The 57671-nt window shown below is 52.7% G+C and carries 53 protein-coding genes and 1 riboswitch; of the genes, 15 read left to right on the top strand and 38 right to left on the bottom strand.

Annotated elements, in window-relative coordinates; genetic code table 11:
• Positions 1-297 precede the first annotated feature (297 nt).
• From WKI47_RS19700 to WKI47_RS19660, 9 genes are all read right to left on the bottom strand, one after another.
• Positions 298-1191: a L,D-transpeptidase family protein gene (locus WKI47_RS19700; RefSeq protein WP_425355491.1), complete on the bottom strand. Its 894-nt coding sequence runs from the start codon at positions 1189-1191 to the stop codon at positions 298-300.
• Positions 1192-1498: 307 nt separating this feature from the next.
• Positions 1499-2050: a hypothetical protein gene (locus tag WKI47_RS19695; protein WP_340228887.1), complete on the bottom strand. Its 552-nt coding sequence runs from the start codon at positions 2048-2050 to the stop codon at positions 1499-1501.
• Between the two features lie 80 nt (positions 2051-2130).
• Positions 2131-2976, bottom strand: coding sequence for an undecaprenyl-diphosphate phosphatase (locus WKI47_RS19690; RefSeq protein ID WP_340228886.1), 846 nt, complete (start codon positions 2974-2976; stop codon positions 2131-2133).
• Between the two features lie 152 nt (positions 2977-3128).
• On the bottom strand, positions 3129-3845 hold the full coding sequence (locus WKI47_RS19685; protein ID WP_340228885.1) for a hypothetical protein: 717 nt from the start codon (positions 3843-3845) through the stop codon (positions 3129-3131).
• Between the two features lie 22 nt (positions 3846-3867).
• Positions 3868-4536 carry a deoxynucleoside kinase gene (locus WKI47_RS19680; protein WP_340228884.1) on the bottom strand — a complete coding sequence of 223 codons (669 nt, stop codon included), beginning with the start codon at positions 4534-4536 and terminating at the stop codon, positions 3868-3870.
• A 72-nt stretch (positions 4537-4608) separates the two neighbouring features.
• A complete protein-coding gene (locus WKI47_RS19675; RefSeq protein WP_340228883.1) occupies positions 4609-5247 on the bottom strand; it encodes a deoxynucleoside kinase in 639 nt (212 codons plus the stop codon).
• 523 nt (positions 5248-5770) lie between these two features.
• Entirely contained in the window at positions 5771-6457 is a 687-nt protein-coding gene (locus WKI47_RS19670) for a Na-translocating system protein MpsC family protein (RefSeq protein WP_340228882.1), read from the bottom strand.
• A 229-nt stretch (positions 6458-6686) separates the two neighbouring features.
• Positions 6687-7088 carry a response regulator gene (locus tag WKI47_RS19665; protein ID WP_340228881.1) on the bottom strand — a complete coding sequence of 134 codons (402 nt, stop codon included), beginning with the start codon at positions 7086-7088 and terminating at the stop codon, positions 6687-6689.
• Positions 7089-7209: 121 nt separating this feature from the next.
• Positions 7210-7887, bottom strand: coding sequence for a Na-translocating system protein MpsC family protein (locus WKI47_RS19660; protein WP_340228880.1), 678 nt, complete (start codon positions 7885-7887; stop codon positions 7210-7212).
• Positions 7888-8115: 228 nt separating this feature from the next.
• On the opposite strand from WKI47_RS19660, the gene WKI47_RS19655 reads away from it, so the two are divergent.
• Together WKI47_RS19655 and WKI47_RS19650 are read left to right on the top strand one after the other, a co-directional pair.
• Positions 8116-8316 (top strand): hypothetical protein, encoded by a 201-nt coding sequence (locus WKI47_RS19655; protein WP_340228879.1) that lies wholly within the window; start codon positions 8116-8118, stop codon positions 8314-8316.
• A 170-nt stretch (positions 8317-8486) separates the two neighbouring features.
• Positions 8487-10436 (top strand): AraC family transcriptional regulator, encoded by a 1950-nt coding sequence (locus WKI47_RS19650; protein ID WP_340228878.1) that lies wholly within the window; start codon positions 8487-8489, stop codon positions 10434-10436.
• A 124-nt stretch (positions 10437-10560) separates the two neighbouring features.
• Here the strand turns inward: WKI47_RS19650 and WKI47_RS19645 are convergent, their stop codons facing one another.
• From WKI47_RS19645 to WKI47_RS19615, 7 genes are all read right to left on the bottom strand, one after another.
• On the bottom strand, positions 10561-12555 hold the full coding sequence (locus WKI47_RS19645; RefSeq protein WP_340228877.1) for a helix-hairpin-helix domain-containing protein: 1995 nt from the start codon (positions 12553-12555) through the stop codon (positions 10561-10563).
• A complete protein-coding gene (locus WKI47_RS19640) occupies positions 12552-13340 on the bottom strand; it encodes a PP2C family serine/threonine-protein phosphatase (RefSeq protein ID WP_340228876.1) in 789 nt (262 codons plus the stop codon). Before WKI47_RS19640 ends, WKI47_RS19645 begins: the two co-directional genes overlap by 4 nt.
• Positions 13340-14011, bottom strand: a complete 672-nt coding sequence (locus WKI47_RS19635) for a vWA domain-containing protein (RefSeq protein ID WP_340228875.1) — start codon at positions 14009-14011, stop codon at positions 13340-13342. Before WKI47_RS19635 ends, WKI47_RS19640 begins: the two co-directional genes overlap by 1 nt.
• 98 nt (positions 14012-14109) lie before the next feature.
• Positions 14110-14817 carry a pseudouridine synthase gene (locus tag WKI47_RS19630; RefSeq protein ID WP_340228874.1) on the bottom strand — a complete coding sequence of 236 codons (708 nt, stop codon included), beginning with the start codon at positions 14815-14817 and terminating at the stop codon, positions 14110-14112.
• 302 nt (positions 14818-15119) lie between these two features.
• Positions 15120-15407, bottom strand: a complete 288-nt coding sequence (locus tag WKI47_RS19625) for a NifU N-terminal domain-containing protein (protein WP_340228873.1) — start codon at positions 15405-15407, stop codon at positions 15120-15122.
• A gap of 64 nt (positions 15408-15471) precedes the next feature.
• Positions 15472-15969: a CYTH domain-containing protein gene (locus tag WKI47_RS19620; RefSeq protein ID WP_340228872.1), complete on the bottom strand. Its 498-nt coding sequence runs from the start codon at positions 15967-15969 to the stop codon at positions 15472-15474.
• 202 nt (positions 15970-16171) lie between these two features.
• Complete coding sequence (locus tag WKI47_RS19615) at positions 16172-16327, bottom strand: aspartyl-phosphate phosphatase Spo0E family protein (protein ID WP_340228871.1); 156 nt, start codon at positions 16325-16327, stop codon at positions 16172-16174.
• 364 nt (positions 16328-16691) lie between these two features.
• A riboswitch (cyclic di-AMP (ydaO/yuaA leader) is annotated at positions 16692-16831 on the top strand.
• Position 16832: 1 nt separating this feature from the next.
• On the opposite strand from WKI47_RS19615, the gene WKI47_RS19610 reads away from it, so the two are divergent.
• Both WKI47_RS19610 and WKI47_RS19605 read left to right on the top strand, forming a co-directional pair.
• The gene (locus tag WKI47_RS19610) at positions 16833-17303 is read left to right on the top strand and encodes a C40 family peptidase (protein WP_340228870.1); all 471 of its coding nucleotides are present in this window, start codon (positions 16833-16835) and stop codon (positions 17301-17303) included.
• 540 nt (positions 17304-17843) lie between these two features.
• Positions 17844-19571: an ABC transporter ATP-binding protein gene (locus tag WKI47_RS19605; RefSeq protein WP_340228869.1), complete on the top strand. Its 1728-nt coding sequence runs from the start codon at positions 17844-17846 to the stop codon at positions 19569-19571.
• Positions 19572-20313: 742 nt separating this feature from the next.
• On the opposite strand, the gene WKI47_RS19600 is transcribed toward WKI47_RS19605, so the two are convergent.
• Positions 20314-20610 (bottom strand): hypothetical protein, encoded by a 297-nt coding sequence (locus WKI47_RS19600; protein WP_340228868.1) that lies wholly within the window; start codon positions 20608-20610, stop codon positions 20314-20316.
• 159 nt (positions 20611-20769) lie between these two features.
• Complete coding sequence (locus WKI47_RS19595; protein ID WP_340228867.1) at positions 20770-22482, bottom strand: methyl-accepting chemotaxis protein; 1713 nt, start codon at positions 22480-22482, stop codon at positions 20770-20772.
• 237 nt (positions 22483-22719) lie between these two features.
• Between WKI47_RS19595 and WKI47_RS19590 the strand changes: the two genes are divergently transcribed.
• From WKI47_RS19590 to WKI47_RS19575, 4 genes are all read left to right on the top strand, one after another.
• The gene (locus WKI47_RS19590) at positions 22720-24435 is read left to right on the top strand and encodes a cellulase family glycosylhydrolase (protein ID WP_340228866.1); all 1716 of its coding nucleotides are present in this window, start codon (positions 22720-22722) and stop codon (positions 24433-24435) included.
• A gap of 222 nt (positions 24436-24657) precedes the next feature.
• Complete coding sequence (locus tag WKI47_RS19585) at positions 24658-25767, top strand: aminopeptidase (RefSeq protein ID WP_340228865.1); 1110 nt, start codon at positions 24658-24660, stop codon at positions 25765-25767.
• Between the two features lie 566 nt (positions 25768-26333).
• Positions 26334-28028, top strand: coding sequence for a cellulase family glycosylhydrolase (locus tag WKI47_RS19580; RefSeq protein ID WP_340228864.1), 1695 nt, complete (start codon positions 26334-26336; stop codon positions 28026-28028).
• A 233-nt stretch (positions 28029-28261) separates the two neighbouring features.
• Positions 28262-28672, top strand: coding sequence for a hypothetical protein (locus WKI47_RS19575; protein WP_340228863.1), 411 nt, complete (start codon positions 28262-28264; stop codon positions 28670-28672).
• 273 nt (positions 28673-28945) lie between these two features.
• Here the strand turns inward: WKI47_RS19575 and WKI47_RS19570 are convergent, their stop codons facing one another.
• The 8 genes from WKI47_RS19570 to WKI47_RS19535 form a co-directional block, all read right to left on the bottom strand.
• Positions 28946-29560 carry a metalloregulator ArsR/SmtB family transcription factor gene (locus WKI47_RS19570; protein ID WP_340228862.1) on the bottom strand — a complete coding sequence of 205 codons (615 nt, stop codon included), beginning with the start codon at positions 29558-29560 and terminating at the stop codon, positions 28946-28948.
• Between the two features lie 58 nt (positions 29561-29618).
• Positions 29619-30236, bottom strand: coding sequence for a histidine phosphatase family protein (locus WKI47_RS19565; RefSeq protein WP_340228861.1), 618 nt, complete (start codon positions 30234-30236; stop codon positions 29619-29621).
• 167 nt (positions 30237-30403) lie between these two features.
• Positions 30404-30757 (bottom strand): DUF2087 domain-containing protein, encoded by a 354-nt coding sequence (locus tag WKI47_RS19560; protein WP_340228860.1) that lies wholly within the window; start codon positions 30755-30757, stop codon positions 30404-30406.
• 189 nt (positions 30758-30946) lie between these two features.
• A complete protein-coding gene (locus WKI47_RS19555) occupies positions 30947-31819 on the bottom strand; it encodes a hypothetical protein (protein ID WP_340228859.1) in 873 nt (290 codons plus the stop codon).
• Positions 31816-32064, bottom strand: a complete 249-nt coding sequence (locus tag WKI47_RS19550; RefSeq protein WP_340228858.1) for a hypothetical protein — start codon at positions 32062-32064, stop codon at positions 31816-31818. The genes WKI47_RS19555 and WKI47_RS19550 overlap by 4 nt, the downstream gene beginning before the upstream one ends.
• Positions 32065-32205: 141 nt before the next feature.
• Positions 32206-32769 (bottom strand): hypothetical protein, encoded by a 564-nt coding sequence (locus WKI47_RS19545; RefSeq protein ID WP_340228857.1) that lies wholly within the window; start codon positions 32767-32769, stop codon positions 32206-32208.
• A complete protein-coding gene (locus WKI47_RS19540) occupies positions 32766-33665 on the bottom strand; it encodes an ornithine carbamoyltransferase (RefSeq protein ID WP_340228856.1) in 900 nt (299 codons plus the stop codon). Before WKI47_RS19540 ends, WKI47_RS19545 begins: the two co-directional genes overlap by 4 nt.
• Before the next feature lie 39 nt (positions 33666-33704).
• Entirely contained in the window at positions 33705-34286 is a 582-nt protein-coding gene (locus WKI47_RS19535; RefSeq protein WP_340228855.1) for a hypothetical protein, read from the bottom strand.
• A 279-nt stretch (positions 34287-34565) separates the two neighbouring features.
• On the opposite strand from WKI47_RS19535, the gene WKI47_RS19530 reads away from it, so the two are divergent.
• Positions 34566-35375, top strand: a complete 810-nt coding sequence (locus WKI47_RS19530) for a polysaccharide deacetylase family protein (protein WP_340228854.1) — start codon at positions 34566-34568, stop codon at positions 35373-35375.
• A gap of 161 nt (positions 35376-35536) precedes the next feature.
• Here WKI47_RS19530 and WKI47_RS19525 read toward each other — a convergent pair whose 3' ends face one another.
• The 5 genes from WKI47_RS19525 to WKI47_RS19505 form a co-directional block, all read right to left on the bottom strand.
• A complete protein-coding gene (locus WKI47_RS19525) occupies positions 35537-36160 on the bottom strand; it encodes a LysE family translocator (protein ID WP_340228853.1) in 624 nt (207 codons plus the stop codon).
• A gap of 233 nt (positions 36161-36393) precedes the next feature.
• Positions 36394-37203 carry a hypothetical protein gene (locus WKI47_RS19520; RefSeq protein WP_340228852.1) on the bottom strand — a complete coding sequence of 270 codons (810 nt, stop codon included), beginning with the start codon at positions 37201-37203 and terminating at the stop codon, positions 36394-36396.
• 134 nt (positions 37204-37337) lie between these two features.
• Positions 37338-38660, bottom strand: coding sequence for a serine hydrolase (locus WKI47_RS19515; protein ID WP_340228851.1), 1323 nt, complete (start codon positions 38658-38660; stop codon positions 37338-37340).
• A 33-nt stretch (positions 38661-38693) separates the two neighbouring features.
• Positions 38694-39353 (bottom strand): SprT family zinc-dependent metalloprotease, encoded by a 660-nt coding sequence (locus WKI47_RS19510; protein WP_340228850.1) that lies wholly within the window; start codon positions 39351-39353, stop codon positions 38694-38696.
• A gap of 417 nt (positions 39354-39770) precedes the next feature.
• Positions 39771-43268 (bottom strand): S-layer homology domain-containing protein, encoded by a 3498-nt coding sequence (locus WKI47_RS19505; protein WP_340228849.1) that lies wholly within the window; start codon positions 43266-43268, stop codon positions 39771-39773.
• 194 nt (positions 43269-43462) lie between these two features.
• Here WKI47_RS19505 and WKI47_RS19500 point away from each other — a divergent pair, with 194 nt between their 5' ends.
• Positions 43463-43816, top strand: coding sequence for a YtxH domain-containing protein (locus WKI47_RS19500; RefSeq protein ID WP_340228848.1), 354 nt, complete (start codon positions 43463-43465; stop codon positions 43814-43816).
• A 224-nt stretch (positions 43817-44040) separates the two neighbouring features.
• A complete protein-coding gene (locus tag WKI47_RS19495) occupies positions 44041-44589 on the top strand; it encodes a hypothetical protein (protein ID WP_340228847.1) in 549 nt (182 codons plus the stop codon).
• A 762-nt stretch (positions 44590-45351) separates the two neighbouring features.
• Here the strand turns inward: WKI47_RS19495 and map are convergent.
• From map to WKI47_RS19480, 3 genes are all read right to left on the bottom strand, one after another.
• A complete protein-coding gene (gene map, locus WKI47_RS19490) occupies positions 45352-46101 on the bottom strand; it encodes a type I methionyl aminopeptidase (protein WP_340228846.1) in 750 nt (249 codons plus the stop codon).
• A 128-nt stretch (positions 46102-46229) separates the two neighbouring features.
• Positions 46230-47180: a glycoside hydrolase family 43 protein gene (locus WKI47_RS19485; RefSeq protein ID WP_340228845.1), complete on the bottom strand. Its 951-nt coding sequence runs from the start codon at positions 47178-47180 to the stop codon at positions 46230-46232.
• Between the two features lie 263 nt (positions 47181-47443).
• Entirely contained in the window at positions 47444-49447 is a 2004-nt protein-coding gene (locus WKI47_RS19480) for a translation factor GTPase family protein (RefSeq protein WP_340228844.1), read from the bottom strand.
• A 125-nt stretch (positions 49448-49572) separates the two neighbouring features.
• Between WKI47_RS19480 and WKI47_RS19475 the strand changes: the two genes are divergently transcribed.
• Together WKI47_RS19475 and WKI47_RS19470 are read left to right on the top strand one after the other, a co-directional pair.
• On the top strand, positions 49573-49890 hold the full coding sequence (locus WKI47_RS19475) for a hypothetical protein (protein ID WP_340228843.1): 318 nt from the start codon (positions 49573-49575) through the stop codon (positions 49888-49890).
• Positions 49860-50318 carry a hypothetical protein gene (locus WKI47_RS19470; RefSeq protein ID WP_340228842.1) on the top strand — a complete coding sequence of 153 codons (459 nt, stop codon included), beginning with the start codon at positions 49860-49862 and terminating at the stop codon, positions 50316-50318. Before WKI47_RS19475 ends, WKI47_RS19470 begins: the two co-directional genes overlap by 31 nt.
• Before the next feature lie 450 nt (positions 50319-50768).
• On the opposite strand, the gene WKI47_RS19465 is transcribed toward WKI47_RS19470, so the two are convergent.
• Positions 50769-52280, bottom strand: coding sequence for an alpha-glucosidase/alpha-galactosidase (locus WKI47_RS19465; protein WP_340228841.1), 1512 nt, complete (start codon positions 52278-52280; stop codon positions 50769-50771).
• A 150-nt stretch (positions 52281-52430) separates the two neighbouring features.
• Entirely contained in the window at positions 52431-53378 is a 948-nt protein-coding gene (locus tag WKI47_RS19460) for an AraC family transcriptional regulator (protein WP_340228840.1), read from the bottom strand.
• Positions 53379-53713: 335 nt separating this feature from the next.
• Here WKI47_RS19460 and WKI47_RS19455 point away from each other — a divergent pair, with 335 nt between their 5' ends.
• The gene (locus WKI47_RS19455; RefSeq protein ID WP_340228839.1) at positions 53714-54493 is read left to right on the top strand and encodes a MurR/RpiR family transcriptional regulator; all 780 of its coding nucleotides are present in this window, start codon (positions 53714-53716) and stop codon (positions 54491-54493) included.
• 27 nt (positions 54494-54520) lie between these two features.
• On the opposite strand, the gene WKI47_RS19450 is transcribed toward WKI47_RS19455, so the two are convergent.
• On the bottom strand, positions 54521-55510 hold the full coding sequence (locus WKI47_RS19450; protein WP_340228838.1) for a Gfo/Idh/MocA family oxidoreductase: 990 nt from the start codon (positions 55508-55510) through the stop codon (positions 54521-54523).
• Positions 55507-56514 carry a Gfo/Idh/MocA family oxidoreductase gene (locus tag WKI47_RS19445; RefSeq protein ID WP_340228837.1) on the bottom strand — a complete coding sequence of 336 codons (1008 nt, stop codon included), beginning with the start codon at positions 56512-56514 and terminating at the stop codon, positions 55507-55509. The genes WKI47_RS19450 and WKI47_RS19445 overlap by 4 nt, the downstream gene beginning before the upstream one ends.
• A gap of 333 nt (positions 56515-56847) precedes the next feature.
• Between WKI47_RS19445 and WKI47_RS19440 the strand changes: the two genes are divergently transcribed.
• Entirely contained in the window at positions 56848-57303 is a 456-nt protein-coding gene (locus tag WKI47_RS19440) for a GNAT family N-acetyltransferase (RefSeq protein WP_340228836.1), read from the top strand.
• The last annotated feature ends 368 nt before the right edge of the window (positions 57304-57671 follow it).

Raw genomic sequence — 57671 nt, 5'->3', positions numbered from 1 at the left:
CGCCATTCTTTCCAATCTCCCTGAAATAACTGTACATATCCATCTAATCAAAAAAGCCCCGCCCCACCGAAGTGGGAAGCGGGACTTTTGATGTTCGTTCACACATCGGAATCCAATTTAGGGCGACTGCCCTAAATCGAACTTCCGCTCTTACCAACCAGAGAATGTCATTCTCTAGCCGAAGTCCTAGCGTAGCGGAGGGAAAAACTCAGGTTAAGTCGCCTTTGAGCCCGGAAAGCCGGAGGCTTTCCGGACGAGACAGCGACTTGACCGAGTTTCTCCCGCAGCGCAGCGCCCTTACTTCGGCGCAATCAGAGAAACAACGTTCTCTTTCCCATACCATTTTACCGTATAGCCCGACAGCTTCGACACGTCGCGCAGCGGGATGTACAGTTTGTTGCCGACGAAGCGGGAAGCGGTCATGTCCACCGACTTGCCGTTGACTTTCGCCGTTTTGGACTTGGCTTTGTGCACGATCGTTTTATTGCCGACCGTTGCCGTAACCGTCATGTTCGAAGCGTTCCAGTTTACCGTTCCGCCCAGCATCTGGAAGCCTTCGCGCAGCGGCACGTAAAGCGTGGAATTGATGTTCATGATCTTGTCGTCCATCGTTTGCAGCTTGCCGTTCACGAACACGCTGCCCGTGAATTCGCCGTTGCCGCTAACCGTGTAGCCGTTGTTGGCCGCGATTTGTTCGAAACTCAGGCTGGACGTCGTGATGACCGCGTAAGTGCCTTTGTCGACCTGATCGAACAACCAGCGAATCTCGTCGTTGTGCATCCGAATACAGCCCGCGCTCACGTAGTTGCCGATCGAATTTTCGTTGTTGTTGCCGTGGATCGCGTAAGTCGTGCCGTAGGTGCTGCCGACTTCAAGGCCGAGCCAACGGTCGCCCAGCGGGTTTTTTGGGTCGCCGCCCGCGATATTGTCTTTGTAGTAAGGGCGGTTTTTGATTTTATTGACGATCTTGAATTTGCCTTCCGGTGTCAAATCGTTCGTTCTGCCCGTTCCTACGGAGAACGTGGAGTTCAACTTGCCGTTATCGAAAAAGGCCAATTGGTTTGTTTTTTTGTTGATGATAATCAGTTGTCCCGTGCTTTCGGCAGCCTGCGCGGCTCCCGCAAAAGAAAAGCTTCCTACGAACAGAGCCAGTAAAGTCAGCGCCGCCATCCATCTTTTTAAATTTTTCATGATGATCCCCTTCCTGGTGCGTCATGCGCGATAAGCGATTTTTTGCTCGGACGCTATTCTTTACTTTAGACGTTAGCTATACGGAACAAGTTGCATAATTTCGTTATTTTTTGATTCATATGCTCATATGTTCACGGTTCGACGAACGTCCTCGTTCTATTTTACCCGAAACTAAACCGCTTGCTATTGTTTTGTGCAAAAGCGTCAAAACTGTATCTTTTCTCGCATGTCCCGCCCGCTGTAATCCTAATTTTAGAGATTCCTTATTTCGAAAAGGCCGCTGAATTGTATCCGAATCGTAAACATTTTATCGAAACCATTCGCGGAATTGCTCGGCGATTGGCTTCCACACTTCCTTTTTCAGCCAAGATAACGGAGGCAAAATGACGGTTCGCCACAGCCAACGCAGCGGACGAACCACGAGAAAACGCCATACGGCTGCCAAAGCTTTTCCGATCCATACCACCACGATCTCGCAAGCACGCAGCACCGGCTTCAAAATCTGCACGTAAAATCCTCTTAGGACATACACCCAGAGAAAACGTAGCGGGATATAGACGATATAGTAGAAAAACGGATGCACGATCCCTTTCCATAAGAAAAGCAGCAGCGGTCTTAGCACGTTTTTCCATAGCCAGCGACCCGGAATCTCAAACACGTAACGCCATAGCGGTTCCAAGGCGATACGCCAGACCCATGCCGAGATCGGCATCACGATTCGCAGCATCAGCCAGGACGTTATCGGCTCAACCACCTGATTCCATAACCAGCCGAGTACCGTTTGGATCAGATAGATCGGAAAGTACAGCACGAACACGAAGCCTTTGAGCAGATTTTTTAGCAGATGGGTGACCGTCATGCACTCCCTCTCCTTTCCGATATGAAAAAGCCCGTACGGCAGCAAGCCGTACGGACTTCAATTATACCTCTACCCGTCGATCAGAACCAAACCAGATAGATGATTGCCGCCAGCACGATCCGGTAGATCGCGAAGGGAATCAGTTTGACGCGGTTGATCAGTTTCAGGAAGAAACGGATCGAGATGATGGCAAACACGAAAGCGCTAATGAACCCGACGATGAAGTACGGCAGCGCGTCCATCGTAAAGTACTCCCAGTTTTTCACGATAAACAGCAAGCTTGCGCCCGCCATGATCGGTACGGCCATGATAAACGTGAAATCGGCGGAAGCGCGGTGGCTCATCCCGACCAGTACGCCGCCGGAGATCGTCGCGCCGGAGCGCGAAAAGCCCGGCCATAGCGACAGGCATTGGAACAGTCCCATCGATAACGCTTTGCCGTATGTAATCTCGTCTACATTCTCGATCACCCGGCGGTTCGAGCGGCGCATCACGAGGTCGGCCGCGATCATCAGGACCGCTCCCGCCACAAGCGCACATAGCACCGTGCGGATCGAGAACAGATGTTCGTCGATATAATCGTCGAACAGCAGACCCAGTACGGCCGCAGGCAGCAGACCGATAAAGATATGCAGCAGGTTCAGCTTGGGGGTTCCTTTGGGAGCGCCGGAATGACGTCCTTTTAACCCGAGCAGTTCATAGAACTTTTCCCGGAACAAAATAACGACCGCCAAAATCGAACCCAACTGGATCACGACCTTAAACGTGTTGGCCACGTAAGGGGAACCCAAAAACTCTTCTGACTTCAACCATAGATCGTCGACGATAATCATATGCCCGGTCGAAGACACCGGCGCAAATTCCGTCATCCCTTCGACGAAGCCCAGAATCAGCGATTTAAATAACGAAAATAAATCCCAATCCACTCTCTCACGCCTCTCCACTTTCTTTTGTCTGATTCAACTCATCTTAGCACGGCGGCAGCGTAAGAAACCAGCGTACGTCCAAGAGACCGAAAGCTGCGATTTCTCCGGTTTCCGGTTCCGTTTTGCCAAGGCCGACGAGATCGTTCGCCTCTTTACTTCGCGTACTCCAGCAGCGCGGTTGCCGCACGTAGACGAAGCTCGGAATCATCGCTGCGAAGCATGTCGCGCAAGACACCAATCGCTTCTTGAACCGTCTCCTCGTCCACCTGTACACTCAATCGTTCCGCTGCATACGCATTCGAATGATCCGCAGACCGTACAGTGTCCGCACCGTTCGAGGCGTTTTCCGTTGCATGCGCAAGACCGGGCACGATCCCTCCGGGCGATTGCGCCGCGAACAGCTCCAAACCGGCCAGATCGACAGGTAAAGGGAAACAAGCGATAGGCTCGCCTTCTGCTCCGATTGTTCGGGAAACGAAATCCCGCAGCAACGGGTTCAACGCGGATTCCGGCAGCACGCCCAGCCAGGTCACACCTCTTCTATGGCAGGTCGCTTCCTCCGGGCTGTCGTAGTCGTCTCGATAATAGTAGTCACCGAGATCGCCCAACCACACATTCCCATGAGTCAAAATGACGATATAATCGCCGTCGTCCATGCCATGTAAAAAAGCGTCCACATCTGCGGCGGCATGCCGTAATCCGGTCCCTTCATATCCATACACCTCATTAAGCCGCTTAGAAACCTCCGCTTGATCCGCATGTTCAAGATTCCCTATGCCCGGATATCCCATGCTGACAAAACAGTCGCGCAAAAAGTCTTCCATACGGCTTCGTTCCTGCACAAACGGCGAGATTCGAAACAGCTTCATGACCGCCACCTCCGCTAATGAATTAGACGTTCAAGCTTGCTTTGGCCCTGCGCGATTCTTGAACGGCGACTCCGATTCTGGAAACGATATCGTCCAGCGAAGAAGGATCGTTGACGTCGTACTCGTCAATGTTCAGACGCAGCACCGGACAAGCGTCGAAGCTGCCGATCCAATCCGCGTAACGTCCGTGCATTTTTTCCCAATACGTCACTTCGGTCTGAATCTCCATCTCGCGGCCACGTTCCGTGATGCGTCCGAGAATAGACGGCAGGCTGCCTTCCAAATAAATAAGAACGTCCGGATGAGGGAAGTAAGGCGTCATGACCATGGCTTCGAACAAGCTGGAATACGTCTCGTAATCGACCGCGGACATTGTGCCTTGATCGGCGTGCATTTTGGCGAAAATCCCGGTATCTTCGTAAATCGAGCGATCCTGCACAAAGCCGCCGCCCGCTTCGAAAATCGCTTTTTGTTCTTTGAAGCGCTCGGCGAGGAAATAAATTTGCAAATGGAAGCTCCAACGCTCGAAATCGTGGTAGAACTTTTCCAGGTAAGGATTATGGTCAACCTTTTCCAGCGAGGTCTGGAATCCGAGGCGCTGTGCAAGAGCAGCGGTAAGCGTCGATTTGCCAACGCCGACTGTGCCGGCTACCGTGATCAGGGCATCGGCGGGAATAGGGATTTGTGTCATTGTTAAAGTCAGACTCCTTCTGTTTGAATAACTTAAAATAGGTTTTGCTTTCGGTAAAAGGCAAACCGGCGATCAGCGGGGATGGCCGCTGGCGATGCGGGATTTTACCTGTGCGACGATATCGGCGAAGTGCTCCGGATCGGCCACGAAGTCCATGGAATCCCCGTCAACCGTAATAATAGTCGTTTCCGGCTCGGTTATCGCAAGCGAAGACATCGCCGATTCGTAATCTTCGATCAACTGCTCCAGGTAAGCATGATCCATATCCTGTTCGAACGACCGTCCGCGCTTGGCGATCCGGGCGAGCAGCGTCTCCAGGCTGGCTTTGATATAAACGATAATATCCGGCTTCGCCAGATCATCCGTCAACACATGATAGATCTGCCGATATTTCTCGCGTTCGCGCCCTTTGAGCGTGCGTTCGGAGAAGATCAGGTTTTTGTAAATATGATAATCCGACACGACAGGCTGACCTTGCCGGATCAACTTGGATTCGGTATCGCCGAGCTGCTTGTACCGATTGCACAGAAAGAACATTTCAAGCTGAAAACTCCACTCGTCCAGATTCTGATAGAACCTTTCCATAAACGGATTTTCCTCGACGATTTCTTTGAGCAAAGGCATATTCAACTCCGCGGCCAACATCGAAGCCAGCGTCGTCTTGCCCGCCCCGATCGCCCCTTCGACCGCGATAAAAGGAACTTGATTCATAAAAAACCCTCCTGCCTCCGCTACCGCCTTGTCATGTATCTCGACCGCGGCTTTCATTTCGAACAAATAAGGCGTCTAGCCAATGCTTCGGCTTCAAACACCGTACAACATTGTATCACAGCGCCTCCAAAATCGGATAACCAAATCACAAAACCAAAAAAGACCCTTACGGGTCTGAATCGAGTCGGAAAGATCCTTTTCGCTTGGGAAGATCGGCCGGCTGCGGGAGAAAATTCGTTCATACCGAATTTTTTTCTCCGCCTCCCTCTTCGCAAACAATCAAATCTTTCCACCTCTTTGCTTCAACTATCAAAGCCCTTTTTTTCCTACATAAAAAAGAATTTCCCGTTCGCTTTTCGGGCGCATCAGCGGAGGGGGAGATTCAGTGAAGGAGTGTTAACGTTCGCCTTTGCATTTGGGAAGCTTCCTTTATAAAATCCTATCCAGCTTCCCAAATGCAACACGCGACCGAAACGAATCTCCCCCGCAGCGCCTCGGCGCACAACACCCCCGAACAGGATTTTCATCTCCCGAACCGACATACGATCGCACTATCGTCGCGCCCGAAGTCCCAATCGATAAACAACTCGCTCATCGTCCGTCCAAGCGAAGCTCCGATCTTGGCGTCTTGCCAGAGCAGCTCTTTTTCCAGCTTGCGCTTGGCCGTTTTCAAAATATCGGAGTGTCCCAGATCGTGGAATTCCTTTTCAAGCAAAATCACGATGCCTTTACGGAACACGAGCAGCGTATCCGGATCGATCCACCAAGACAGAATCAGGCTCGGCGTGGTTTGAACTTTTGCCAGCAACCCGGAGATCTGCGCATGCACGGAATCCCGCCCCGGATAATCTTGCGCGGCTTGCAGGATTTCGGACTCGTTCCGGGTTAATCCGACGATCACTCCCGAAGCCTTTTGAACATTCCAATCGTAAAAAAAATTCATCGGCGCAAGTCCAAGCTCTTGTTCGAAAAAAGTCTGGATATCCGGGATCAGCGACTTCATCAACAATTCCCGGGTATACCGAAAAGTCTTCTCGTCTTCCCGGGCAAGCAATTCGTCTTCGACCGGATTGGTGAAGCGATTCAGCGTAATCACGATACTATGGTTATCCAGCGAAATGTTCAGCGCTTCGGGCCCCTTACCGAAACGGGCTCTGAGCATTTTGCCGACAAACCCTGTAATCGATTGTACGATTTCTTGTTTTTCCATGGTTCAAACACCCGCATTCGTTTTACGAAGATATACCCAACGTTCAAAATCGGTTCCCTTCCCAACCCTATACGAGTTGGCAAGGTACTTGCGACACAGACGAATTCAATCCACGCTGCGAATCGTGATGTCGGGCACACTCGGTTACGGCAGTCTGGCAGAACGTGAGCATTCAACGCCATTATACGCCGATAGGCTCGTATAATCGACTGCTTGTACGTTGCCGGATCTAAAGGTGCTGATTTTCTGTGTTCAGCAGGCTTTCCCTGATTTGGCGAACAAAATTTTCCATAGTCAACGGTTTTTTTAAATACTTTTGAAATCCCGCTTCAAGTCCTCGCTGTACATCGTCATTCAGTGCGCTGGCACTGATTGCCCATATTGGAATCATCGCTGTATTCGGATCGGAATGTAAACGTTCAATTCCTTCGTACCCGTCCATGCCGGGCAACTGAATATCCATGAGGATCAGGCTCGGCCGATGCAGATCCATAAGCGTAATGCCTTCTTCCATCGTGACGGCTTCCAGCAATTGGAGTTCAGGCAGTTTTTTTCTGAAAATATGACGCATGAGCAGCATACTGGAGCGATCGTCTTCGATGTAGAGCACATATTCCGCATTTTCCCGCATTTCGACCATCCTTTCCGCATAAAAATAGGCCGAAGAAGAGGTGCGCACACCTCTTCTTCGGCCCGGTTAATCAGCGCATCCCGAAGGAGTCTGAACCGTTACCGATCCTATTCATTAGGCACTATTCCTCAAATATGTAAATGACGATGCTGCGATCGAGATTGAAGTCCCAATCCGCATATAGATCCGTCAGCTTCTTGCTCAAAATAATTCCCGCATCCGCATCCTGTTCCAGCATGCGCTTTTCCAGTCTTCGCTTAGCCGCTTTCAACACTTCCGTATAACCAAGCTCGACCATTTCCTTTTCCAGCAGTACGGTTATACCCTGTCGAAAGACGGCGAGCATCCGGGGATTGACCCACCAGGAATCGATATGTTCCGGAACCTTTTGAATCGCAGCCGTCACTTCGATCACTTTCTCGTGAAGATCTGCTTTACCCGGGTAATCAGGCGAGTGTGCAGGCTTGGGGTCGAACATTCCGATAATCGCGCCCGACGCGTTATGCACGCCCCAGTCGTAATAAAATTCGGATACGTTCATACCGGTATGATCCCGCAAAAAATCAGTTAATTCCGGCAGCAGCGACTCCATCAGAAGTTCGCGCGTATAGCGGAATGCTTTCTCTTCTTCCTGCGTGAGCAAAAACTTTTCGACCGGTCCCATGAAATTGCGTAAATGGAACACGATACATCGCTCGCTCAGGAAAACGCTCACGGATTCGGGGCCTTTACCGAAGCGCGTTCTCAGCAACTTTCCGACGTAACTCGTCACCAGGCTGATTGTTTCTTTTTCAGTCATGAATAACACCGGCCCAGCTTATCAGGATATGCCCAGAATTCGGACACATCGGCTCTACGACCCAATAATGAGGCAGCCGAATATGAGCATTCCAATCAAGTATACTGTAACTTGCTTTAATATGCGATAGCAAAATGTGGGAAATTTAAAATCACAAACACGGACTAAAGACGCATAGGCACTCTTGCCGCCGAAGACCGAACAGATTTAAAACAGAAGCAAAGAAAATTGAACGCAGAAAATCATTTCAAACGGGTCAGTACAAACAATCCTGAAGCGGAACGCAATATTTTGCAACGGTTGGGCAGCGTAACAAAAATCCATTGGTGGCAAGAACGTTACAACTCTACGATTCTCAAAGTATCGGCCGCAACCGGAACGCCTTTGATCGATGTACGCGGTGCTTTTTTGGAACATCCCGATTTGTGACAAAATATTGGATTTTTTACGGACCGATTACAACCATCTGCTGCATACTCGATACACGCTCTCCACAATTCCCCTAAATACCTATGCAAAAAAATGAACGGCACGGCTGTCAAAATCATATATAATAATGATTATCAATTTCATTTAAAGGATAGGCAAGGAGGGCAAAAGTGATCAGCTCCCATAAATCTCAAACGACTTTTACGCAGGAAATCCTGACCGAGTCGATTCAACATTGGACACGCGCGTCTGTATCTTTGCTCGACATCAGACACGAGACGCTGCCTGCCGGACATTCGGCTATCGAATATTGTTCTCCTGCCGGCCTATTCGCCTTCTCGTACGGAGGCTCGGCAGATGTCAGCTTGGGCGGACAACGGTACGGCATCGAGCGCTTCGGTCTTTTTCATACAAGCAAAGGCAACTCCTTATCGATCAGCCCCGGCGAGTCCGATATCGGCTTATACAAAATTTTGTATCGTGCGGAGGCGCCAACCTTCCGCAACAAAAGCTTCAAGAACGGTTCCGTCGGCGCTCCGTTTCGGGAATCGTATGGCTTTGAACCGAGCGATCCTCTTTTTTTTGCCGAACATCTCCAACATATGCGCGCTCGCTGGATCTCGGGTGAGCCGCTTGACCTTTTATATGGAAAAACAGCTTTGCACCAGCTTGTATATCGGGTCTACGAAGAGTTGGAACGGGGCGATATTCGGCGACTTGAACCTGATCCCGTGTCCATGGCCAAGCATTATCTCGATACGCACTACCGCGAGCCCGTTTCCCTGCGAACCGTCGCGGATTCCGTTCATGTCAGCGCCAGCAGCTTAAGCCGCTTGTTCCGCAAGCAGGAAGGCGTATCGCCGCAGGAATATCTGATTCGCAAAAGGATTTCGGCGGCGAAGGAGCTGCTGCAAAGCACCAACGCAACGCTCAGGGAAATTGCTAGCCACTGCGGTTTTTCCGACGAGTTCCATCTGATCAAAACGTTCAAGGGAGCGCTCCGGATGACGCCAGGCGATTACCGGAAACTCCGTTCAACCGAGATGCGCGATTTGTCCATGTCCGTTCCCGGCTCCGTCCCCTATGCTAGATGGAATGATTTACATTCACATACAGAAGGGGATTATGCCATGTTTGCTGCACCAAAAGGAAAAATGATGCTCGCGGTGCTTGGATTGACGCTGCTGTTATCCGCCTGCTCGCCGTCCACCACGTCTACTACGGGAGCAGCGGGATCGAGCGGAACAGCTAGCAGCGAAAATTCGCTTTCTTCCGCAACGGCTGCATCGACAGCGCCTGCCGAAACCACACGCGAATTCCAACATACCGGAGGTACAACCGAAGTTCCGACCGCACCGAAGCGGATCGTGACCGATTGGTTTTACGGGGAGCTGTTGACGCTTGGGATCCGGCCTATTGCCTATCCTGAATATCTGCTGAGCGAATATCCGTATGTCGAGAGCGAAGGTACCGAAGGTCTTGGCGAGTCTATGGAACAGGTCATCGGACTTGAGCCGGACCTGATCATCTCCGTTTGGGACGAGAGCTACCAGCAGTTCGCCAAAATCGCGCCGTCTGTCCTGTTCAAATCCGATATGCCGCTGGCCGAACGAATGAAAACGCTGGGCGACCTGGTCGGACGTCAAAAAGAAGCGCAAGACTGGCAGGTTGCGTTCGAAGCGAAGGTGGAGGAAGCCAAAACCAACTTGCAGCAGAAGATGGCGCCGGACACGAGCGTGACCATTTTGAGCATTTTCCAAAAAGAAGTGAAGGTGCACGGGAAACGCAATACGGGAGCGGAAGTCGTGTACAAAACGCTTGGCGTTCCTGCTCCGAAAGCCGTCGAAGAACTGTTTGCCGATACGGAAGACTGGAACAAAACCGTCTCGCTCGAAGCGCTGCCGGATTTGGCGGGAACCGATATCATTTTGACCACCTACGATCCCGAAGGCACCGGACAGCAACGGCTCAAGGAATTGAAAGAAAGCGAAGTCTGGAAAGACCTCGACGCCGTCAAAAACGGTCGGGTACACGAAGTGGATTATTATGACCTGTTCTATGAAGATCCGATCGCCGTGGAGAACCAGATCGAGATGATTACGAACATGCTGACCGAATAAACATACAGATCGAAAATCTTCCTTGTAAACGAAAAACCGCGAACTCACGACAAGCCCGTATCGGACTTTGATGAGTTCGCGGTTTTTGAGTGGGTCGTTCACTTGAGTCGATTCCTTTTTATATTCATAAAGCCTTAACGTCAAATTCGGCCTGCGCCAACGCGCGTGCCGTCCCTCCGGCTTCTCTCAGAGCGGCCTCCTGCCGGGATCGGATTCCCGCCGAGAGGCGCGTCAGCTCGGAAGCCCCGATGCTCAATCTGCGTTCCAAATCGCGTGTACGGGTTTCAACCGCACGCTCCACAGCGAGGATCTCGGCTTGAGGAACTTGCCCCGCTTTCGGATCGAAAACAAATCGGCGCTCGATCCGATCCCGCCAGGCAAGCAGCATCCGGGTGTTGGCCGGGCCGAAGCCCGGAACGCGAGCCAGACGGTGCGTCTCCACTTCCAGCGCCGTCTCGATCCCGAACAGCGCCAGAGAAGCTTTCCGTCCCGGTCCGATTCCGTCCAGTTGAGCCTGTTCAATCCGATGGCGGCGCAAATGGATCTGCATCTGGCCGCTGCGCTGCTTGGTTTCCAGACGACGCAGCTCCGTCGCTTTGAAGCCTTCCAGGTCCATATATTCACGTTTGGCTTGTTCCAACTCCTGAAGCTTGCCCGTGAATGGAGCAAGGCGGCTGGCTTCCGCATAACGGCGGGATAATTCTTTCCAGTGCTCACGCAACCGGTCACGCTCTTCGCTCCGGGCCGAGCGCAGCGACCGTCGCCCGGTTCCCGCGATCCATAACAGCAAGTTGATTCCCGCCAGACTCCCCGCCGTGATCATCCAAAATCCAGGCAAGAAAATCCATGCCCCTGCCGCTGCCAACAAGGATACCACCGAGAGTGCGCCCCGCCATTTGCGCCGTCTGAGGTACGTCGCCACGGGAGCGGAGGGTTCCGCCGCAAGCGTCGAAGGCTCGGGCAATGTCCGAGCCGGAGCCGGAGTCGGCACGCGTTGAATTTGCGCCCAGATCTGATGCAGTTGGAATCCGGCTGCCGGATCGGCAGCGCCGCCAGAACCTGCGCCGCCGCTTGTTCCGGTCTGGAAAGCCGTGCGCTGCGCAGGATCGGCTGGACGGAACAACAGTCCGCCCGTAGCGGCCTCCATCGCACACCACGGACAACCTCCCGCCTGCGCCGGATACTGATGACCCGGATTGCGGGGGCAAGAGATCAGTCCTCCGCCCATCTCTTGCAGTGCGGCAATCCATTCCTGCGCGCCGGGTCTGGCCGTCATATGTTCTTGCGCAAAAGCGCGCTCGAACAAGCTTTGCACCGCGGGCGGCAAAACCTTCAACGGCAGCGCGCCCGGCGGCGGCTGCATTTGCTTGACAGCCGAAGTCGCGCCGTAAGCAAACCGGAATTCGCGAATGGCCCGTTCGATCGGCATATCGCCTGCGCCTGAATATTTTCCGGCAAACGGATGACGTCCCATAAACAGAAGCATGAAGATAAATACGGCCAGCCCGAAATTATCGTGATTGCGGCTGCGCACAACCCCCCGGAAAGACGTTACTCCCTGAAGTTCCGGCGGCATATACATAGGAATGCCCACGTCGCAGCCGAATCTCGTCCCTCCCGACTTCACCTGAAAGCTATCGCAATCCAGCATCAGAATCGTCGCCCGATCCGTGACGTAAAAGTTGCTGTGGTTGATATCTCCTACCACATGCCCCGCCTCGTGCACAGCGGCAAAAGCACGGGCCAGATTGGCCGCCGTATGTACCAGAAACGAATAGCCGGCCTGCGGAAACTCCGTCAAGCGGGTCTTGGGTCCATACAGCTTGTGGATCTCCTGCCCGCTCAAGCACGGCATCAAAAACCCGACCACGCGGCGGCTCGCATCGCGCATCACATCGACCGGCCAGACCGTAAAGCGCAGCAGCCGTTCCGTTTTCAGCCGCACCATCGCTTCGATCTTATCCTGCTTCTCTTTGGACAGCGGCTTGTGATACAGCTTGGCAACCAGATCGGAACGGCCTTCGATCTCGTATACCGAACCTTCGCCGCCCCGACCCAGCTCTCGGCCGAAACGCACCTCCACGCCACTTCCGTTTACGATCCGGGCCGCCCGCTTCATGATCGTTCTTCCCGAGACGTGATCGTAGTTGCCAACACCAAAGTCTTGTCGTCGTCCGTACGCTCGTTTACCCGCCCGGAATCAAGAAACGCACGCAGCGAGTCGTCATAACGGTCGTCTTGCGCCGTTTCCAGTTTTCTGAGCACCGAGAAGAAAGGACGGAAAAAAGGCTCATAAGCCGTTTTGGTCTGGTAATGCAGCGCCAAACGCTGAAGCCCGTCCGTAAATACGGCGACCTCCTTGTAGGAGCGGCCGACATGCGCGCTATATTGTAAAAATTTCTTTGCGCTGCTTTGCGTCGCGAAATACGTTGTATTTTCATATTCGCCTTGCTGAGGCCAGAATTCCCACATATAGACGCCCTCCTTCTCTGAACATACGATTGCGCCGTCCCCGATCTGAACGAATACCGCCGTGTCTCCACGGATTACAGCTGCCAAAAACGTACAAGCAAACTCACGGGAACGACAGCCTGCCTTCGCCGCTCGGGTTCGTACCGCCCGCTGAAAACGGCCGAGCCAAATCTCGCAGAATTCACGGCTCAGTTCTTCAACGCTTCCTCCGTTTTTCAGGTGACGCTCGACCGCCTCCGCAAACAACGAACAAGCCAGTTCCGATCCCTCGTCCGAACGCGAAGCGCTGCCTGCGCCGTCCGACGCGGCAGCGAGCAGCACTTCCGCTCCGTTCGAATCGATAAACGTCCGACAGACCGAAAAATCTTGGCAAGGCTTATCCGTCTTCGCATGCGAGGTGCCGCGTACGGAGGCATTTGCATACCGCCACATCAGATCAGTGCCCAGCCTTCGGGCGATGCCGGATTTTCCAACCGAATCTGATCGCCGGGCGTCGAATGCGAGACCGAATTCAGCGAGTTCGACAACCAGGAGAACAGATCGGCGAAACGCAACCCTTTGAGCTTCAAAGGCGCACGCGTCGCGATTTGGCTCAACACGTTCATATCCGCGTTTTCGACGCCGACGGCGAAGAACATAAACGACTTCGACGCTTCGCCTTCACGCACGAGCGAAGCCGCACGCTGCCAGTCATCCGTCGGTGCGCCGTCGGTAATCAGGAAAATCCACGGACGGTAATAGGAAACTCCGTTTTGCTTATATATGTTTTTGCGTTCTTCCAACATCGAGACCGCTTTTTCGATCGCCGCACCCATCGGCGTATTGCCGCTGGCTGTCAGCATCGGCGGATAAAAGTCATCCGGCGTTCCGAAATCGGATGTCGCCTGTACCGGTCCGAAGCTGACCACTGCCAACTCTACGCGTTTTACGGACATGCTATCGGTCATGAGCTCTTCCTTGAATGAAGAAAGCCCGCGGTTCAGCTGATCGATCGGCTGTCCACTCATCGAATACGAAGTGTCCAGCAATAAAATGCAGGGACATCTTGGTTCGGGATTTTCCGCAAATTCCGCGGCAAACGGTATCTGGTCGAATTCAAACATCGAAAACAGCCCCTTCACTTCTGTAATTGTAGCCTTTTTCACCACTTTACCACGTATCGTGCCGTTTGCGTCAGGTTATCTGGTCGGGTGCCGGAAAGTTACCCGGAAAACGTCTCCCCGCCTAACGTTTCCAGCAAGCCCTGCAGTTCCTCGGTTTCCAAATCCCTCCACTGTCCGATCTCCAGGCTGCCCAAGCGAATATTCATGATCCGCTCCCGCCGAAGCTCCAGAACCCGGTAGCCCAGTTCTTTGCACATCCGCCGGATCTGACGGTTGAGCCCCTGCGTGAGCACGATGCCAAAGACCCGCTCTGCAATGAGATACGTTCGGCAAGGAAGAGTCACCGTATTCATAATTTCCACACCCGCAGACATGCGTGTCAAAAATTCCTCGGTAACGGGCTTGTCGACCGTGACCGCATACTCCTTTTCATGCCCATGCTCCGCCCGCATCATCCGATTGACGATACTCCCGTCATTCGTCAGCAAGATCAACCCGTCGGAATCTTTATCCAGCCGTCCGATCGGAAAAATGCGCACCGGATAATTCACATAATCCGCAATATTGCCCGAAACGCCTTTTGCATGCGTACAAACGATTCCTCTAGGCTTATTGAGTGCCAGATAAACGGGAGCTTCTTTCCGCGGAATGTCCTGCCCGTCGATCTTCACGATATCGCCCACGTCCACTTCCGCGCCAGCCGCGCAAGTCTCCCCATTAACGGTAATCCGCCCCGCTGCGATCAACCGGTCCGTTTCCCTGCGCGAACAATACCCCGTTTCACTGATATACTTGTTGATCCGCACCGTTCTACCCACTTTCCGTCGAGCTTTCTTTCTATATATAGTAGTAACCGCCGCCTGCTTTATTAATCGTTTATTCTTTAAAAAGCGAAAGCGCCCCTGTGAAGGAGCGCTTGTTGTTCGAAATGTTCGATTTGAAGGCGAAGTCGAGACGCTGCGGGAAAAATTCGTTCAAGACGCTGTCTCACTCGGAAAAGTTGAATTGGATTTAAATAAGGAATTTTCCGAGTTCAAAGGCGTCTTTCACTGAATTTTTCCCTCCGCTAAGACTTCGCTACTCTCAATGAACAAGATTTTTAAAAGGGTTACGCGTAAACCTGACGGAACGCTTCCTCGACTTGCGGAATAATATCGTCCCAGCTCGCGTCGGGAAGTTTGCTTACCGTCACGAAGTCGCGCATGCCGAAAATGTTATCCACGCCGTCGATCGCGACGAGCGCTGCGGCAAGCGCATGATCTGTCGCTTCTCCGGCTTTTACGGATGTGCTTTTCGGACCTTCGAAAATTACGGAATCCGCTCCGATACGGACCGAATTCGGATTAGGCGTCTGTTGAACATGAATTTGAACTGCGATGATCCTCACCTCTTTCATAGATTGGCTTCATTGTAACATAGGCTCGCAGGCCGATGCAGGGATTGAAGCTACGAAATGCGCATTATGCCCGATTTTGCAGTTCTTTCCATACCTTTTTATTGCTATATTCGCGTTTTGAACTAATATCTTCGCCGAACCAATCCGGAGGTACGAAAGATTCTGCGTCTTCCATCGAATCAAATTCAACCTCGGCTACCGTCAGATTCAATTGATCGTATCGATCCAACTCCACCGTCAGGCCGTTCCACTCTCCGGTCGTACGCGTTTTGGTTAAAGGAACAGCGCCCGAAGCACGGAAAAGCTGTTCATAAATGCTTTCGGTAACGGAATATTCGATCTCTTCCCGGCTCATTCCGTTACCTTGCTTGAAGGTATGGGTATATTCGACCGCACCCGTATCTTCATCAACCAATCGCCGAACACGGACCTCCTGCTGCTCATCGAGCGCCAAATAAGTCTGATCGATCCGATGCTGCGAAAGGCGTTTAAAAGCACCCTGGGCAATCAGCTCGTCCGGCGTGCGATCCAACAAAAACTTGCGTTCGATTTCCGTTGCCATATGAATATCCTCCTTCGTTTCGAACCCGTCTTGCCTATCGTCTCCGTATAAAAGTTAGTATACCCCGAAAGCCGGCAAACCCGAAAGCGCGACGGCAAAAGAAGATTTTCAAAAACAAAAAAGCGTACAGAAAATCTGCACGCAGGAAGTCAGGATTTTTACAACGATTTAGCAAGCGTTTGCATAAAACGGGTTTGAGGGCTTAACTGTTTTTGTCGCGTTCGTATTCATTTAACCACTCGTCCAGCTTTTGCGATTGTACCAGAACCCGCTCATCCAAAAAACCGAATTCGTCCGCTAACTGGTGAAGAATCACTCGCTGGCGTTCCATCTCGTTTTGAATATCCTTGCTGTTCATCGCTACGCCCTCCCACGCTCGAATCCTCCATACCTTAAAATCGGTAAATTAGCGTCTCCCCGAGAGAGAAATGTTAAACATTTATTCAAATTTTTTTTGCAAAAACTCTTTTCGAATCGTTTAAATCTGCCGAAGAAATAAAAGGTTCAAGAATGCTTTTATCCTACATGAGTTGCAGAATCTGGGCAAAACTTGAATGTGGTTGAATCAATTGTAACAAATTTGCGCGTTTTTCCTAGTCTTAATTACAAATTTGTCACTTGTGTTTCATTTTCGTGTTATTATAGCCGTATAGGATAAAGAAGTTGCGTAAGAGGTTTGACAAATCAGCAGGCAATAAGGTAGAGTATCAATAGTTACAAAATCTTAATAAATGCCGAATTTCTTTTTTGCAAGAAAACGGGGGAACCATTGCGGGTGAATTATTCTTGTTCCAGAGGGAGTATAGGGAAATTCCTACCACCGAACCCTTAGCTAACTCCGTAGGCATCAGGGGGAAAAATTTTTGAAGAAGCTTGTTATTTCCGTATTGGGCGCAGCCATTGTATTTACTTCAGGGGCAGCAAGTACATATGCCGCCAGCTCGACACCAATCAATTCCGCAGTCAGTCAAGTATCAGGAACGCCTTATAAATACGGCGGTACAACCACAGCAGGTTTCGATTGTTCCGGATTCACCCGGTACATCTTCGACAAATTCGGTGTTACACTCGCACGCACGGCAGCAAGCCAGGCACAACAAGGCACTACCGTATCCAAATCGAATCTTCGTGTCGGCGATCTTGTCTTCTTTAACACGACAGGGCGCGGCATTTCCCATGTAGGCTTTTATGTAGGCAACGGCAAATTCGCCAATTCCTCCAGCAGCAAAGGTGTCAGCATCGCAAGCCTGTCCAACTCGTACTGGGCTAACCGCTACGTGACAGCCAAACGCGTGACGAGCGACTGGACATACGGTCAAATGACAGACAATTAATTTTCCCTTTTGATCTCAACTTAAAACTTTCCATTTACCCGTTCCTTTCGGCGCATGAGCCGAGGAACGGGTTTTATCGTTTTTCGGGTCGGACGTATCCGCTCTGTGTTGCCTGTATCCGACTCGACTTGCACCGATGCGGCGTGGCCTTCAGCCGCCAATTGACCCGCTTCCGTAAAAGCTTTTTTCTCTTTTTCTGATCAAAAGCTGCTTTCTCTAATAAAGACGTCTGAATTCGTTTTTTAGTTGCATTCCGAATCAACTTTTTTTATTTTTATTTTTTGGACTGTTTTTGTTATAGTAAAAGCAATCTTTCCAAAACGGGGTGAATCGGAGAATGTTCTGCCGCATCGTTCGAAGTAACTGAATTTCGGGCCGGATCAAAACGCGTACCGGCTATCCAGGGGGCAGTCTGCCTTTTTGATCGTATTCAGTCTATTGTCGACGATGCCCGGCCGGGCATTCTCTTTTTGTTGCGCGATTTTCGAAAACGTTCGGACAATCGCGCTCACTACTCCTTATCGGAAAGGTGTTTTTGCCATGTTGAAATCTATTGCGTTTGCTTTTAAAAAATTAATTCTTCTATATATAGTGCTGGGCTTCGCTTTGCAATTTGCTACCATGTACGGCGTTCAAACGTTCCAGCGCTTGCTGGACGGAGTTTCGGCTTTTTCCGGACTCGGCGAACTGCGCGGCTTGCTGCTTCTGTACGGAATCTTGCTTGCTGCAAGCGCGGTGCTCAGTTATGCGCTGGAATATCCCGAAACCGCTCTTCCCAAAGCCATCGCCGAACGGCTCAAACTGCTGGCGCTCGGCCGCATTTCCCGTATGGATTATCGCGCCTACGGCAATATCGGAACCGGCGAGCTGATCCAAAGCATCGAAAATGGCGCGCAAGCCGGATCGGGCATCGTGCATGGATTTTACCTGCGGATTTTCTCCGAGCTTTTGCCGACTTTGTTGTTCAGCCTGCTGTTCATCGGTCTGTACAGCCCTCAAATCATGTGGGTGATCGCGGGCGGCTACGTGGCGGTTTTCCTTTTAACGCGCTTGCTGCTCCGTTTTCTGTATTCCGTCAAAGAATCTTTGCTCGCCAGCCAGGAAAAACGATCCCGGTATTCGGTACGCGGCTTTATGGAGCTGGTCGTATTTCGGCTAAACCGGCGGTACAAACGGGAGATCGAAAAGCTGACCGGAACTGCGGCAGACATTGTGCGCAAAAATGTACGGATCCGCATGATCCATGAATCTTTTTTTGCGATATTCGAGCTGTTGGTCATTGGGGTCAAGATTGCGGTGTTGGCGATCGGGATCACGGATATTGCTGCGGGACGCTCCACCATCGGAATTACACTGGCGCTTCTGCTGCTGATCGACAAAGTATACTCGCCTATCGCGATCTTTAACGTCATTTACGTCGACTACAAACTGGATCGGCTGACTTACGCTCGATTTGAGCGCGAGATGGATTCTCCTTCCGACCCTAATCTGGACTACGGTGCCGAAGTTACACAGATCAGAGGCAAGATTGTGTTCGAACAGGTATCTTTTGGCTATGGAGAAGGTCAGTCCAGTCTTCTGCGCAATGTCTCCTTCTGCCTACCCGCGGGTTCGTCGACGGCGATCGTGGGATTGAGCGGCAGCGGCAAATCGACTCTGGTCAAACTGATGCTCGGCTTGCTTAAAAAGGATTCCGGATGCTTGACGATCGACGGGACCGACATCGACGAGTTGAAGCTGGATAGCCTCTATGCGCATCTTTCCTATATTTCGCAGGATGCTCCGGTGTTTGACGATACAGTGCGAGTAAATCTGGTGTTCGACGAGACGATTGACGAGGCGAAGCTGTATGAGATTCTGGACGACGCGCTGTTGGGCGATCGGGTACGGAGCTTGCCTGAAGGGCTGGACACGCAGGTGGGCGAACGCGGGATGAAGTTGTCCGGCGGGGAAAAGCAACGTTTGGCCTTTGCCCGCGTGTTGGCGCAAAGCCGCGATATGGTCGTGCTCGACGAGCCGGTATCGGCACTGGATAACATCAGCGAACGGCGCGTGATGCAAACGGTACTGGATCGTTTTCGCGGGCGGACTTTGATTGTCGTCGCCCATCGTCTGCACGCGATTCGGCAGGTCGATCGGATCTTGCTGATGCGCGGAGGTGAACTGGTGGATCAAGGAGGATTCGAGGAGCTGCTGGAGCGGAACGCTTATTTTCGGGAGTTGTGGAGTAAAGATTCGGCCGAGAACGGGGAAAGCATTATTCTTTAGGTAAGCTTGAAGGCGGCCTGCTCAACCTTCCGCAGGGCGCTCCAGGTTCGGTTCGATGCACTCGCATGCCGTTCCCAGACGAAGCAGCATGGCATAGCGGAAATCATTGTTTTGAAAAGGAAACCGAACCCGCAAACGACCCGTGCTTTTCTGGGTCAGCGGCGAAGCCGTGAAAGGTCGGGGTCGAAAATGTCGGATTACTCAACAATACCGGACATTCGAGCTAATTTGAACACCCGAAGTCCGCGCGTACAGTGCAATATGCCTGTAGGGTTTAGGGTTCCAACCTGCATATCTTCGAAATGCTTCAGGTCGCATATTGAAATAAGTGCTCGAATACACTTATTTCGTTCATTTTGCTCTCCATTCTTCAAATAGGTGCGGATATACATCTATTCGAAGAAAAGACACTTAAAATATCAATTTGCGGAGAAATTAAGTGTATATACGCATCTATTCTCTCCAAACAGAGTAATTTGAATGAATTAAGTGCATATTCGCAACTATTTTCAAATTTTCTATCGTTTAGTGTCCAAATTTGAGCTTTTCGGGCTTGGCTTTCCTTCCGAAGTGCATGTCTTCGAAATGCTTCAGGTCGCGTATCAAAATCGAATTCTTCTCCGTTTTCCCTTCCAGCTCCATTAGACTTCTCGACCGCCTGAGCCTGCGCAAAAGCGCAGGCTGTTTGGATTGCGGAGATCGTCCGCTTCGGATATGACGTTTGCGAACGTTCGCTGCCCGTTTATTCGGAAAAGCAGGCAAACATCTCGTTCAATCGTGATTCGCGCCGGAGGTTGTCGTAACCCGAATTGTCCAGCTTGAATACGGGAATATTCAGCTCGGCAAGAATGTTGTCTTCCATCAAGCGACGCGCACGCAGCACTTCGATCGTGGCTTCGACGGCCTGTTCTTCGGAATGTTGGCTATCCTCCGATTTTTGTTCAGGTTGGGCTGTTTTCAACAAACGCGCGACTTCCCTCGCGGTCGTCGACTTACCGGAGCCCGGCAATCCTTCGACTACAATCAATCTGACGCTCATCGTTTCCCTGCTTTCTATTTTCTGTTCATTGCGATGCGGCTTTCCCTACCTTAACAAAAAAGCGCCGTCCATGATGAACCGTCCTTGCTGCCGAACAGAAAAAAGCTCCTGCCGACGGACAGAAGCTTGATTCCTTTTTTTCTATAATCGAAATCCGGTTTAAATCTTGAACTTCTCCACGATCTCCGACAACGAATCGGCCATGCCTTTCAGGCGGACGGACGTGTCTTCCATTTCGGACATCGAAGCGGTCTGCTCCTGGCTCATCGCGGACACTTCCTGGGTCAGCGCGGCCATCTCTTCGGTCACGCGCGTGATCTCCAGCACGGAATCGCCTACGCTTTGCGATCCCTGGGACATCTGCTCCACGTTCGCCGCGACTTCGGCGACTTGCGCGCTGAGCGAGCCGATGCGGTCGACGATCGATTCGAACGCTTTTCCCGCCTCGTCCAGCGAAGACACGCCATGCTCCACGCTGCCCGAGCTGGCTTCGACCAGGTCGACGATATCGCGAATCCCCGAAGTCATCGCCGTGATGATGCGACTGATTTCTCCCGTGGAACGCGAAGATTGGTCGGCCAGCTTGCGAATCTCCGAAGCGACGACGCTGAAGCCCAATCCGTGTTCGCCCGCGCGCGCCGCTTCGATCGCGGCGTTGAGCGCCAGCAGATTCGTTTGGCTGGACGTCTCGGAAATGTAGCCGGTGATCGACAATACCTCGTTCGAACGTTCCGCCAGTTCCGAGACGCTGCCGCGGATCGAAGAGAACGCGTCGGCGACGCTTTGCACTTCGGTCACGCTTTGCTTGATCCGCTGCTCGCCGTCCGCAGCCATACCTTGCGTTTGCTGAGCTAATCCGGCGACTTCCGAAGCGGCTTCCGCCACCTGCTCCAGACCCGCGATCGTTTCCTGCATGACCGCCGTGATGTCTTCCGCTTGCGTCACCTGACGCTCCGAGCCTTCGGCCACGCGCTGGATCGACGTCGTCACTTCGTTGACGGCACGGGAGTTTTCCTGCGCTCCCTGGCGCAGCGAAGACGAAGCGTCGGTCAGCCGCACGGTATTGGTTTTCAGATCGCGGATCATGTCTTGAAGGCTAACCAGCAGCAGATTGGTCGCTTCCCCCAAGTCGCGAACTTCGTCGTTGCTTTGCACTTCGATCCGCCGGGTCAGATCGCCGCCCGAAGACGCGATATCCCGAATGGTGCCGGTAACGGCTTTGACGCTGCGCACGATGCGCGAAGAAATGAACCAGGCCAGCAGAAGCGCGACGAGCACCACTCCCCCAAGCAGCGCAAACAGCAAGGTTTGCAACGATTGATTGCTTTGGTGCATCGATTCCACGCGCTGACCGGTCAACTGCTTCTCCGTATCGACAAATGTCGCAATCTGCTCGCGGAACGCGTCCATCGCCTGTTTACCCGGATCGGTCACGAAAAACTCGCGCAATCCTTCCGTGTCTTCGGCGCGTTTGAGCGCGATCGTCGCTTCGCCGGCGTTCGATATCCACTGCTCGATCAGCGTGCGGATACCTTCCAGCTTTTGCTGCTGCGCCGGGTTGTCCGAGACCAGCTCGTACAATGCGTCATAATCTTCTTTCCACGCCGTTTTGCCCGCATTGTAAGGTTCCAGATAGCTGTCCTGCCCCATGATGATAAAACCGCGCTGGCTTGTTTCCATATCGATGACCGCTTTTTCGATCTGATTGGCCCGGTCATGCACGTCCATGTCATGTCCGGCGATAAAGTTCATCTCGTTTTCCAACTTGTCGATCTGCGATCGAACGATAAAAATCGCGGCCGTCAAAGCCAAAATCACGAAAATGTAGCCTAGTGCGATTTTCAACCCGATATTGAATCTGAACCCTTTCATCGTTTCCGAACACTCCTCTTGTTGTCGCTTTCGATTCACAGAAATGGATTTTTGTTTCCAATCTTTTTTTAGTATCGGCAAAAAGTCTTCCTCAATAAAGCCCCAGGGCTTTATTTTATCAAAAATCTCTTTTTCGATAACGGTTTATGTTCATCAAAAGCCCGATAGGGTAAAAGATAAAGCGGTTACAAAATTACGGTTTTGGACCGACTACCTTTACATACCAAGGAGGCTTACATGTTAAAAAAATATTCGAAGCCCGCTTTTTCCGTTTTGCTGGCCGCCGTTCTTTTAATTGCTTTTTTACCAGTTGCCGGAACGTCTTACGCCGCATCCAAAGCGCCGAAAAGCAAGATGCAGACTTATGTCGACCAGATGCAGCCCGGCTGGAACCTCGGCAACACGCTCGATTCCGTCGGAGCCGACGAAACCGCCTGGGGCAATCCGCGCGTGACGCGGGAGCTGATCAAGCAAATTTCCCGGCAAGGGTTTAAAAGCATTCGGATTCCGGTCACGTGGGACAACCATATCGGACCCGCACCCGAGTACAAAATCGATCCCGCTTATCTCGACCGCGTCGCGGAAGTGGTAGGTTGGGCACGTTCCGAAAATCTGTATGTGCTGATCAACGTTCACCATGACTCCTGGGTCTGGATCAGCAAAATGGAAAGCAATCATGACGAGACGCTGGCCCGCTACAATGCAATCTGGACGCAGGTCGCCGACAAGTTCAAAAACGAATCGGACAAAGTCTCGTTCGAGAGCGTCAACGAACCTAGATTCACCGATGGCGGCACGACAGACGAGGCGGTCGCGCAATCGTTGTTGAATGAGCTGAACCTTTCTTTCCATGACATCGTGCGCAAGTCCGGCGGCAAAAACGCGACTCGCCCGCTCGTACTCCCGACGCTCGAATCGTCTCCGTCGCAAGAACGCATGAATGAACTGTACAAAACGTTCGATCAATTGAAAGCCGACAAAAACCTGATCGCAACCGTGCATTATTATGGCTATTGGCCGTTCAGCGTCAACATTGCAGGTACCACCACATTCGACGACACGACGCGGAACGATATCGTCACTACTTTCGATAACGTATACAATACCTTTACCGCACGCGGCATTCCGGTCATTCTTGGCGAATACGGACTGCTCGGCTTCGATAAAAACATCAATACGATCGAGCAGGGAGAAAAACTGAAGTTCTTCGAATTCCTGACCTATTACCTGAAAGAAAAGCAGATCACCACGATGTGGTGGGACAACGGACAGCACTTCGGTCGCACAACCTACAAATGGTCCGATCCCGAGTTGTACGAAATCATTCGCTCCGGTCAAAAACAGCGCTCGTCTGTAGCCCAATCGGATCTGATCCAACTGCGCAAAGGAGAAGCCGCAACCGACAAAATCGTGCAGCTTCAACTCAACGGCAACAAGCTAACCTCGCTTAAAGCGGACGGCAAACGTTTGACGAAAAACAAGGATTACAAGCTAAGCGGCGAGACACTGACGATTCCGGCAGCAACGCTCCAACGTCTGACCGCTTCCGGCAAGCTCGGCGTCAATGCCGTACTGACCGCCGGCTTCACCAAAGGCCCGGATTGGAACTTCTACCTGACCGTCCATCAAACGCCTGTACTGAGCGCAGCCACGGGAACGAACGCCGACTTTGCTATTCCGACCGTCTGGAACGGCGATAAGTTGGCGACGATGGAAGCCGTTTACGTCTCGGGCGGCAACGCGGGTCCGAACGACTGGACGAGTTTCAAAGAGTTCGAGTCTACGTTCAGTCCGGATTACAATGCGGGTAAAATCATCTTGCGCCCGGCCTTGCTGGATACGCTGCGCGACGGGGAAGCCGTGAAGCTGACGTTCTACTTCTGGAGCGGAGACAAGCTGACGTATACGGTGACGAAAAACGGAACAAGCGTAACGGGGCAACCTGCTTCGTAACGAAGACCCGCCATTTCAAAAGATTCAGCCGCCCGATTCCGGATTTCGATCCGGTTCCTTCGGGCGGCTTTCTTTTACAGGCAGACAATAGGGTGTTTTTATTTTATGATTAGACGGAGATCCGTATTTGCGAATATGAACAACCATTGATTCCCGTTCCGGCGGTGCCTTCCTTTTTGCGGGGCCAGTTCGAAGAACGGATGTCCAGGAGGAACTTTTACTATGACCGATCCGCGATTACAACAGCTTGCACGCACTGTCGTTCATTATTCGGCAAGCGTCCAACCCGGAGAAAAGGTACTCATCCGAGCGCTCGACGTACATGACGCGGCAATCCTTGCTCCTTTTATCGACGAAATCCATTCAGCCGGAGGACATGCCTTTATTGACTATACCGATTATGCCGTAAACCGGCGCATGATGCTCCACGGCACGGAAGAGCAATTCCGCTTGGATGCCGCTATGAAGCTGGAGCAAATGAAGCAGATGGACGCGGTCGTATTGATCCTCGGCGAAGACAATATTTCCGAATACGCGGACGTCCCGGCAGCCAAACGCGACGCTTTCCGCAAATGGTATCGCCCCGTCACAGACGAACAAACGAAGAAAAAATGGATTTTGTTCAACTACCCGACCAAGGCATACGCGCAATTGGCAGAGATGAGCACGGAAAGCTACGCCCAATTTCTATACGATACCTGCACGATGGATTACAGCCGAATGTCCGCAGCCATGAACCCGCTCGCCGAGCTGATGGCCGCTACCGACCGTGTGCGAATCGTCGCTCCGGGCACGGATTTGAGCTTCTCCATTCGAGATATTCCGGCCGTTAAATGCGACGGAAAAGTAAACTTGCCCGACGGCGAAGTCTACTCGGCTCCGGTACGCGATTCGGTCGAAGGCACAATCGCCTTCAACACCCGTGCCTCCTACCTCGGCCAAAACTTCAGCGACGTCTCCTTCACTTTCGAACAAGGACGCATCGCAAGCTGCCGCAGCGACAACGACGCCAAGCTGAACGAATTGCTGAATACCGACGAAGGCGCACGCTATATCGGCGAATTCGCGATCGGGGTCAACCCGCATATCAACCGCATCATGAACGATATCGGCTTCGACGAAAAAATCAACGGCAGCATCCACTTCGCCCTCGGCCAAGCCTATGAGAACGCCGACAACACCAACCGCTCCGATATCCACTGGGACATCGTCCTCCTCATGAAAAAAGAATTCGGCGGCGGCGAAATCTACTTCGACGACGTCCTGATCAGCAAAGACGGCCGGTTCGTACCGGAAGCTTTGCAAGCTCTGAACCCGGAGCGTTTGCTATGAAGGTTCGGATTCGGGTTCGGATTGCGCTTGCGGAGGGACTTAGCGAATCGAGTCGCGGGGCGTAACCTAACATCGTAAGCGGACAAGCTCAAGCTACTCGTCCATTCATGCCGTCACGAATGCCAGTATGTGTGCAAAACGTCAACATTTTCTGATAAAATCTGCTTTTTCGGAAAATATGTTGACGCTATGCGCACATTTTCTTTTTAAAACGCCAAGAACGGCTCTTTTTATCGAAAAAAGTGCGCAAAATATCAACATTATCTATTTTCTGCTCTTTTTTCTCGAAAATTGTGAGCAAAACATCAACACTTCCTCTCTCTTCCCCTCAAACTGCTCTTATCCATGAAGCTACACGCCCAGCGAACGCTTATTTTTTTGCCCTTTTACATCTTGCTTTTCGTATTGCGCCATCCCTTGCAACTTTTTACACCACCTCTAATTTCCATATGATTTTGTATCTAATTATCAGGGTGTTTTCAAATTATTTAATATGATATTTTAGTATCAGCAAACGCTTACATTTACATATTTTGTTTGCTACTATTCCACAAAGGAGATTGATCATGAAAAAAAGATCCGTTAAACCGATCGCTGCACTGGCTTTGGCCGCAGTTCTGCTCTTCTCTTTGCTTCCGATATCTTCTACGGCATCCGCCGCAGCTCCGCAAAGTGCGATGCAATCCTATGTCGAAGCCATGCAGCCGGGCTGGAACCTGGGCAACTCGCTCGATTCGGTAGGCGCCGACGAAACGGCCTGGGGCAATCCCAAAGTCACGAAAGAACTTATTCAAAAGATCGCGGCACAAGGTTACAAAAGCATTCGGATTCCGGTTACCTGGGATTCCCATATCGGCGGCGCGCCGAACTATACGATCGACGCCGCTTACATGAACCGGGTCAAGGAAGTCACGCAGTGGGCGCTCGACGCCAATCTGTACGTGATGATCAACGTGCATCATGACTCTTGGGTCTGGCTCAGCAAAATGGAAAACAACCATGACCAGACACTCGCCCGTTACAACGCAGCCTGGACGCAAATTGCAAACGCCTTCAAAAACAGCTCCAACAAGCTGATGTTCGAAAGCGTGAACGAACCTCGCTTTACCGACGGCGGTACGACCGACGAAGGCAAGCAACAGGCGCTGCTGAATGAGCTGAACGATTCGTTCCGCAATATCGTCCGTGCATCCGGCGGCGGCAATACGACCCGTCCGCTGGTGATCTCGACGCTGGAAGCTTCGCCTTCGCAAACACGCATGACGGCGACATACAACGCGATTTCCAAATGGAACGACCCGAATATCATCGCGACCGTTCACTATTACGGCTTCTGGCCGTTCAGCGTGAATATCGCCGGTTATACGACTTTCAACCAAGAAGTGCAGAACGATATCACGACCACTTTCGATAACGTTTACAACACCTTTGTCGCCAAAGGCATTCCGGTCATCGTCGGCGAGTACGGTCTGCTCGGCTTCGACAAAAACACCGGAGTCATCGAACAAGGCGAGAAGCTCAAGTTCTTCGAATTCTTCGGCCAATACCTGAAGCAAAAACAAATCGCGACCATGCTGTGGGACAACGGTCAGCATTTCAGCCGCACGCAGTACACCTGGTCCGATACCGATCTGTTCAATATCATCAAAGCAGGCTGGAGCGGACGTTCCGCCACGGCTTCCAGCGATCTGGTCTATGTCAAAAAAGGAGCCGCCGCGCAGGACAAAAGCGTGACGCTTAACCTGAACGGACGCACGCTGTCTTCGCTGACGGTCAACGGCACGACGCTGCAATCCGGCACGGATTACAGCTTGAGCGGCAGCAATCTGACGTTCAAAGCGTCCCGTCTGACCCAGCTCACTTCGTCCGGCAATCTGGGCAAAAGCGCCGTAATCACAGCCAAATTCAACGGCGGCGCGGATTGGAAATTCAACGTCGTGCTGTATCAGACGCCGAAGCTGTCGAACACAAGCGGCACGACTTCATCGTTCTCGATTCCGACGGCCTTCAACGGCGATCAGCTTGCCACAATGGAAGCCGTGTATACAAGCGGCGGCAACGCCGGCCCGCAGAACTGGACATCGTTCAAAGAATTCGAGACGGCGTTCAGCCCGACGAGCAATGCAATCAAGCTACAACCGGCCTTCTTCAACGAAACGAATAACGGCACGGTTAAACTGACCTTCCACTTCTGGAGCGGCGAAAAAGTCACGTACACGATCAACAAAAACGGAACGAACGTAACCGGTACGGCTTCTTGATCAGGTTCGGCACATACGAAAAAGGTTGAGCTTTACGAAGAACCGGCATAAGCCGGGCTTCGAAACCAAACGTATCCAAAAGACGGAAAGGCTTCCCGGAGTTTCGGCTCCGCGGAACGCCGTTCCGTCTTTTGGCGTTTCCCGGTTGCTTGCGCTTTCGGCGTCCTTTGCCAAGCGTACGGGTAATAAACGATGTTGCGTTACGCATATCATACAAGAAGGAGCTGAACGCGATGAGCGAACGCTATCCCCCGACGACCGTACCGCGCACGATCGGACGCATTTTATTCGCGCTGCTGTTCGTGGCGGCCGGCATTTATCATTTTCGGGAAACGAACGGGTTCGCGGCGCTTCTGCCCGATTTCGTTCCGCTGCGGCGAGAAATCGTTTGGGCCAGCGGCGTACTCGAATGGATCTTGGCGGCCTTGTTGTTCGTGCCGTCGATCCGCAAAAAAACGGGCATCGTGATCTCGATCTACCTTATCCTGATTTTCCCGGCCAATCTCTATGCGGCGATCTTCCATATCCCGGCGCCGGGACAAACGTTCACGCCTCCGATCGCCCTTTGGCTGCGCTTGTTGGCTCAGCCTATACTGATCTGGTGGATCTGGTGGGCGACTTCCGTTCCGAAGCATAAGCGTTGAAACAGGTTAACAGGTCAGCATGAAAAAGCTACCGGGAAAATATCCCGGTAGCTCGCCGTGTCGAGAAACTCTAACGTAGCTGGAAGCGAGCAGACGGAGAGAAAAATTCAGTTCAAGGCGCCTTTGAACTCGGAAAATTCCTTATTCGAATCCTATCCATTTTACGAGTGAGACAGCGTCTTGAACGAATTTTTCTCGCAGTCTGCTCGCTTCCCGCACCACAGCAACTTTCTCGACAGACTGAAGCTGCCGGGATATTTCCCCGGCAGCCTCTCATTTCAACGTCTCCCATCGCTCCCACAATTCCGGCGGATTCAGCTCGTAAATCCCGTCCTCGCGGAACATATACTGGTGCATGATGAACTCCCGCCGCAGCGTGGCAAAGTCCTCGTGAAAGGTTTTAATGAACTCGTTGATCTCTTTCTCCCCATACTTCCGCCCCGGTTCAAGCCGCTTGACCATTTCTTCGAGCACGATCAGCTTTTTTTTGAGCTGCGCCGGAATGCTTTTCAAACGTCCGTCGGCTTGGACAAAGCTTTTCAGCACGGAATTCCGGGTCTTCTCCTGCTGTTCCGCCACTGCCGGATCGGCTTCCGCCGCTTTCCTTTCCGTGCCGCGTCGGTAGATCAGATCCGCCGTAGCCGCGCCACTCGTACGGATAAAGTAGTCGTCGAGCGAAAAGTAAATCGTATTTTTATCCCGCCGCTCCCGAATCAGGCTCGCGGCCCGAAGCTTCGTCGCGTGGTGCGTAATCGTCGCGGGCGTCACGCTTAACCGCTGGGCCAATGCCTGCCCGTTCAATTCGCCTTCGCTGAGCAGGATTAATATTCGTATACGCGTAGGATCGGCCAGCGCCTTATGATACGCGACCAATTTCTCCAATTGCATGCCAACCGAACTCCTCTCGGGTGGATTTCGTTACTCTTCAATTAGAGCATGAATCCGTTCAAGGAAGCAAGCGGGTCAAATGACGCGTATCGGCAAAAGTGCCCAAGCGGTACGTTTCCTTTTCAACAATCAATTCCGTGACCGAACATTCCGGGATCAGCAGACTTTGGGCAGCCACAAAATCCGGATGGACCGTATTCCATTCATCAGGTTCCAGCATCAAAGTCAAGAAATCAGTGATCAATCCTCCGTGAGTAAAAAAGACGATCTCGCTCCCCGGCGGATAACGACTTGCCCATTCCCGCAGCGCCTCATCCATTCGCCGCGCAGCCTGCCGAGCCGAATCGCCGCCGCTCGGAGGGATATGGTCCGGCTCGCGAGTGCATTGCTCCCATACGGCGGCAAACTCCTCGAACGTCTGGCCCGGTATGTCTCCCCAATTTGCCCGTTCCCGTAGCCGCCGATCCTCCAGCGCTTGAAGTCCGGCTTCACGAGACAGAAATCCGGACGTTTCCACGGCTCGTCTCAACGGGCTGGTCGCGATTGCCGCTATGGATCGTTCTTTTAAAAAAGCAGCTGTCGCCCGGGCTTGACTTCTGCCTTCGGCAGTCAGCGGCACATCGCCGCAAAACGATTCTTTCAATCCGTGGCGAACCAACCAAAAGGTGATACTCATGGCTTGTTGCTCCTTTCTTTTTGCTAACTCGATGCCTGCGTATTCAATTGCCGCCAATGTGATCCCGACCGCCATACCCGAGCCTGTCAATTGGAGCAGCAGACTCAAAATCGCTACGCTGCTAAACCAATCAATTTGGTCATCGTTTCCTCCTGCGTGCCATCCGGCTAAGACAACTCTTCCCAGCGGCGTACATCCGAACGGGCGTTACGCCTATACACCTCATTTTCTCTCGTCATGAAGCCCTGCACGATGAATTCCCGGCGGATCGTAGCGAAATCTTCGTGATACAAGCGGATATACGCATTGATCTCGCTTTCCTCGTATTCGCGTTCTATCTCCAATCGATCAACCAAGTGCTCCAGCACGACCAGCTTCTTTTTGAGTTGGGACGGGATGCTTTTCAACCGGCCTTCCTTGTCGAAAAAGTTCCGGACGACGGAGTCCCTAAATTTGCGTTGCTGCTCGGACCATTCGCTTGTATTACATAATTCGGTTTGCGTTCTTTGGTGTTCCGTCATTTTGCTTACCTCCTGTATAGGGCAGATCGGCCGAATCTCTCCCGATTAAATTTAACAATTATCTAATTAGTTATTTGTTAAATTAGATAATAATCGCCTGCCTCCTTTTTGTCAACGCAAAAAAAAGCGCCAGCCGCATCGCAGCCAACGCTTTCCTTCTTTCTATTTGAAACGGTTATACGGTTATCGTTACGCTTCCGGCAGCAGCATCCGCCAGAACTGCCAAGCGGCTACGTATTCGTTCAGCTCGCTGCGGTTCTCCGCGGCGCATTGCCCCATCCGGCAGTAGACGCGCAGCAGCGCTTCCTGTACGAGCCGCTCCTGATCCACGGCTTTCTCGTCCAACAGCGAATACGCTTCGAACAATACTTCCAGCGACAGATCATCCGGCGTCGAGCAGAAAGCCTGCACCAGATCGTACAGCACCGGCCCTGCCGTCGGCTTCGATTCGAGCACGCCCGACAGTTCTTGGTCCTGGAAAACAAAGCTCTGCGCTTCCATATTGCCATGCAGCAAGAATTTGTTTCCAGTGTTCGCCAGCGGCTCAAGCAGCAGCGCCACGCGTTCGCAATCTTCCGCAGGCTGCAAGCCGTTCAAATGTTCGCGTGCCTTCGACAGCTCACGCTCGTTAAACTCGCTCCAGGAAGAGCAAGGCTCGGTCAAGCGTCCCCATTTGCCTCCGGCTTCGTCCGCTTCGTAACGGTTGAACAGCTCGGTCGCGAGCAGCGGCAACCAGACTTTTTTCGAACCGCGTCCCGCGGCGTCTTCGCCTGTCGTGCCCGCGACGTAAGGTTGAACCAGATACCCTTTGACCGGATCGGCGTACAGCACTTTTGGCAGCAAAGCGCTGTCCGGGTAAGCTTTATGCAGCTGCTCGGTCATCGCGATATTTTCCGGCGTATCCATACGCAGGGCATACTTCGGCTTCCCGTCCGCCGTGAGCAGATACGTGCGCTTGCCGTCTTCGTCTTGCTCCGGCTTTTCCCGCAGCTCGACCGTCTCAATGATGCCCTTCATAAACAAATGCTGAATCGTAGCGTAAATACGTGGTGCGAGTGTCATGCTTTCTTTTTCCCCCTAGTGCTTGGTTGCCTGTCTCTGTGTAGATAACTGCTGTATTTTAACACGTAGAGGGAGGTTGGAAAAGGAATGAATCCGTCCAATTCGATTTTTTGTCCGTTCAACGTGGCATAATCGACGTTCTCTACAGGAATGATCTCGTTGGTCGACCGGCGGATCGGAATCTCGTCCGTTCGTACAAAAAATCCGTTCGACGCCATTGTCGTTCCGTTTTTGAAATGAACCACGATCTTTAGGTTGTTCCGCGCCGCTTGTGTATTCGTTCGTTATTTTACTTTTTCTCAATCATTCCTGAAAAAAAGTTCAAAAAGCAAAAAAGACAGATTCTCGCTTGACGCGAAAACCTGTCTTTCACGCGATTCGTCGATTCACGGCTCGAACAGCTCGGGGTAGTGTTCGGGACATACACAATTCCGGCTTCGATCGGGCGGCTGGATCAGCAGCTCCCGCAAAGCATGCAGCTTATCTTCTAATCCGCCCGCTGCCGCATCCACCGTCGGCGTGCTAACCTCGTACGCATTGTCCGGATCGGATACGCTGAGTTCGAGCCGGTCGCGATAGATCCAAACGAAGGCTTGTACGCCTCCGATTTCCGTATAGCCCGGTTGGCCCAGATCCGGGTAATCTTTGACGCGTGGACTTCTCACCGGATCTTCCCGGCCTTCCGCAAGCGGACGCAGCACGATTCCAAGCGCCGCGCAGACCGACTCCAAATGCTCGCGTCCTTCGACCCGGATCGCGGCCGCAAGCCGATCCCCGTCGCCCGCATGCCCGCCGCTTGCTCGGCGATACCGCAGATAGCGCAGCTTTTTGCCCCACTCGACCAGTTTTTCCGGCGAATGCAGCTCGTATAAATAACGCAACCAGCGCTCCTCCGGCGACACTTGGAAATCGCCGCGCGAATCGTCGGAACGATTCCATAATCGCTTCATTTTCCTGTACGGCCTCCTTCACGCTGCACCTTTACAATAATCGCCTGCTGCACCGTTAACAAATTCTGCTTGAAGCCGTAACCCACGAAATGCTCGGATTCAATCGCATCGTCCGACACTTCTTCTCCCCGGCAAAAAGGCGGGCAAGGATTGAGCAACGCGCCCGGATTCGCCAGTCGCAAGCGCGCTGCCGTGAGCTGATAGCGTTCAAAATAATCCGGCGTCCGCAGATCGTCCGGCAATGAATCGGTCAGAATTACGTCGCTGCCTTTTAACGCTTGTTCGAGATCTGCATAAAACGTATAATTTCGGGCGTCAACGATATCGTTCGGATTCGCTCCGGCCATATCCAGCTCATACCCTTCCGCGCATACATGACGAAATTCCATATCCAATACCTTTGCCGCTTCCGCCCAGCTTCGCCCGATATTGCTCATGGGTCCCACGTAGACATAGGTCAGATTCCGATAATCCGGACGCCGCTGCTTCAATGCGTACAGATCGGCCAGGATTTCGCAGGGATGGCTTGAAAAGGTCATCGCGTTGACGACCGGAATCGGCGAGGATTGCGCAAGTTCGCGCACGCGCCGTTCGTCGGAATGCCGCACAATCAGGCCGTCTGCCCAATTCGCGGCATAGCCGGCGACGTCGCGCAGCTCTTCGCGTTTATCCAGCGTGGACGGCGGGAAAAGAATGCAATCCCCGCCCAACTCCCGAATGCCGCGCTCGAACGTCAATCGGGTGCGCAAACTCGACTCCGGGAAAAACAGCAAAAACGTCCGGTTTGCCAACAGTCGCTCGCGCTGCGGGCGCAAACGAAAATCATCCGCCGACTCGAACAGTGCTTCGATCTCGTCAGCCGTCCAATCGGACAGATTAATCAGGTGTTTCGTCATACGCTTCTCCTTTGTGCCCAAGCAACGTCCCTTGCTTTTCTAGCTAAAATATTCCGGATAAAACTTTGGCGCCAGGCAGTGCTTATCGTTCAGCGGAGGATCGACGATTTGGCTGACCAGTCCCAACTCCCCGAGTTTAACTTCGATCTTTTCCACGGCTTTGATCGTACGCGGCGTGACATCGAACGGCTTATCCGCATCCGAGATCGTAATCACCAGACGCTCGCGGCGAACCCACACATGCGCGGGCAATCCGAACAGCTTCAGATGTCCCGGTTGACGCAGGTTCATATAACTCGGAATACGGAACCCGTCCGCTGCCGCGCTGGCTTCGTCCGTTTCCGGAAGTTGTTCCAGCATAATTCCCAGCTTGGCGCAGGTCTGTTCCAATTCCTCCAGCGAGGTTATGTGCAGCGCGGCCATTAACCGGTCACGATCCCCCGTCTGATCCGCATTGGCGCGGCAAAAACGGAAGAGATGCAGCCGACGCGCCCATTCTTTCAGTTCAAGCCGGGGATGGGTTTCGTAGAAATAGCGGAACCACAATTCTTCGGTTTCTTCCTTCGTTGGCACATGACGCTTGGGCTTCTTCTTCTCCGGTCTGATAAACAGTCTCCACATGGGCGATCCCCTCCCATTTTGATTGATTTCGTACAAGGCACATCGCGGCTCACCAACCGACCCGCCTTCTTGCTCTTACCGTTATTTTACCCGCTGGAAGCAAGATTGCGAGGTTCTGCGTGCCCTTTTTGCAAAGAATATTGAATGTTCACCCGTTTCGGTCATTGACCGTTCCCGGCTGTAAGCGTATTCTATTCGTGGAATGCGGACAAATCCGTATCCAAGCAAGCCCGGCTCAAGCCTATTCCGTTTAAAGCTTGCCTACTTAAGGAGGATTTTATGAATATTGGGTTGAACCTTTTTCCCGGCGGACGGCACAAAGCGTTGACGTTCAGTTACGACGACGGACGCACGCAAGACCGCCGGCTCGTCGAGATTTTCAACCGCCACAAGCTCAAAGCGACCTTCCACCTGAACTCCGGCAAATTCGACGAACCCGGTTATGTGGCGTATGAGGAGATGGCTTCATTGTACGCCGGACATGAGGTGTCGGCGCATAGCGTGACGCATCCTTTTCTGAAACGGATTCCGCGCGAGCGGCTGATCATGGAGGTCATGGACGATCGCGGCGCGTTGGAAGAATTGGTCGGTTATCCGGTGCGCGGCATGTCGTATCCGTTCGGTACGTACACGGAAGAAGTGGCGCAGATGCTCGGGGCACTGGGGATTCGCTACTGCCGGACGGTCGAATCCACGGGGACGTTCCATGTGCCGCTTCGTCCGTTGACGTGGCATCCGACGTGCCATCACAAGCAGATGCACGAATACGGGAAAACGTTCCTGGAACTGTCGCCGCCTGCCCACTACGCGAACCTCGCGCTGCTGTACGTCTGGGGACATAGCTTCGAGTTCGACAACGACGACAATTGGCAAGAGATCGAGCGGTTTTGCGCCGAGCTGTCGGGACGCGAAGATATCTGGTACGCGACGAATATCGAAATCGCGGATTATTTGGAAGCATTGCAGAGATTGGAATTTTCGGTGAGCGGGTCAATCGTACATAATCCGTCCGCGATCGCGGTATGGATCACGGCGGACGGGCAAGCGGTGGAGATTCGAGGCGGCGAAACGAAAAAGCTGGACGAGTAGAGGAGAAGCGTCGGGGGACTGCGGGAGAAATTCGTTCAAGACGCTGTCTCGCGCAGAAAGCTTCCAGCTTTCCGCGCTCAAAGGCGTCTTTCACTGAATTTCTCCCTCCGCCTGGCGCTTCGTGGTGGGAGGAAAATAATAATAAAAAGAGAAGAAAAAATTTAAGGGCGTCGTTCCAAAGCGAGTTTGACGCCGAAGCCGAGTAGGGCGAAGCCGGTGACGCCTTGCATGACGTTTTGCACGGATGAACGTTTGAGCCAGGCGCCGATGCGGTGGAGAAGGCAGACGTAAAAGACCATCCAAATGACGGTCATGATCGTATAGGTCAGGCCCATTAGCAGGAACGGCAGTACGGGCTTGGCTCCGGCAGCGAGGAATTGAGGCAGGAAAGTCAGGAAAAAGACGGCAACCTTCGGGTTCAGCACATTGGTCAGCATACCCTGGAGCAGCGGCGAACGGCCTTGATGGCGGTTAGGGCCCGCGGCTTGCGGGGTTTGTTTGGCTTTTCTCAGCGCGAGCAATGACATGATGCCCAGATAGATCAGATACAGCGCGCCAGCGTATTTGAAAATGGAGAACAGCAGCGCCGACTTGACGATTAACGCCGATAACCCCAGCACTGCGGCAACAGTATGCACCAACGTCCCTCCCGCGCTGCCCAGTACCGTCTGAATGCCGCCTTTTCGGCCATATAAAATCGTATTCTGCGTGGCCAGCCCGGTATCGGGACCCGGCAGCAGGATCAACAGAAACGACATCAGCATAAACAGGAAAAAGTGTTCCATCTCCATACCTCCCGGCGAATTTGTCTGGTAGCATTTTACCACAGGAAAGCGGGAAAGAACACGATCCGCGACGATATGAAAAATCGAAGGTCGAGCAGTCCGCAAGTCTTGTATCCTTCGCGTATGTGCATATCCTCGCCTCTATCTTGAGTCTGTTTGTACCTAGATCCGCCCCGATGCAGCACCTTGACCAACAAAAAAAGGAGCCAGTTGTCCGGCTCCTCTACGGTCTGTCACTCTTCCACCGCTACGCTTCGCTCAAACGTCCAGGTGCGCCCTTCGACCGTAATCGACCAGTTGCGGCCGATTCCGTCGGACAGGCGTTTGGTTTTCCAGATCAGTCCGTTCAGTTCCCCCTGCTCGCTTTGCAGCGGATCGGACCAGGTGGCTCCGCCGTCGGCGGTGACATAGAATAATAACGGATTGACGTCATGTCCATCGGCTGCATATCCGGTCTGTGCAATAAATACGCCCAATCGCGTGCCTTCGAACAGGATCGGGGTCTTCGGTTCAAACCAGGCTTCCCGGAAATCGGCCGGAACCTTCAATGCGGTCTTGCTCCAGCTCGCCCCTCCATTCTTCGTCTCGTAAAGATAAGGATCACCTTGCCCAAGCGGATCGACCGCCACCCAACCTCGGGTAGCATCCACGAATCTGACGGCTCTGACCGCCCCGGTCGGGAACGAGCCTGTTTGCGAATCATCGAGCTTGGTCCATTTCGCGCCTCTATCTTCAGTCCGGTAAATCGTATTGCTCACTTGTGCTGCGTCATCGACTTGTGCTTCTATTTTCCAACCCGTAAGGCCGTTATCCAAATATATTTCTTGCGAAGGCTCAGGCTTGGTGACCTCAGTCTTGTTGGATAGAGATGATGCTTCTTTTCCTGCGGGTTCGTAGACCACGGAAGAAGGCGGTATGGGTAGCGGCGAGGTGCTTTTTTGCGAAAGTCCGTCTCCGACCGTACAGCCTGATAGCAGACCTCCTGCAAGAACCAGAGCGGCCAGCCAGCTGGCATTTATCGAAAAGCGATGTAGTGTCTTCATGATGTTAACCTCCTCGTTCGCCGCCAGTATAACAAACTATGGAAGCCGGAAAGTGACAGCACACTCCTACATTGTCATTTTGAGGTTAAAATTCGGTAACAAATGTTGGATTCAAGGAGAATTTTGCTGAGTTTTCACGCATGTCCCGATATCTCATAGCTTTTGAAGCCGAAAGAAACATTGATCGCAAAATTAAGCCGAATCTGTTCTTCTACGGCCTGAACGGTATAAGTCACCACATACGGCGTCTCGATATAGCGAAGGGTCAACCGTACCGCCGTCGCATCGCCTGGAATGGTTTCGATCGAAGTGATGACTCGCTGGCGGTGCAGCATCAAGTCTTTGACGAATACGCCTTGTGTCTCTACCGACCGATCATATGCAAACGGAAGAACCTCGCTGCGTGCTTCTTTTCCCCCATACTCCATCGTCAGGTCAAAACCATCCGGCGCAGCGCAAAACGTAACAGCGTGCAGCTCCGCAGGATTATCGTCCAGCCGATACATTCGATCCATTTGAAAAGGCAGCTCCGTCTTCTCTCCCGACAACTCGAAGATCCGGTGCAACAGCGGTTGCAGCTTGCCCATACTCGGAAAAGCACAGTTAGCCGCGACAACGAGATCATGCTTGGGCGAGACCAGACACAATTGACCGAATGATCCGTCGCCCCGATACGCACGAAAGCGGCACAGATGGAATTGAAAGCCGTAGCCCTGCCGGGAATCGATACGTTGCGGCGACACGCCGACTCGGTTATCGCTTTGCTCCGTGGAAGCCAGCGCGACATATTCAGCCGAGACGATCCGTTTTCCGTTGTACGCGCCGCCTTCAAGCAACATCTGTCCGAACTTCGCCACGTCCTCCGTAGACAAACTCAAACCCATTCCTCCAGCCGTGACACCAAGCGGACAAGTCTCCCAGACCGGGCGGGCGATACCCAGCGGTTCGAACAGCGTCGGCATCAGGAAATCGACCAGGTTCATCCCCGACACGCGCTCGACGATCGCCGACAGCATATACGTGGACATGGTGCTGTAGCGATAATGCGTGCCGGGCTCCTTTTCCACAGGCTGCGCCAAAAAGGTAGAAGCCCAGTCTTGCTGCGACACGATGATAGGGTAAATATCCTGTTCATGTCCCGCGGTCATCGACAAGAGATGGCGGATACGCATGGCAGACAAGCGAGGCGTGATTTCGTCGGGACGCTTATCCGGGAAAAAGGAGAGGACAGTATCGTCCAGCTTCAGCCGTCCTTGATCGCACGCGATGCCGACTGCGATAGAAGCGAAGCTTTTGCTGAGCGAATAAAGCAATTGCGGTACGCCGCGTCGATACGGTTCGCGATACCATTCCAGCACGGGTCGCCCTTTTTGCAGCATCACGAGGCCGTTGACTTCAAGACCGGAGCGTTCAATAAAAGCAGGCAGTTCGGTATACAGATTGAGGTGGCTGGACAAAGAGTTAGCTCCTTCACAGTATAAATTCGTGCTTTACATCACCATAAAATTCCCGTACCGATTCAAATACGCTTCGCGTTCTTTGTAATCCGGCATTACGCTGCCCAGCTTGCGCCAGAACGAGCGGTCGTGGTTCATATGATGGAGATGGCACAGCTCGTGCACGATGACGTAATCGATCGCCTGCACCGGCGCCATCGCCAGCAGATAGTTGAAGTTGAGCCTTTTTTTCGAATCGCAGCTCCCCCATTTGGTCGTCGACTCGATGATCTCGATAGACTTGGGTTCGACCTTAAGCTGCTTCGCGTAAGCGCCGATCCGTTCGTTCACGACTTTTTTACAGCTGGCAAAATAGAACTTCTTGAGGTCGGCGCGCAGCTGTTCCTCCGTACGCCCTTCGGTCGGAATCAGCTCATCCAGACGGCAGCGGCGGCCCAGATGCAGAAAGTCGCCTTCGCTGCCTTCGCGGTATTCTTTCGGCTTGGGAGCTTCGCGGGCTTTGTCTTGTTTGGCTTTGTTTTGCAAAATCCAGTCTGCTTGCAGCGCTACGGCTTGGCAGATGTCTTTTTCGGGCATGCCGTTCGGCGCTTTGACCGTGACAAGGCCGTTGGGATCGATCTGGACGTGGATTTTTTGGCGTTTGGCGTATTCGACGTGGAATTCGATCGTTTGGTTGTTGTGTTGGATGTTCATGTCAGGCAAAGGCTCCTTTGGATACGCGTTCTGTGCTTTCAGTATAGCGAAATCGGACGGCTGCGTGGAAATTCGTTTCGGCCGCGTGTTGCATTTCCTTCCCGCCCGGCATCTTGCCAGAACGAAACTCGATCGAACATTAACGTGAAAAAATAAGTGTCCGAATGCAATTAATCTCAACGGATTCGACCGATTGAAGAAAATAAGTACAGAAGTGCAATTAAATCAGCGGTGTTAGAGCATATAGACGCTTTCGAGTCCGATTAATTGCATCTGAGCACCTATTTTCGTTTTCGATAAAGATTTGAGCAAAATAATTGCATATTCGCACTTATCGAGCACAACTTATAAAAAAAGGACCTCATTCCCGCTTGAAGCGGAAATGAGGTCCTTTTGACGATAAAAAGCTTAATTCGATTACTTGTCCATCATCGCCAAGATCATGCTGACCGCTTCGGCGCGAGTCGCTTGCTGATTCGGAGCGAAGCGTCCGCCGCCTACGCCGTTGGCAAGGCCGGCTTTTTGAGCGGCTGCAATGTACGGAACGGCCCATTTCGGAATATCGGCCGCGTCTCCGAACGACAGCTTCGCCGACGGATCAATCGGCAGCTTGGCTGCACGCGCGATCGTAACCGTCAATTCGGTACGGGTCATCGCATTGCCGGGACGGAATGTACCGTCGGCATATCCGCTGATCAATCCGGCTTCTACGGCTGCCGCTACGGAAGGAGCTGCCCAAGTTCCGACACGGTTATTATCCGTGAAGGACGGTGTGCCCGCTTCAGTCCGCAGGTCGAGGGCGCGAACGATCATGGTCACGAATTCCGCACGCGTGACTTTGGCGTTCGGACGGAAGTCTCCGTTGGCGTAGCCGGTGACGAATCCGGCCGATACCGCTCGAAGTACAGCCGATTCCGCCCAATGTCCGGCAACGTCGCCGAGCGTCGGCTGCGGCACGGATGGGTTATCCGTAGGCGGCGCCGGGGTTGGTGCCGGGGTTGTCGGCGCCGGAACAGCAGGCGTCGGCGTTACCGGAGTTACAGGCGCCGGCGTCGAAGGAGCCGGGAACGTCGGCGACGGGTTCGACGGCTGCGAAGGAACCGAAGGCGTACCTCCGCCCGGCGTTTCGGTTTTTTTGAGCATACCGAACCGATCGATCACGAAAGGTACGGCATTGTCGATATTTTGATCGATTTCATACGTAGTGGCCGTCAAACGACCGCCTTCGATGGTGATGGAGACAAAGTTCTGCACTTGTCCGCGTACGGGACGCGTATTGTTCGACGGGTCCGGGCCGTATTTGGCGGCATGGTTTTCTTCTGCCCGTTCGAACAGGCCGTAGTAAGCATCGCCAAGCGCAGGCTTTTGGTTTTTGTAATACACTTTCGCGCCGGCGGTCGCCGGAATCAGATAGATGCTGCCATCCGGGTTAACGGTGTACTCGACGCTTTGTCCGCCGACGGTTTCCGTGATGACGGAAGCCTGCCCGGCTTTGCCGCCGCTGTTAATCGGCTTGGTGCGGGCATAAATATGGTCGTGTCCTTGCAGCACGAAGTCGATCTCAAGCTCGGCCATCAGCGGAGCGATTTTGCTGCGTACGCCGTTTTCGCCGATGATGTCTTTATCCGTCGCATGGTTGGATGTCGTGTAGGGACCTTTGTGAATATTGACGATAACCCACTGCGCGCCTGCCGATTTAGCGGCTTTCGCGTCTTTTTTTATCCATTCCACCTGATCCGTAGAGAAGTTGGCATACTCCGCGGAATCCTCGTTCGAGTTCAGCACCATGAAGTGGGCGTTGCCGTAATCGTACGAGTAGTAAGCTCCCGTTTCGGTTGCCGATCCTTCCGGCGTATCAAGATTGAAATGGTCGATAAAGGCATAGTTTTCGTCTTCATGATTGCCCGCGGACGGCGCGATGGTCGTTTGCAGCAGACTTTCCTGCGAATGGCCAAGCAGCCAATTCCATTGTTCTTCTTTGGTTCCCGTATCGACGATATCGCCGTTATGCACAACGAATTCGGCGTCCGGTACGGTTTGCAACGCTTTTTGCAGCGTTTCGGCCGACAGCATCGCTTCCTCTTCTTCTTTCGCCTGCGTATCGGCCAGGTCGATGAAGGTAAACGCATTGTTGCCGTCGTCGGTGCGGAAGGTCCCCGTCTCGCTCCATACGTTCAGCGAAGCATCGCCGACGCGATACTGATACGTTTTGCCCGGCGTCAGGCCGGAAGCCACGGCTTTATGCACGTTTTCTTCAGCCGAATTGGTAGACGTGTAGCTGCTTCCCGTAAATTGCAGCGCCTGGTTAAAGTCCGCAGCGCCTTTTTCAATGACCTGTACGTCCGTACCTTTTACGGAAGCCGGGGTGTACCAGGTAAACCCTTTCGACGTCCGGCTGTTTCCGTTGAACGTCGCCGTTACTTTGCTCACCTTGGGCGTTTCGCCGGGCTGTTCCGATTTGCGAATGCCGTATTGATCGTAAAGTTTGGACGTCCCGTCATCGTTGACCGTGTACGTCTCGAAGCTGAGCGTATCGCCGGTCACGCGGAACCCGGTGAACATCGGCAGCATCGGCTGACCGTATTTCGCCGCGTAATCGAATGTGCGGTTCGCTTTCGGTTGATACATCTTTTTGCCCGCCGCATTGGTGATCAGATACAGCGTGCCTTCGGGATTGTCGACGAATCCGTCAGCGCCCGTCTGAATATCGGTCAACGGTACGTTACCTTGCATCTGATAGCTGCGCGTATACGTATGATCGTGTCCGCTCAGCACAAGGTCGATATCCAATTCGTCGAATACTTTCGTCAGATTTTGGCGGAAGTATTGAACGTCGGTATCATCCACGTGGCTCGCTACCGAATAAGGCGCTTTGTGCTGCACGACCACTTTCCATTTCTGATCGGTGCTGTTTGCTTCGTTTTTCAGCCACTGAACCTGTTTCTCGTAAATGCTTTTAATCTCCGCATTGCTGCTGCTTCCCGAATATTCGGTGTTGAGCACCATAAAGTGAATCGGGCCGTAATCGAACGCGTACACGGAACCGTCCGGCTTTGCGCCTGTGTTCGACAGATTCGGCAGATTGAAATGCGTAGCGAAATTGTCGTAGTTTTTGCTCTCGTGATTACCGACCACCGGCATCAGAGGCAGCTTGGTCAAAATATTCCGCGCTTCTCCGAAAAACCATTTCCACTGTTCTTCGCGATCGCCGTTATCGACCTGGTCGCCGGAAATCACGATGAACTCGGATTTCGGGAACTGGGCAAGCCCTGCCTCAAGTACGTTATTCCAAATTGCAAAATCTTCTTGCGTGGTTCCTTGGGAATCGGTCGTGAACAGGAAATCAAAATCCTCTTTACCCGACTTCTTCGTTGTGAATTGGGCAACTTCGCTCCAATGATCATCCATGCCGTCGCCTGCGCGATACGCATAGGTCGTGCCCGGAGCCAGGTTGTCCGCAACGACTTTATGGCTGGTGTAGGTTGTTGTTACTCCGTTATCTTTAGCCGCTTTGTTTTCGTAGACCGCCGTCGTGACTGACGTTCCTTCATACGACGTCGCTCCGGTAGCCGGAAATGCGCCGTTTTCCAATCGATCCGCTTGGATCACTTCGAGCTTGGTCGCTGTAACAGTTTCCGGCGCGTACCAAGCGAAGCCCATGCTTGTCGACGGATCGCCGTTAAAACTCAATACGATCGATTCCGGCGTATAATCGTTTTCGTAAACGTTTTGCGATACGGTCTGCGAATCGTCGGCGGTATAGGTATCCGGCTGCGATCCTTCCTCCGAAAGGATGTCCGTTGTCGCCCCGCTCTCCGCGGCGGCATGACGCATGGACAAGCCCGGCGCCAAAACACCCAATAATAAAACAAAAGCCAAAATGACAGATAATGCGCGCGCCCAGGTTTTAAGCATAATTCGCTCCCCGATATGTATTCTGGAACCCCTCTCCAGTCGGGTACCAGAATACCAATGAAATGTTAGGCGGGGGTTTTAAACGATCGCTTTTTATGTAAAAAATGAAACTGTCCTTCTATCCATACTGTTAGAACCGTCCAGCTTCGGGTAATAACGAGCAGAGATTTTATATCGAAGGGAGATTATTACTCATGGATAAATCCTTTGTTACCACTGCCGCGATCGGCGCCGCCGCAGGTGCCCTGATCGGAGCCGGAGCAGCCGTTATCGTCGCTACGCAACGAGGCGAGCAGATTCGCCTTACGGTGCTCGACGCCGTCGAATCGCTGCGGGCGAGCGGACCGACGATCAATGAACGCGGACATGCCCTGGTCGAGAAAAGCCAGGAAGTGACCAGCGTAGTCAAAGAAACCCTCGGTGCGGTCAAAGAGTTGAAAGAAGAAACGGTATCCGCCGCCAAAGATGTCAAATCCGACGTGCAGGATTCGGTGCGTACTTCGGGCGTAGGCGGCAAACCGACAGACGGCAGCGCGGGCAGCATCTAAATTCGAACATGGCAGAGCGTTTCCGAACAAGCAGGAACGCGTTTTGTCACCATAATGCCTTAAAAAAGTCCGCTAATGGCGTTATTTGCCGTTAAGCGGCCTTTTTTCGCCTAAAATCGCAAAATCCCTGGCCTTTCAATCTTCAGACCTTTACAATAAAAGCGAGGGGCTTTTCATCTCGGAACGACCGCTCATTTTGCCCCAATCAGCAAAGGAGGGATCACATGAGAGTACGCCGGAGCGTTGAGCTCACCCTTGTTGTCGCGATTGCCGCCCTGCTCTTTTCCTACTTCTTTATTTTCAACCTCTCCTCGAATTTGCGTACGTACGGCTTCCATGCCGACGATACGATCGTGGACGAAGGTTATTCGACGGATGGCGAACATCCGACCAAGTTGATGCTGCTCGCCAACGAGGAACAGATGGGCATTGTTGTGCTCGACGGTAAAGGCCTGGGCGTGTGGGAACACGACCCGATCGTCTCTATTCTTGAAAACCCGCAGGACGGTGAATTCGCATCCGTCTATCTGCCGATTCTGAAGGATTGGGGCGAGCGAAGCTATACGGAAAAACATGTCTTCGCCAGCGCCTATGTTACGATCGACGAACGGCCTTTTGTTCCAAACGGACTTGACTTTTATGTACATGCCGACTATTTTGACGTAAACGGCCGCACGCTGGTCTATGCCCATGCGATGTCGGATGAAGAAGTATTTGATCAAGAGATGGTGATTGCGCATCTGCGAGAGCAGTTGGGCGTTGAAGAAGGGTAATGAAAGATGCGTGATTTTAAAAAGTAACGGAATGGAAAAAAGGTCGTTTTGAACCCGTAAGTCGGGTTGGAGCGGCCTTTTTCGCGTTCGATGTGAGGGATGAGGGTAGGAGACGGAAGCGAAGGCGAAAGTGAAAGAAAAGGCGAAAGCGGAAGTGGAAGAAAAGACAAAAGCGGATTAAGTAGCTCCTAGGGCGTGTACGCAAACTCCGCCGGGAGCAGATTGAGCTGAATTTTCGTTCTCGGCAAGGAATTTTTCTGAAGGCGTGCCGGGGCACGTCAAGGGGAAATGACGCCGCAGAGGGCGAAAAGGCAGGGCAAGATGCACGGTGTTGAGTTTGCGTACACGCCCTAGTACTCTGTACCAATTAAATGTAAGGTTACGCTTGTCCGAAACGCACTAGAACCGTGCGCGTTTCGGCCAAACGTAAACCCACTATTTGACCTGGTACAGAGTACTAGTTAAGTGCGAATATGCAATTATTTAAGCGTGATAGGTGCTGAAATGAAAAATAAGCGCGAATATGCAACTATTTCGAGCAAAAAAGCGAAAGCAGGCGAAAAACGGAGCAATTAATTGTATATTAGCATTTATTTAACTTAGATCTTAAAAAACAAAGAAAATAAGTGCATATTCGCATTTATTTTGAACATTGCAAACCTCGCTCAACATCAAAAAAGCTGCCTCAACGCCCAATAACGACGCCGAGACAGCCTTTTCCACACTCCAAATTTCAAACCCGTACCGACCGCGCCCTACCCCTCAGTCTTGCGACGTCAGAATTCGCGGGCCGTTTTTGGTGATCGCCAGCGTGTGCTCGTACTGCGCCGAGTTCAGGCCGTCTTGCGTGCGCGCGGTCCAGCCGTTGTCGTCGCGGGACGTTTGCCATACGCCGACGTTGACCATCGGCTCGATGGTGATGACCATGCCTTCTTTGAGGCGCTGGCCTTTGCCCGGCTCGCCGTAATGCAGCACCTGCGGCTTTTCGTGGATCGTCGGTCCGATGCCGTGCCCGGTGAACTCGCGCACGACCGAGAAGCCTTCGGCTTCGACGTAGCTTTGGATCGCATGGCCGATATCGCCCAGACGATTGCCCGCCACCGCTTGCTCAATGCCCAACTCCAGCGCGCGATGCGTCACTTCCATCAGCCGGCGGTCTTGTTCGGAAATCTCGCCGACCGCGTAGGTCCAAGCCGAATCGGCCAATCCGCCGTTCAGGTTGACGACCATGTCGATCGTGACGATATCGCCGCTTTTGAGCGGCTGGCGGCGCGGGAATCCGTGGCAGACTTCGTCGTTGATCGACGCGCACGTCGCGTACTCGTAGCCGTTATAACCTTTTTGCTCCGGCGTCGCGCCGTGCTGTTTGAGGAACTTTTCGACGAACCGGTCGATCTCCATCGTGGTCACGCCTGGTTTGATCATTTTCGCGATTTCTTTATGGCAGGCCGCGAGCACGTCTCCGGCCGCGTCCATTTTTTGAATTTCGCGTTCGCTTTTCAATGTAATCATGGATTTATCGCTCGATTCCTTGTGGATTTGAAGGTTGGAAAAGACCACCTCTTGCTTCTACAAGGATACCGCGCAACGCAAAGGCTTGCAATATTCAGCTTGTTCGCCTGGCGATTCAACGTGTGGATTCAATAACTCGGCCAACCGTTGGAATCCCATACCAAGTCGCTGATCAGCAGCTTCGGATTGCCTCCGTCTTCGGCGTCGTAGGCATGGCGGACGATCACGTTCGAGTTGTACACGTCCTGGCCGCCCGGACCTTTCCAGCGCGTATTGCCGGAATCGAGAATCGTGCCGCCGTTGTTCGCCAGGCTGACGCCGTTTTTGTCCACGTAAGGACCCGTGATGTTTTGCGAACGTCCGTAGATGATTTTGTACGTGCTGTTGACGCCCGAGCAGCAGTTGTCGATCGAGGCGAACAGGTAGTAATAACCGTTGCGGTACGTGATGGACGGCGCTTCGATCGCTCCGCTGTTGACGGTGCGCTGGGCGATCGAGTATAGGCTGCCGGTCGGCTTCATCGTGTTTTTGTCCAGCTTGGTCAGCTTCAGCCCGCTCCAGAACGAACCGAACGCCAGCCACGGATCGCCGTTGGCGTCGACGACCAGCTCGGGATCGATCGCGTTGTAGTTTTGCGTGCCGTTGGTGCTGAGCACGACGCCTTCGTCTTTCCAACTGCCCGCTCCGACGCTGCTCGCCGACGCCAGCCCGATCGCGGAAATATTTTTGCCGAACGTGGAAATGGAATAATACAGCCACACTTTGCCGTTATACGTTTTGACGTCCGGCGCCCATACGTCGAGCGGCGTCTGGTTCGGCACGTAATTTTTCCACCAGGACGGCGCGTTCAGGAAAATCTGCGGCACCCGGTAAAAGTTCGTCCCGTTATCCGAGCGCAGCACCTGAATGCCCTGCCCGGTCGAAAAAACGTACCAACTGTTCCCTTCCTTGATGATCGTCGGGTCATGCACGCCCACGTCGCCGCTCAATCCCCAATGCGCCGCATAGCTGCGGGCATCGCTGAACGTCGTCGCCACGACTACGAGAGCCAGAAGCAAAACCGTCAATTTGCGTTTCATCGGTTCACGATCCTTTCCGGTATAGGAGAGTATAAGAATTAGATAACGCTTTCATTTTCGGATAACCGCCTGGTTTCCTTTATCCTCCTTCCTGCAAAGAAAAATACCTTAAGTTAACTTATATGTAAATAATTAAGATAAATCTTTGCAAACCCGATTGTAGAGGGCACCGGATGAAAAGTCAACAAGAACTGCAATAAAATGGGTATTCGCGTTCGGCGGACAGCAAAAAGCTCCGCGCCGGGAACGGCCGGAGCTTCACGTTACAACAAATGCATCGCCGCCTCCGCTTCGTCCCACGGCACCGAATACCCCGCGCCTTTGGCGCAGAAGATCGACGAGGACGTGTACAGCGGATCGGCGTTTTTATCGTAGCCGCGCCGCGCGACCACTTCATCCGTGTTATGGCAAGGTTGATAGCCGCCGTAGGTCAAACTCAGCATCCCTTTCCCCTTTGTAAAAGAAGCCAGTTCCGCGCCGTAATTCATAAACGTGGCTGCCGGAGCGGTTCCGGTCAACACAAGGTGCGTTTCGTTCGTCTCCGGCGGGTCGAACGTGCCGTGCGCCTGCTGCACGTCCGCCATGATGCGCCCCATATGCTCCAGCTCGGCGCGGATACGGAAACGGTAGCACGGCTCAAGCAGGACGTTCTCCGCTTTTTCCAACCCCTGGCGCAGCGCCCGGAACGTGGCTTCACGAAAATCGCCGCCGTGCGTATGCTTGTTGTGGGCGCGCCCGACCAGCAGCGTTACCTTGACGTCGGTGAGAGGCGAACCGGTCAGCAATCCGTGATGCTCGCGCTCCTGCACATGCTGCCCCACCAGATTGCGGTAACCGACCGACAGCTCATCCGCATGGCACGCATCCGCGAATACGATGCCGCTTCCGCGCTCCCCAGGCTGAATTTCCAAATGCACCTCGGCGTAATGCTTCAACGGCTCGAAATGCCCATACCCCCGGACAGCAGCCGCCACCGTTTCCCGATACAAAATTTCCGGCGTGCCAAACGTCACGTTCAGGTTGAAACGCTCTTGCAAGACGCTGGTAAGTACCTCAAGCTGGATCGCGCCCATCACCCGGATCTGAAGCTGCTGCAATTCTTCCTCCCAGATCACCCCGAGCGCCGGATCTTCGTCCTCCAGCATACGGAAGATGCGCAGAACATCCTTCACGGGCAGCTCTTTTGGAAAAGATACGCTGGCGGTCAGCGTCGGCGTCATCTCGAACGGAACCGTTTCATCCGCCGACTCTCCGACGGACGCTCCGGCGCCTGCATTCGTAAGCCCGACTACGGCAAACAAATCACCCGCATATACGGTATCCGCCTGCGCGTAACGCTCGCCGTTATAGATGCGGATACCGGTTACTTTTTCCTCCAGCAGACGCTTCTCGCCCTCAGCCGTCTTGCCTGCATATTGCACGAATTCCCGCACGCCGAGCGAACCTTGCAGCGCCTTGATATACGTCAGTCGCGTTCCGCCCGCATCATGCCCGATCTTATACACGCTTCCCGCAAATTTCTCGCCAGCCGCCTGCTTTTCCGACGCATAATCCGTTACCGTGAGCCGATCGAACTTTTCCAAAAAGTCGCCGATCCCGATATCCAGCAGCGCCGAACCGTCCAGACACGGATAGATTGCGCCTTGCCGGATCATTTTGATTAGGGCTTGATTCCACTCTTCGGACGTCAAACGCTCTTCCAAATAAGCTTCCAACAACGCCTCATCCCGCTCAGCCAAAAAGGTCTTGAGCGAATCGTCGAGCCGCAGCGGTTCGCCGGGTTCGCCGACTTGGAGCGCATCCGTCAGATCGGTCGCATCTTCTGTCAGCAGACTCCGAATCTCGGCCAGCACCCGATCCGCGTCCGCGCCTTCCCGATCGGTTTTGTTGATAAAAAAGAACGCCGGAATCCCGTAACGTTGCAGCAGTTGCCAGACGGTCTCCGTATGCCCTTCGACGCCTTCCACCGCGCTGAGCAGCACCACGGCATAGTCCATCGTGCGCAGCGCGCGCTCCATCTCGGCCGAGAAATCGGCGTGCCCCGGCGTGTCGAGCAGATAGTAGACCGAGTCGTTGTACCGCATGACCGCCTGCCCCGCGAACACGGTGATGCCCCGCGCTTTTTCGATCTCGTGACTGTCCATAAACGCATCCCGATGATCCACCCGTCCGCGACTGCGTATGCTGTTCGTATGATAAAGCAGCTGCTCGGCGAACGTCGTCTTCCCCGCGTCCACGTGAGCCAGCATGCCGATCGTTTTGTTCATGAAAAGGCTCCTTTTACCGAAATCGTATTCTGTCTATCTGTAACCGTACTAAGGAAACGATCTGATGGTCAAGCGCGTTTAGAAAGAAAGAGGGCGAAGGATTTGGGACAAAGGAGGTCTGATTCATGCAAAAAAGAGGGATTCGAAACTATTTCGTCAGGTACTTCTCGTTTCTACTACTCGGTTGCCTGATGGTGACGTCTGCGGGCTGCTCCAATCTCCACACTGGCGCTTCGGTTATCGACTGGATCGATTTTGTGAAAACGGACGACGGCATGTATCTGGGATTGTCTAACGGCGTGTTGCGCGATCCCGATAGCGTCACGCAAGACGTCTTAGGCACGGTCAAGAAGAAGCTGGACGGCAACGTTCATAATTCCGCTTATGTCAGCAACCCGGAGACGCGGCTTTTTTGGACCCAGGCACGGAGCTGTATCGGGTAAAAGGATTCGCGCCGGAAAACGTGGTCGCCGTGCGCGCAGATGACCAGATCGGCGGATACCGATTGTATGCGAGCGAAAATGTCGACGGATTGCCAAGCGAGGATTTCAAAACGATCTTGCGGTCGGAACCTCAAACGGTCTACCTTTATGCTTACAACGACATTGAGCCGGTGCGTACGGTTTCCGGCGACGAAGGCGCAGCGCTGGTCCGACTGCTTACAAACACCGTATATATGCCCAATACCGTATCCGGCGCCGTACAAGATCCCGCGTATTATCACGTCGTGTTCGATACGAACGAGCCTATTTTATACACCTTCTGGCTGACCGATGACGGAACGGACGTCATGTTTCGCAACGATCATAAAGTGAAAAACGAAATCCGCGAATATATAGTGCCGGAGTCAGAGTCGAAGTCGAAACCGTGAACAGCAAAACGCCAACCTCTTCTGTCCGGCGAATAAATACCTGCAAATCTCCATTTATTTTTCCCGTTTTCGTTTTTTTCGAGCAAATAAAAGCAGATATCCATTTAAATCATACGATTTTCGCCGAATCATCAATGTTCTTCTCAAATAAATGGATATAAGCAGTTATTTCATCCTCCAAGCTTCTGGCTGCAAATTAACTGGATTTATGTATTTATTTTATCGATGCACCTTGCACGATGCACCGCACAGCGGATTATAATCCGCTAGACGATCCTATCCATCTATGCGCCAAAAAGCGAAAGCCCCCAGAAACGGGACCTTCGCTTTTTTCCATACCCAAAAGCTTGCGATGCGGACAATAACGTCCCGAATGTTCGCACCTCCGCTTGCCGATTCACGATTCCGATTCGCGCTTGCAGATTTCCCACTCACCCTCTCGACTCTGCCCTACTCCTGCGTCACTTTCTCCCGATCTTTCCCTTTATCCGACTCGCCCGCGTTTTTGTTCGCCGCTTCGCGGTCCTGCTGCATTTCTTCGACCGTCTTGATCTTGAGACGCGCCGCGCCCTGATTGCCTTCGCGCGTCGGGATCAGGTTGCCGGAAGACAGACGCTCCTTCGCTGCCGCGATCGCGTCGCCGTACTGCGGCAGCCATTTCTCCCCGGCCACGAGCATTTCGTCGACCATCTGCCAGATCTCGTTCGGATTGCACACGGCGCCGACGAGCGGGTCCATCATGAACGCCTGGCGCAGCAGTTTGTCGTCGCCGCGCACCGCCGCTTCCACCGCCAAGCGCTGCACGGAGATGCTGACGTTGCATACGGCGGCCGCCCCGAGCGGCAGATCGCCGACGACCGGCATCGAGATGCCGTTGCGATCGACGTAGCCCGGCGCTTCGATGATCGCGTCGGCCGGCAGATTCGTGATGACGCCGCCGTTGATCGTATTAAAATGCCCCCGGTACACGCGTCCCGTTTCCAACCCTTCCACGATATACGAGCCATGTTCTTCGCCGCGATGTTCCGCATCGTATACGAAAGCCGGGTCTTTGAGCCAGTTCGGAAAATCGGTCTCGAACCAGTTGCGGCCTTCCGTGCATACGCGCAGATAGCCGCCCGTCTCGCCGTTGATCCAGCTTCCGAGGTCGATCCAATCCTGAATCTCGTCTTGGCGCTTGCGGTACCACGGCACGTATTCGCTCAGGTGGCCGTTCGATTCCGTGCTATAGTAGCCAAAACGGCGCAGCATGTCGATCCGAACCTTCTCCGTGCGGCTGTATTCCGGGTGCTGTTCGAACGCTTCCAACAGCCCTTCCGTCAGATCGCGGCCCTCGTGCGTGGCGGAGACGTACCACGTCTGGTGGTTGATGCCCGCGCAGATGATGTCCACGTCTTTTTTGTCCAGTCCATACACTTCCGCGATCTGATGGTGTCCGTGCTGCACGCCGTGACACAGCCCGATCGTCTTCACGCCGCCGTACACGTTGCACGCCCAGGTGAGCATCGCCATCGGATTGGAATAGTTGAGCAGCAGCACGTCCGGCGCCGCCTGTTCGCGAATATCGCGGCAGATCTCCAGCATCTCGGCGATGCCGCGCTGTCCGTACATGATGCCGCCCGCCGACAGCGTATCGCCGACGCATTGATCCACGCCGTATTTGAGCGGAATATCCACGTCGGTCGCGAACGCTTCCAGCCCGCCGACGCGGATTGTACAAAATACGTACTTGGCACCTTGCAGCGCTTCGCGCCGGTCCGTCGTCGGATGAATCTTGATCGAAAGCCCGTTCTCGTCGATATCCCGTTGGCACAGCTCCGTCACCATATCGAGATTGCGACGATCGATATCCATAAACGACACGTCGATGTTCGCGAACTCGGGTACGCTGAGCAGGTCACGCAGCAATCCCCGTGTGAATCCGATACTTCCCGCGCCGATAAAAGCCACTTTGAATCCCATAATTAAGATCCCCTCCGATTGTAAAAGGTACACCCTGCCGTCAAGGTTAACTTGCACGTTTATCTTAGCAGGAGGGGAGATGGTAGCGTTATCAATATCGTGACCGGTTTCGCGAAAAAGTGTCAAAAATCCTCACCTTTTCATAATTGATCAAACACGTGTAGGTTCAGAAAAAGGTTGGTCCAAGTCCGTCGTTTTCCAGGAATCCCGTTCGGTACGTTCGCGATATTCCATAGGCGTGCAGCCGCTGTATTTTCGAAAAAGGAGATGGAAATATTGGCGGCTGCCGATCCCTACATAGTCGGCGATATCGGCAATTGGGATCACGCTGCCCGCGAGCAGCATTTTGGCTTTGTCCATGCGCAGCGCGTTCAAGTAATCGGTGAGCGTCCGCCCGGTGTGCTGCTTGAACAGCCGATGCAAATAGCCGGGATGCAGATTGACTGCCGCCGCGACCTCTTCGACCCGAAGGGCGCGATCGTAGTTCTGGTGCAAATATTCTGTCACTTTGCGGATATAATGGTGGGCATGCTGGCGACTCGGATTCAACTGTTCCCGATGCAGCCGCGCCAGACGCAGCAGCAGTTCGGCGAACAACAAGCGCACCATGACGTTCTGCTTGCCGTGCTGCCGATCCAGTTCCAGCACCAGCGATTTGAGCGTGTGCAGCACTTCTTCGGGATCGGGCAGCACCAGGCTGGCAAAAGGAGTTTGCAGCAGCTCGGCCAGCGCGTCTTCTTCCCGGGCGAGCGCGCTGACGCTGATCGCCGACTCGCTCGAAGCTTCCAGCGTCAAAAAGGAAAACTCCACGTTCAGCATCCGGCAGGTGACACCCGGCTCGACGATGAGGCGATGCGGCACGTTGGCGTCCAGTAGGATCAGCTCGCCTTTTTTCAACCGGTACCGTTCTTCGCGTTCGCCCGCCATGACGTCCACGATGCAACTTCCGCTCATGAGATACATAATTTCGGTAGAGTTGTGGCGATGGTAATCCATCTCGTAGGCGGACCATTGTTTATAATAGTAGGCGTGGAAGCGGGGTCCGAATCCGTTTTGGAGCAGTTGTTGTTGAAAAAGGCTTCCGCTGAGTTCAGACATAAATAAGCCTCCTTAAAAGATGCAGAGCTTCTCAACGTGTCGAAAAAGGTACGTAGGCGGGGGGAAGCGAGAAGACTGCGAGAGAAATTCAGTTCAATTCGCTGTCTCACTCGGAAAAGGGATGGGATTGAAATAAGGAATTTTTCGAGTTCAAAGGCGTCAACATAGCTTTAAATGTTACCGCAGGTTTTCTTCGAAATCCTGTATTTCACTGAATTTCTCTCTCCGTCTTCTCGCTTCCAGCTACGTTGGCGTTTCTCGATACGTTGAGAGGCAAAACATGTTTTAATGATATGGGTTAGGAAGGGAATGATTGGGATATGGAGTTCAATTTGTTGCAAAAATTAAAGTACACTTCTAATTTGACGACGCAAGAGAAGCATATCGTCGATTATATTTTAAAAGATCCTGAAGTTGTCTTTTATTCTACCGCGCACGAATTAGCTCGGCAAACGTTTACGAGTGCGTCGACGATTGTGCGGTTATGCAAAAAGCTGGGCACCCGAGGGTACCCAGACTTTCAGTTGAAGCTTGCGCTTGAGTATCGGCAAATGCCTGCGACGCCGCAGTCGGAGAGCCATGTTGCTGCCGAGCAGGGTGACGTATCGGCGGCGATTGAGTCGGTTCCGTATTTGTATCAGCAAGCTTTGAACGATACGCGCAATACATTGAATGCTTCGGCGTTGGGGCGGATTGCGGAATGGGTGAAAAGCGCTGCGCGGATCGACATTTACGGCAGCGACATGAATTATTATTTGGCGCAGCAGGCGTGTACCAAATGGAATGAGCTTGGGATCTCGGCGATTGCCCACAATGACGCCAATCGGCATTATTTGCTGACGCTGAAGCCCGGCAGTCCGACGCTTTCTTTTGTCATTTCCCATACCGGCGAAAATCGATCGATGATCGAAGTGGTGAATATGTTGAACGAGAAAAAGATGAATGTGGTCGCCGTGACGGGTTCCAATGATTCGACGTTGTCCCGCGCCTGCACGGAAACCTTGCTTACGCATGGCTACAATGAACAACTGAGGTTGTCCAAAATGTCGTCGATGGTCTCTGTGCTGTATGTGTTCGATATTTTGTATATGAGCAGCATTACGGATACGTATTAACAAACGGCAGGCGGCTCAGGCAGAGCATCAGGAACGTTGATCCGCCGCAAAAACGATTCCGGCCTCCCGGCGCGCTTTTCCAAGCACATTCATGACGGATAGGCTGTGGTCAAGCAGTTCGTAGCATCGGTTGCGGTCTTTGTTTGCATAGATGTTTCCAAAAGCTTCCCATTCGTAAAACAGCCAATTAGCCTCTGTCTGGGCATTGAAGGTTTCGGCAGGCTCTTGTCCGAGCCGAAGCACGATCTCTTTGCAGCCGTTTGCTCCGCCCACGATCTGAAGATAGCCTTTTTCACCCTGGATCAGCACGAAGTTCATGCCTGTCGTGTCTTTGGCACCTACGCATTCGGCAATAAACTCCGGATATTGGAGCACGAGCACGCCGGAAGTGTCGATCCCGTTCGGATGCTGGTTGGCGGTGTAGGACACGGTATCCGGGCTGCCGAACAGGTTCATGACCAGATGCAGATTATAAATATTGATATCCATCAGAGCGCCGCCAGAGAACTCGGGATTGAATACGTTCGGCGTCTCGCCCGCCAACAGATCGTTGTATTTGCGCGAATATTGACTGTAATTGCATTGGATCATTTTGATCGGACCCAGCTTGGGCAACTGTTCTTGCACGAGCTTCATGTTCGGCAGATGGATATTGGAGATCGCTTCGAATAACAGCAGATTTTTCTCCTTGGCCAGCGATATCAGCTTTTCTGCTTCTTGCGGCGTGGATGTAAAAGGCTTTTCGCAGACGACATGTTTGCCGCTTTGCAAAGCCTGATTAGATTGTTCGTAATGCAGGCTGTTGGGCGAAGCGATATAGATCAGATCGATATCGGGGTCGGAAAATAACGTATCCAGATCGGTATAAATAGTGCCGACTCCGTATTTGCTCGCGAGCGGCTGCGCCGTTTCTTTTTTCCGGGAGTACATAGCTGTACAAGTTACGTTTTCCAACTGGCCGATCGCCGCCAAAACGGCATCCACGATCGAGCCTGTGCCTATCGTCGCGATATTCATCGTTTGGCCTCCTCGATTCCTTTGCTTAATACATCCAATACATACAGCACTTCTTCGTCTTGGACCGGTTTGTCGTTCTCGCCCCGGATCGCCCCCAGCAGCGCGTCGTATAAAAGTCCGTAATCCGTCGCTTCGGAAGGAACCTTCTCCGTATGCGCGTTGCCTTCGTCGTCGATATAGCTCAACGTGCCCCAATTGCTCTCCTCTTCGGGCTGAATGTCTACCGTCGTGCGTCCTTGCCCGTTTTTCGCCTGATGGCCGCTGCTCATTTTCGCAAAGCTTCCCCGGTCGCCGTGCACCACGAATTTCGGATGCTCGATCTTGACCATCATGCTGCATTTGATCGTGGCTTTCATCCGGCCGTAGCGGAAGTCGATATCGATATAATCGTCGGATTGGCCCGGCGCTACAAGGCTGCGAACGTCGTAATATACAGAATCCGCCGGACCGTACAGGGAGATCAACTGGTCGATCGTATGCACGGCGAGACCATGCAGCAGACCGAAATCTTTTGCCGGATAGTGAGGATGAAAATAATCGTAATGCGATTGGATTTCCACGATATTGCCCAATTTGCCGCTGCCGATCACTTTTTTCAACGTCAGAAAATCTCCGTCGTATCTGCGGTTTTGATTCGCCATGGCGATTAGATTTTTTTGCGCGGCAAGGTCGAAGAGTTCTTTGGCTTCCGTCGAAGTGTTGGCAAAAGGCTTTTCGACCAATACATGCTTGCCGTGCTCCAACGCCAGCTTGGCATAATGGATATGGCTGTCCACATGCGTGGCGACGACGATCAGCTCGATCTCCGCATCATGCAGCACGTCGTCGAAGTTTGTTGAAAACGTAATCTCCGGGTAGTATGCTTCGCGCTCCGTATCGCCGACCCGGTCCTCTTCGCGGCGAAAAATCGTTTTCACCTTGATGTTTTCTTTTTTCTCCAAGTAGGGCAGATGGTAATTCACGACCGCGTTTCCGAATCCGACAATGGCTATATTCAGCATCATGGCTCGCTCCTTTGCTCTGGTTTGACTTTAGGTTACTACGGGAAAGTCGCGCGTAGAGCGGTTTGAGGCGTGATTGGCAGAGACGTGCGTAATTTGATTTTATAGCGGGAAAGAAGTGAAATTGAATTTCATTGGTGTGTGGAAAACGGATAGAAGAATGCCCATTATGTCAGCTTAAATGTCACACAAGTATAGAAAACATCAATTTCAACACAAAAACGTCGTGCATGTCAGGTATCCGATTGTTTTTTCGAAAAGCTTCGAGTTATATTATGAATATGGCAGGTAAATAAGTATTCGGCTTTATTCATTTATCCAAAGGAGTGTACGAAGATGCAAATTAGAATTGACGATCTGCAAGGACCTGAAGTTGCCGCGCTGCTGGAAGATCACCTTCATAGCATGACGCTGCATTCGCCGCCGGAAAGCATTCATGCCTTGGATCTGGAGAAGCTGCGCAAGCCGGAGATCACGTTCTGGACCTTGTGGGAGAACGGCGAACTGCTCGGCTGCGGCGCGATCAAGGAGCTGGACCGCACGCATGCCGAGCTGAAGTCGATGAAGACGGACAGCAAGCATTTGCGCAAAGGCGTAGCGGAGAAGCTGCTGGTGCATATTATCGAAGAAGCACGCGAACGCGGGTATGAGCGGATCAGTCTCGAAACCGGCTCGATGGATGCTTTTTTGCCTGCGCGAAAGTTGTATGAGAAGTATGGATTCGAGGAATGCGGGCCGTTTGGGGATTATGGGTTGGACGAAAATAGTTTGTTTATGGTGAAATATTTATAAAACAAAACATGCTTGTACACAAGCCAGTGAGCTCGTAGATAAAAGAAAAGTCGATGGCTGCTTCGACTTTGCGTACCAAATGCTCGTTAGGGACAAGCTGAATCAAAACCACAAGTTCCAGTTGATTGCGTCTATTCAATGATTGTTAGTTTAGCATGAATCCTCACCTCATATTGATGACGCTCCCATTTTAAATGAAAAAAAGACTCTCGACGCATTCAAATTCTTGAGTTTGTCGACAGTCTTACATGCTTGTACACAAGCATGTTTTTTTTTTGAATTATTTTGTTTTCTTTTGAGTAGATAATAAATCTATAGAACGTTGCTTATTTATTGGTATCCCTAATAAAGAACAAATTCTTTGTTTA

The organism is Saccharibacillus sacchari (assembly GCF_037722395.1).
GTDB classification, from domain to species: Bacteria; Bacillota; Bacilli; order Paenibacillales; family Paenibacillaceae; genus Saccharibacillus; species Saccharibacillus sacchari_A.
Note: the sequence above shows the minus strand (reverse complement) of the source record. Positions and strands in the feature narration are given on the sequence as shown.

Coding starts and splice junctions, on each gene's coding strand:
- WKI47_RS19605 (WP_340228869.1), top strand. CDS start 17,844: ATGTTGAAATCTATTGCGTTTGCTTTTAAAAAATTAATTCTTCTATAT.
- WKI47_RS19700 (WP_425355491.1), bottom strand. CDS start 1,191: ATGAAAAATTTAAAAAGATGGATGGCGGCGCTGACTTTACTGGCTCTG.
- WKI47_RS19450 (WP_340228838.1), bottom strand. CDS start 55,510: ATGAATATCGCGACGATAGGCACAGGCTCGATCGTGGATGCCGTTTTG.
- WKI47_RS19665 (WP_340228881.1), bottom strand. CDS start 7,088: ATGCGGGAAAATGCGGAATATGTGCTCTACATCGAAGACGATCGCTCC.
- WKI47_RS19445 (WP_340228837.1), bottom strand. CDS start 56,514: ATGATGCTGAATATAGCCATTGTCGGATTCGGAAACGCGGTCGTGAAT.
- WKI47_RS19600 (WP_340228868.1), bottom strand. CDS start 20,610: ATGAGCGTCAGATTGATTGTAGTCGAAGGATTGCCGGGCTCCGGTAAG.
- WKI47_RS19500 (WP_340228848.1), top strand. CDS start 43,463: ATGGATAAATCCTTTGTTACCACTGCCGCGATCGGCGCCGCCGCAGGT.
- WKI47_RS19675 (WP_340228883.1), bottom strand. CDS start 5,247: ATGAATCAAGTTCCTTTTATCGCGGTCGAAGGGGCGATCGGGGCGGGC.
- WKI47_RS19680 (WP_340228884.1), bottom strand. CDS start 4,536: ATGACACAAATCCCTATTCCCGCCGATGCCCTGATCACGGTAGCCGGC.
- WKI47_RS19545 (WP_340228857.1), bottom strand. CDS start 32,769: ATGAAGCGATTATGGAATCGTTCCGACGATTCGCGCGGCGATTTCCAA.
- WKI47_RS19695 (WP_340228887.1), bottom strand. CDS start 2,050: ATGACGGTCACCCATCTGCTAAAAAATCTGCTCAAAGGCTTCGTGTTC.
- WKI47_RS19570 (WP_340228862.1), bottom strand. CDS start 29,560: ATGCAATTGGAGAAATTGGTCGCGTATCATAAGGCGCTGGCCGATCCT.
- WKI47_RS19495 (WP_340228847.1), top strand. CDS start 44,041: ATGAGAGTACGCCGGAGCGTTGAGCTCACCCTTGTTGTCGCGATTGCC.
- WKI47_RS19635 (WP_340228875.1), bottom strand. CDS start 14,011: ATGTTTGAATTCGACCAGATACCGTTTGCCGCGGAATTTGCGGAAAAT.
- WKI47_RS19620 (WP_340228872.1), bottom strand. CDS start 15,969: ATGGCAACGGAAATCGAACGCAAGTTTTTGTTGGATCGCACGCCGGAC.
- WKI47_RS19480 (WP_340228844.1), bottom strand. CDS start 49,447: ATGAACAAAACGATCGGCATGCTGGCTCACGTGGACGCGGGGAAGACG.
- WKI47_RS19485 (WP_340228845.1), bottom strand. CDS start 47,180: ATGAAACGCAAATTGACGGTTTTGCTTCTGGCTCTCGTAGTCGTGGCG.
- WKI47_RS19640 (WP_340228876.1), bottom strand. CDS start 13,340: ATGTGGCGGTATGCAAATGCCTCCGTACGCGGCACCTCGCATGCGAAG.
- WKI47_RS19575 (WP_340228863.1), top strand. CDS start 28,262: ATGAGCGAACGCTATCCCCCGACGACCGTACCGCGCACGATCGGACGC.
- WKI47_RS19670 (WP_340228882.1), bottom strand. CDS start 6,457: ATGGAAAAACAAGAAATCGTACAATCGATTACAGGGTTTGTCGGCAAA.
- WKI47_RS19645 (WP_340228877.1), bottom strand. CDS start 12,555: ATGAAGCGGGCGGCCCGGATCGTAAACGGAAGTGGCGTGGAGGTGCGT.
- WKI47_RS19460 (WP_340228840.1), bottom strand. CDS start 53,378: ATGTCTGAACTCAGCGGAAGCCTTTTTCAACAACAACTGCTCCAAAAC.
- WKI47_RS19555 (WP_340228859.1), bottom strand. CDS start 31,819: ATGACACTCGCACCACGTATTTACGCTACGATTCAGCATTTGTTTATG.
- WKI47_RS19565 (WP_340228861.1), bottom strand. CDS start 30,236: ATGAGTATCACCTTTTGGTTGGTTCGCCACGGATTGAAAGAATCGTTT.
- WKI47_RS19615 (WP_340228871.1), bottom strand. CDS start 16,327: ATGAACAGCAAGGATATTCAAAACGAGATGGAACGCCAGCGAGTGATT.
- WKI47_RS19530 (WP_340228854.1), top strand. CDS start 34,566: ATGAATATTGGGTTGAACCTTTTTCCCGGCGGACGGCACAAAGCGTTG.
- WKI47_RS19625 (WP_340228873.1), bottom strand. CDS start 15,407: ATGAAAGAGGTGAGGATCATCGCAGTTCAAATTCATGTTCAACAGACG.
- WKI47_RS19585 (WP_340228865.1), top strand. CDS start 24,658: ATGACCGATCCGCGATTACAACAGCTTGCACGCACTGTCGTTCATTAT.
- WKI47_RS19465 (WP_340228841.1), bottom strand. CDS start 52,280: ATGGGATTCAAAGTGGCTTTTATCGGCGCGGGAAGTATCGGATTCACA.
- WKI47_RS19595 (WP_340228867.1), bottom strand. CDS start 22,482: ATGAAAGGGTTCAGATTCAATATCGGGTTGAAAATCGCACTAGGCTAC.
- WKI47_RS19535 (WP_340228855.1), bottom strand. CDS start 34,286: ATGTGGAGACTGTTTATCAGACCGGAGAAGAAGAAGCCCAAGCGTCAT.
- WKI47_RS19685 (WP_340228885.1), bottom strand. CDS start 3,845: ATGAAGCTGTTTCGAATCTCGCCGTTTGTGCAGGAACGAAGCCGTATG.
- WKI47_RS19520 (WP_340228852.1), bottom strand. CDS start 37,203: ATGAAGACACTACATCGCTTTTCGATAAATGCCAGCTGGCTGGCCGCT.
- WKI47_RS19525 (WP_340228853.1), bottom strand. CDS start 36,160: ATGGAACACTTTTTCCTGTTTATGCTGATGTCGTTTCTGTTGATCCTG.
- WKI47_RS19440 (WP_340228836.1), top strand. CDS start 56,848: ATGCAAATTAGAATTGACGATCTGCAAGGACCTGAAGTTGCCGCGCTG.
- WKI47_RS19590 (WP_340228866.1), top strand. CDS start 22,720: ATGTTAAAAAAATATTCGAAGCCCGCTTTTTCCGTTTTGCTGGCCGCC.
- WKI47_RS19560 (WP_340228860.1), bottom strand. CDS start 30,757: ATGACGGAACACCAAAGAACGCAAACCGAATTATGTAATACAAGCGAA.
- map (WP_340228846.1), bottom strand. CDS start 46,101: ATGATTACATTGAAAAGCGAACGCGAAATTCAAAAAATGGACGCGGCC.
- WKI47_RS19510 (WP_340228850.1), bottom strand. CDS start 39,353: ATGAACATCCAACACAACAACCAAACGATCGAATTCCACGTCGAATAC.
- WKI47_RS19540 (WP_340228856.1), bottom strand. CDS start 33,665: ATGACGAAACACCTGATTAATCTGTCCGATTGGACGGCTGACGAGATC.
- WKI47_RS19505 (WP_340228849.1), bottom strand. CDS start 43,268: ATGCTTAAAACCTGGGCGCGCGCATTATCTGTCATTTTGGCTTTTGTT.
- WKI47_RS19660 (WP_340228880.1), bottom strand. CDS start 7,887: ATGACTGAAAAAGAAACAATCAGCCTGGTGACGAGTTACGTCGGAAAG.
- WKI47_RS19580 (WP_340228864.1), top strand. CDS start 26,334: ATGAAAAAAAGATCCGTTAAACCGATCGCTGCACTGGCTTTGGCCGCA.
- WKI47_RS19475 (WP_340228843.1), top strand. CDS start 49,573: ATGCAAAAAAGAGGGATTCGAAACTATTTCGTCAGGTACTTCTCGTTT.